Origin of the sequence: Sphingomonas sp. NBWT7 (assembly GCF_014217605.1) — a bacterium.
Taxonomy (GTDB): Bacteria; Pseudomonadota; Alphaproteobacteria; order Sphingomonadales; family Sphingomonadaceae; genus Sphingomonas.
On record NZ_CP043639.1, the window covers coordinates 3,187,243 to 3,242,401 of the forward strand.

At 66.5% G+C, this 55,159-nt stretch carries 55 protein-coding genes, 3 tRNA genes and 2 pseudogenes (2 of these 60 running past the window's edge); 31 read left to right on the top strand and 29 right to left on the bottom strand.

Annotated elements, in window-relative coordinates; genetic code table 11:
- A protein-coding gene (gene thpR / locus F1C10_RS15465) for an RNA 2',3'-cyclic phosphodiesterase (RefSeq protein WP_185207541.1) crosses the window boundary here: on the bottom strand, positions 1-205 show its beginning. 338 nt of this gene lie to the left of the window's left edge; only the first 205 of its 543 coding nucleotides appear in the window; it begins with the start codon at positions 203-205; the stop codon falls past the left edge of the window.
- A 128-nt stretch (positions 206-333) separates the two neighbouring features.
- On the opposite strand from thpR, the gene F1C10_RS15470 reads away from it, so the two are divergent.
- The 4 genes from F1C10_RS15470 (at position 334) to F1C10_RS15485 (ending at position 2,979) form a co-directional block, all read left to right on the top strand.
- Entirely contained in the window at positions 334-1,080 is a 747-nt protein-coding gene (locus F1C10_RS15470) for a Bax inhibitor-1/YccA family protein (RefSeq protein ID WP_185207543.1), read from the top strand.
- 101 nt (positions 1,081-1,181) lie between these two features.
- On the top strand, positions 1,182-1,994 hold the full coding sequence (locus F1C10_RS15475; RefSeq protein WP_185207545.1) for a transglutaminase family protein: 813 nt from the start codon (positions 1,182-1,184) through the stop codon (positions 1,992-1,994).
- 12 nt (positions 1,995-2,006) lie between these two features.
- Positions 2,007-2,240, top strand: coding sequence for a hypothetical protein (locus tag F1C10_RS15480; RefSeq protein WP_374939354.1), 234 nt, complete (start codon positions 2,007-2,009; stop codon positions 2,238-2,240).
- Positions 2,241-2,439: 199 nt separating this feature from the next.
- Positions 2,440-2,979 carry a hypothetical protein gene (locus tag F1C10_RS15485; protein WP_374939355.1) on the top strand — a complete coding sequence of 180 codons (540 nt, stop codon included), beginning with the start codon at positions 2,440-2,442 and terminating at the stop codon, positions 2,977-2,979.
- A gap of 7 nt (positions 2,980-2,986) precedes the next feature.
- Here F1C10_RS15485 and F1C10_RS15490 read toward each other — a convergent pair whose 3' ends face one another.
- The 4 genes from F1C10_RS15490 to F1C10_RS15505 all read right to left on the bottom strand — a co-directional run bounded on the left by F1C10_RS15490 (position 2,987) and on the right by F1C10_RS15505 (position 5,004).
- Positions 2,987-3,268 (bottom strand): barstar family protein, encoded by a 282-nt coding sequence (locus tag F1C10_RS15490; RefSeq protein WP_185207551.1) that lies wholly within the window; start codon positions 3,266-3,268, stop codon positions 2,987-2,989.
- A gap of 13 nt (positions 3,269-3,281) precedes the next feature.
- Positions 3,282-4,034, bottom strand: a complete 753-nt coding sequence (locus tag F1C10_RS15495) for an extensin family protein (RefSeq protein ID WP_185207553.1) — start codon at positions 4,032-4,034, stop codon at positions 3,282-3,284.
- Positions 4,034-4,792, bottom strand: a complete 759-nt coding sequence (locus F1C10_RS15500; RefSeq protein ID WP_185207555.1) for an NUDIX domain-containing protein — start codon at positions 4,790-4,792, stop codon at positions 4,034-4,036. The genes F1C10_RS15495 and F1C10_RS15500 overlap by 1 nt, the downstream gene beginning before the upstream one ends.
- A 136-nt stretch (positions 4,793-4,928) precedes the next feature.
- Positions 4,929-5,004: transfer RNA gene (locus F1C10_RS15505), tRNA-Ala, on the bottom strand.
- A gap of 246 nt (positions 5,005-5,250) precedes the next feature.
- On the opposite strand from F1C10_RS15505, the gene F1C10_RS15510 reads away from it, so the two are divergent.
- Complete coding sequence (locus tag F1C10_RS15510) at positions 5,251-6,573, top strand: DUF2171 domain-containing protein (RefSeq protein ID WP_185207557.1); 1,323 nt, start codon at positions 5,251-5,253, stop codon at positions 6,571-6,573.
- A 130-nt stretch (positions 6,574-6,703) separates the two neighbouring features.
- Entirely contained in the window at positions 6,704-7,690 is a 987-nt protein-coding gene (locus F1C10_RS15515; RefSeq protein ID WP_185207559.1) for an NADP-dependent oxidoreductase, read from the top strand.
- 56 nt (positions 7,691-7,746) lie between these two features.
- Here F1C10_RS15515 and F1C10_RS15520 read toward each other — a convergent pair whose 3' ends face one another.
- Positions 7,747-8,655 carry a neutral zinc metallopeptidase gene (locus F1C10_RS15520; protein ID WP_185207561.1) on the bottom strand — a complete coding sequence of 303 codons (909 nt, stop codon included), beginning with the start codon at positions 8,653-8,655 and terminating at the stop codon, positions 7,747-7,749.
- Between the two features lie 103 nt (positions 8,656-8,758).
- On the opposite strand from F1C10_RS15520, the gene F1C10_RS15525 reads away from it, so the two are divergent.
- Genes F1C10_RS15525 through F1C10_RS15535 form a run of 3 tightly spaced genes read left to right on the top strand, consistent with a single transcriptional unit; the run spans position 8,759 to position 11,363 of the window.
- Positions 8,759-9,895 (top strand): patatin-like phospholipase family protein, encoded by a 1,137-nt coding sequence (locus F1C10_RS15525; protein ID WP_185207563.1) that lies wholly within the window; start codon positions 8,759-8,761, stop codon positions 9,893-9,895.
- A 12-nt stretch (positions 9,896-9,907) separates the two neighbouring features.
- Positions 9,908-10,693: a 3-hydroxybutyrate dehydrogenase gene (locus F1C10_RS15530; protein WP_185207565.1), complete on the top strand. Its 786-nt coding sequence runs from the start codon at positions 9,908-9,910 to the stop codon at positions 10,691-10,693.
- The gene (locus F1C10_RS15535) at positions 10,602-11,363 is read left to right on the top strand and encodes a DUF4893 domain-containing protein (protein ID WP_258042971.1); all 762 of its coding nucleotides are present in this window, start codon (positions 10,602-10,604) and stop codon (positions 11,361-11,363) included. The genes F1C10_RS15530 and F1C10_RS15535 overlap by 92 nt, the downstream gene beginning before the upstream one ends.
- Here F1C10_RS15535 and F1C10_RS15540 read toward each other — a convergent pair.
- The 3 genes from F1C10_RS15540 to F1C10_RS15550 form a co-directional block, all read right to left on the bottom strand.
- Positions 11,356-11,988, bottom strand: coding sequence for a hypothetical protein (locus F1C10_RS15540; RefSeq protein ID WP_185207567.1), 633 nt, complete (start codon positions 11,986-11,988; stop codon positions 11,356-11,358). The two genes, F1C10_RS15535 and F1C10_RS15540, sit on opposite strands and share 8 nt — an antisense overlap.
- Before the next feature lie 280 nt (positions 11,989-12,268).
- Positions 12,269-13,864: an isocitrate lyase gene (locus F1C10_RS15545; protein WP_185207569.1), complete on the bottom strand. Its 1,596-nt coding sequence runs from the start codon at positions 13,862-13,864 to the stop codon at positions 12,269-12,271.
- Positions 13,865-13,922: 58 nt separating this feature from the next.
- Positions 13,923-14,078: a hypothetical protein gene (locus tag F1C10_RS15550; protein ID WP_179187212.1), complete on the bottom strand. Its 156-nt coding sequence runs from the start codon at positions 14,076-14,078 to the stop codon at positions 13,923-13,925.
- Between the two features lie 184 nt (positions 14,079-14,262).
- Between F1C10_RS15550 and F1C10_RS15555 the strand changes: the two genes are divergently transcribed.
- Entirely contained in the window at positions 14,263-15,648 is a 1,386-nt protein-coding gene (locus tag F1C10_RS15555; protein WP_185207571.1) for a short-chain fatty acyl-CoA regulator family protein, read from the top strand.
- 391 nt (positions 15,649-16,039) lie between these two features.
- Here the strand turns inward: F1C10_RS15555 and F1C10_RS15560 are convergent, their stop codons facing one another.
- The 8 genes from F1C10_RS15560 to F1C10_RS15595 form a co-directional block, all read right to left on the bottom strand.
- Positions 16,040-16,810 carry an energy transducer TonB gene (locus F1C10_RS15560; RefSeq protein ID WP_185207573.1) on the bottom strand — a complete coding sequence of 257 codons (771 nt, stop codon included), beginning with the start codon at positions 16,808-16,810 and terminating at the stop codon, positions 16,040-16,042.
- Between the two features lie 72 nt (positions 16,811-16,882).
- Positions 16,883-17,509: a glutathione S-transferase family protein gene (locus tag F1C10_RS15565; protein WP_185207575.1), complete on the bottom strand. Its 627-nt coding sequence runs from the start codon at positions 17,507-17,509 to the stop codon at positions 16,883-16,885.
- A 57-nt stretch (positions 17,510-17,566) separates the two neighbouring features.
- Entirely contained in the window at positions 17,567-18,439 is an 873-nt protein-coding gene (locus tag F1C10_RS15570) for a dienelactone hydrolase family protein (RefSeq protein WP_258042972.1), read from the bottom strand.
- Between the two features lie 74 nt (positions 18,440-18,513).
- Entirely contained in the window at positions 18,514-19,263 is a 750-nt protein-coding gene (locus F1C10_RS15575) for a class I SAM-dependent methyltransferase (RefSeq protein WP_185207579.1), read from the bottom strand.
- Positions 19,264-19,914: 651 nt separating this feature from the next.
- Positions 19,915-19,989: transfer RNA gene (locus F1C10_RS15580), tRNA-Glu, on the bottom strand.
- 93 nt (positions 19,990-20,082) lie between these two features.
- Positions 20,083-21,456: a class II 3-deoxy-7-phosphoheptulonate synthase gene (locus F1C10_RS15585; RefSeq protein ID WP_185207581.1), complete on the bottom strand. Its 1,374-nt coding sequence runs from the start codon at positions 21,454-21,456 to the stop codon at positions 20,083-20,085.
- A gap of 68 nt (positions 21,457-21,524) precedes the next feature.
- The gene (locus F1C10_RS15590) at positions 21,525-22,304 is read right to left on the bottom strand and encodes an SDR family oxidoreductase (protein ID WP_185207583.1); all 780 of its coding nucleotides are present in this window, start codon (positions 22,302-22,304) and stop codon (positions 21,525-21,527) included.
- Between the two features lie 70 nt (positions 22,305-22,374).
- A complete protein-coding gene (locus tag F1C10_RS15595; protein ID WP_185207585.1) occupies positions 22,375-23,808 on the bottom strand; it encodes a carotenoid oxygenase family protein in 1,434 nt (477 codons plus the stop codon).
- Positions 23,809-23,908: 100 nt separating this feature from the next.
- Here F1C10_RS15595 and F1C10_RS15600 point away from each other — a divergent pair, with 100 nt between their 5' ends.
- Genes F1C10_RS15600 through F1C10_RS15615 form a run of 4 tightly spaced genes read left to right on the top strand, consistent with a single transcriptional unit; the run spans position 23,909 to position 27,129 of the window.
- Entirely contained in the window at positions 23,909-24,484 is a 576-nt protein-coding gene (locus F1C10_RS15600; protein WP_185207587.1) for a TetR/AcrR family transcriptional regulator, read from the top strand.
- Positions 24,485-24,493: 9 nt separating this feature from the next.
- Complete coding sequence (locus F1C10_RS15605) at positions 24,494-24,964, top strand: Fur family transcriptional regulator (protein WP_185207589.1); 471 nt, start codon at positions 24,494-24,496, stop codon at positions 24,962-24,964.
- 60 nt (positions 24,965-25,024) lie between these two features.
- Entirely contained in the window at positions 25,025-26,953 is a 1,929-nt protein-coding gene (dxs, locus tag F1C10_RS15610; RefSeq protein WP_185207591.1) for a 1-deoxy-D-xylulose-5-phosphate synthase, read from the top strand.
- The gene (locus tag F1C10_RS15615) at positions 26,950-27,129 is read left to right on the top strand and encodes a hypothetical protein (protein ID WP_185207593.1); all 180 of its coding nucleotides are present in this window, start codon (positions 26,950-26,952) and stop codon (positions 27,127-27,129) included. The genes dxs and F1C10_RS15615 overlap by 4 nt, the downstream gene beginning before the upstream one ends.
- Before the next feature lie 234 nt (positions 27,130-27,363).
- On the opposite strand, the gene F1C10_RS15620 is transcribed toward F1C10_RS15615, so the two are convergent.
- A complete protein-coding gene (locus F1C10_RS15620) occupies positions 27,364-28,029 on the bottom strand; it encodes an alpha/beta hydrolase (RefSeq protein WP_185207594.1) in 666 nt (221 codons plus the stop codon).
- A 177-nt stretch (positions 28,030-28,206) separates the two neighbouring features.
- Between F1C10_RS15620 and F1C10_RS15625 the strand changes: the two genes are divergently transcribed.
- From F1C10_RS15625 to proC, 5 genes are all read left to right on the top strand, one after another.
- Positions 28,207-28,941, top strand: coding sequence for a TlyA family RNA methyltransferase (locus F1C10_RS15625; protein WP_185207596.1), 735 nt, complete (start codon positions 28,207-28,209; stop codon positions 28,939-28,941).
- A gap of 127 nt (positions 28,942-29,068) precedes the next feature.
- Positions 29,069-29,590 (top strand): TspO/MBR family protein, encoded by a 522-nt coding sequence (locus F1C10_RS15630; protein ID WP_185207598.1) that lies wholly within the window; start codon positions 29,069-29,071, stop codon positions 29,588-29,590.
- 26 nt (positions 29,591-29,616) lie between these two features.
- Positions 29,617-29,865: an accessory factor UbiK family protein gene (locus F1C10_RS15635; RefSeq protein WP_185207600.1), complete on the top strand. Its 249-nt coding sequence runs from the start codon at positions 29,617-29,619 to the stop codon at positions 29,863-29,865.
- Between the two features lie 57 nt (positions 29,866-29,922).
- Positions 29,923-30,435 carry a YbjN domain-containing protein gene (locus tag F1C10_RS15640; protein ID WP_185207602.1) on the top strand — a complete coding sequence of 171 codons (513 nt, stop codon included), beginning with the start codon at positions 29,923-29,925 and terminating at the stop codon, positions 30,433-30,435.
- A gap of 7 nt (positions 30,436-30,442) precedes the next feature.
- Positions 30,443-31,264 carry a pyrroline-5-carboxylate reductase gene (gene proC, locus F1C10_RS15645; protein WP_185207604.1) on the top strand — a complete coding sequence of 274 codons (822 nt, stop codon included), beginning with the start codon at positions 30,443-30,445 and terminating at the stop codon, positions 31,262-31,264.
- Positions 31,265-31,267: 3 nt separating this feature from the next.
- On the opposite strand, the gene F1C10_RS15650 is transcribed toward proC, so the two are convergent.
- Positions 31,268-31,759, bottom strand: coding sequence for a MarR family winged helix-turn-helix transcriptional regulator (locus F1C10_RS15650; RefSeq protein ID WP_258042973.1), 492 nt, complete (start codon positions 31,757-31,759; stop codon positions 31,268-31,270).
- 82 nt (positions 31,760-31,841) lie between these two features.
- Here F1C10_RS15650 and F1C10_RS15655 point away from each other — a divergent pair, with 82 nt between their 5' ends.
- Together F1C10_RS15655 and F1C10_RS15660 are read left to right on the top strand one after the other, a co-directional pair.
- A complete protein-coding gene (locus F1C10_RS15655; RefSeq protein WP_258042974.1) occupies positions 31,842-32,933 on the top strand; it encodes a branched-chain amino acid aminotransferase in 1,092 nt (363 codons plus the stop codon).
- Between the two features lie 57 nt (positions 32,934-32,990).
- Positions 32,991-33,065: transfer RNA gene (locus tag F1C10_RS15660), tRNA-Gln, on the top strand.
- 95 nt (positions 33,066-33,160) lie between these two features.
- Here F1C10_RS15660 and F1C10_RS15665 read toward each other — a convergent pair.
- The 4 genes and pseudogenes from F1C10_RS15665 to F1C10_RS15680 all read right to left on the bottom strand — a co-directional run bounded on the left by F1C10_RS15665 (position 33,161) and on the right by F1C10_RS15680 (position 36,392).
- Positions 33,161-34,651 carry a PAS domain-containing protein gene (locus tag F1C10_RS15665; protein WP_308458064.1) on the bottom strand — a complete coding sequence of 497 codons (1,491 nt, stop codon included), beginning with the start codon at positions 34,649-34,651 and terminating at the stop codon, positions 33,161-33,163.
- 122 nt (positions 34,652-34,773) lie between these two features.
- Positions 34,774-35,547 (bottom strand): annotated as a pseudogene (locus F1C10_RS16935) (sulfite exporter TauE/SafE family protein).
- Between the two features lie 7 nt (positions 35,548-35,554).
- Positions 35,555-36,073, bottom strand: a complete 519-nt coding sequence (locus tag F1C10_RS15675; RefSeq protein WP_185207612.1) for a rhodanese family protein — start codon at positions 36,071-36,073, stop codon at positions 35,555-35,557.
- A gap of 4 nt (positions 36,074-36,077) precedes the next feature.
- Positions 36,078-36,392 (bottom strand): helix-turn-helix transcriptional regulator, encoded by a 315-nt coding sequence (locus tag F1C10_RS15680; protein ID WP_185207613.1) that lies wholly within the window; start codon positions 36,390-36,392, stop codon positions 36,078-36,080.
- A gap of 68 nt (positions 36,393-36,460) precedes the next feature.
- Between F1C10_RS15680 and F1C10_RS15685 the strand changes: the two genes are divergently transcribed.
- Positions 36,461-37,330 (top strand): MBL fold metallo-hydrolase, encoded by an 870-nt coding sequence (locus F1C10_RS15685; RefSeq protein ID WP_185207615.1) that lies wholly within the window; start codon positions 36,461-36,463, stop codon positions 37,328-37,330.
- An 88-nt stretch (positions 37,331-37,418) separates the two neighbouring features.
- On the opposite strand, the gene F1C10_RS15690 is transcribed toward F1C10_RS15685, so the two are convergent.
- The 3 genes from F1C10_RS15690 to F1C10_RS15700 all read right to left on the bottom strand — a co-directional run bounded on the left by F1C10_RS15690 (position 37,419) and on the right by F1C10_RS15700 (position 40,845).
- A complete protein-coding gene (locus F1C10_RS15690; protein WP_185207617.1) occupies positions 37,419-38,795 on the bottom strand; it encodes an alginate export family protein in 1,377 nt (458 codons plus the stop codon).
- A gap of 407 nt (positions 38,796-39,202) precedes the next feature.
- Positions 39,203-40,033 (bottom strand): phytanoyl-CoA dioxygenase family protein, encoded by an 831-nt coding sequence (locus F1C10_RS15695; RefSeq protein WP_185207619.1) that lies wholly within the window; start codon positions 40,031-40,033, stop codon positions 39,203-39,205.
- Positions 40,030-40,845, bottom strand: a complete 816-nt coding sequence (locus tag F1C10_RS15700; RefSeq protein WP_185207621.1) for a phytanoyl-CoA dioxygenase family protein — start codon at positions 40,843-40,845, stop codon at positions 40,030-40,032. The genes F1C10_RS15695 and F1C10_RS15700 overlap by 4 nt, the downstream gene beginning before the upstream one ends.
- Positions 40,846-41,388: 543 nt before the next feature.
- On the opposite strand from F1C10_RS15700, the gene F1C10_RS15705 reads away from it, so the two are divergent.
- The 5 genes from F1C10_RS15705 to F1C10_RS15725 are packed head-to-tail and all read left to right on the top strand — an operon-like array spanning position 41,389 to position 48,191.
- The gene (locus F1C10_RS15705) at positions 41,389-44,055 is read left to right on the top strand and encodes a TonB-dependent siderophore receptor (protein WP_219729766.1); all 2,667 of its coding nucleotides are present in this window, start codon (positions 41,389-41,391) and stop codon (positions 44,053-44,055) included.
- 6 nt (positions 44,056-44,061) lie between these two features.
- Entirely contained in the window at positions 44,062-44,808 is a 747-nt protein-coding gene (locus F1C10_RS15710; RefSeq protein ID WP_185207623.1) for an ABC transporter ATP-binding protein, read from the top strand.
- Positions 44,805-46,244, top strand: coding sequence for a DUF3526 domain-containing protein (locus F1C10_RS15715; RefSeq protein WP_185207625.1), 1,440 nt, complete (start codon positions 44,805-44,807; stop codon positions 46,242-46,244). Before F1C10_RS15710 ends, F1C10_RS15715 begins: the two co-directional genes overlap by 4 nt.
- Positions 46,241-47,503: a DUF3526 domain-containing protein gene (locus F1C10_RS15720; protein ID WP_185207627.1), complete on the top strand. Its 1,263-nt coding sequence runs from the start codon at positions 46,241-46,243 to the stop codon at positions 47,501-47,503. Before F1C10_RS15715 ends, F1C10_RS15720 begins: the two co-directional genes overlap by 4 nt.
- The gene (locus F1C10_RS15725) at positions 47,496-48,191 is read left to right on the top strand and encodes a class I SAM-dependent methyltransferase (RefSeq protein WP_258042975.1); all 696 of its coding nucleotides are present in this window, start codon (positions 47,496-47,498) and stop codon (positions 48,189-48,191) included. The genes F1C10_RS15720 and F1C10_RS15725 overlap by 8 nt, the downstream gene beginning before the upstream one ends.
- Positions 48,192-48,584: 393 nt before the next feature.
- Here F1C10_RS15725 and F1C10_RS15730 read toward each other — a convergent pair whose 3' ends face one another.
- The 3 genes and pseudogenes from F1C10_RS15730 to F1C10_RS15745 all read right to left on the bottom strand — a co-directional run bounded on the left by F1C10_RS15730 (position 48,585) and on the right by F1C10_RS15745 (position 51,043).
- Positions 48,585-49,598, bottom strand: a complete 1,014-nt coding sequence (locus F1C10_RS15730) for an AI-2E family transporter (RefSeq protein WP_185207629.1) — start codon at positions 49,596-49,598, stop codon at positions 48,585-48,587.
- Positions 49,595-50,500 (bottom strand): annotated as a pseudogene (locus F1C10_RS16790) (YihY/virulence factor BrkB family protein). The gene F1C10_RS15730 and the pseudogene F1C10_RS16790 overlap by 4 nt, the downstream one beginning before the upstream one ends.
- 255 nt (positions 50,501-50,755) lie before the next feature.
- The gene (locus tag F1C10_RS15745) at positions 50,756-51,043 is read right to left on the bottom strand and encodes a DUF427 domain-containing protein (RefSeq protein WP_374939356.1); all 288 of its coding nucleotides are present in this window, start codon (positions 51,041-51,043) and stop codon (positions 50,756-50,758) included.
- Positions 51,044-51,241: 198 nt separating this feature from the next.
- Between F1C10_RS15745 and F1C10_RS15750 the strand changes: the two genes are divergently transcribed.
- From F1C10_RS15750 to F1C10_RS15765, 4 genes are all read left to right on the top strand, one after another.
- Positions 51,242-51,634: a hypothetical protein gene (locus tag F1C10_RS15750; RefSeq protein ID WP_258042976.1), complete on the top strand. Its 393-nt coding sequence runs from the start codon at positions 51,242-51,244 to the stop codon at positions 51,632-51,634.
- A gap of 542 nt (positions 51,635-52,176) precedes the next feature.
- The gene (locus tag F1C10_RS15755; RefSeq protein ID WP_185207637.1) at positions 52,177-53,172 is read left to right on the top strand and encodes a bile acid:sodium symporter family protein; all 996 of its coding nucleotides are present in this window, start codon (positions 52,177-52,179) and stop codon (positions 53,170-53,172) included.
- Positions 53,173-53,229: 57 nt separating this feature from the next.
- Positions 53,230-53,961 carry a trehalose-phosphatase gene (gene otsB, locus F1C10_RS15760; RefSeq protein ID WP_185207645.1) on the top strand — a complete coding sequence of 244 codons (732 nt, stop codon included), beginning with the start codon at positions 53,230-53,232 and terminating at the stop codon, positions 53,959-53,961.
- On the top strand, positions 53,958-55,159 hold the 5' portion of the coding sequence (locus F1C10_RS15765) for a glycoside hydrolase family 15 protein (protein WP_185207647.1). Its footprint extends 595 nt past the window's final position; the window shows 1,202 of its 1,797 coding nt (coding positions 1-1,202); the start codon lies at positions 53,958-53,960; its stop codon lies beyond the right edge, outside the window. The genes otsB and F1C10_RS15765 overlap by 4 nt, the downstream gene beginning before the upstream one ends.

Genomic DNA, 55,159 nt, shown 5'->3' on the forward strand with positions numbered 1-55,159 from the left:
ATACGGTGGGCGTCGGCGCGTGGAGGCTCGCGAGCGCCGCGGCGATATCCTCCGCCACCGGGCGATCGACCGCGCCGACGAAGCGCAGCGTCAGGTGCAGCTGCTCGTCATCCTGCCAGCGCGCGCCGGGCACGCCGTCCATCGTATCGATCAGCGTCTCACGGATCGCCGGCGGCGGGCGCAGCGCAACGAACAGACGGTGCAATCCCGCGCTCCTTTCTCGCCCTCATGTGACGAACTGTTGCCACCCGCCCGCCAGCTTGAACTTTAGGCCCGCGCACGCGATATTCCGAACGGGTCCGGCCCCTTGCCGGACGAAGGAGCAAACTGACAATGGCCAACTGGTCCGACCCCCGTCCGACCGCGAGCGCGTTCGGCGCGAGCGTACCGGGCACGCGTGGATCGACATATGATGCGGGCCTCCGCAAGTACATGCTGTCGGTCTATAACTACATGGCTTCGGGTGTGCTGCTCACCGGCATCGTCGCGATGCTGTTTTCCAGCGGCGGCCGCGACAGCATGGCGGCGCAGGTCTTCATGCAGCCGGGCATCCTGAAGTACATCATCATGTTCTCGCCGCTGGCGTTCGTGATGGTGCTCAGCTTCGGGATCAATCGCCTGTCGACCGGCACTGCGCAGCTTTTGTTCTGGGCGTTCGCGGGCATCATGGGCCTGTCGATGTCGACGATCTTCCTCGTCTACACCGGCGCCTCGATCGCGACGACGTTCTTCGCCACCGCGGTCGCCTTCCTGTCGCTCAGCATCTACGGCTATACGACGAAGCGTAACCTGCAGGCGTTCGGCACCTTCCTCATCATGGGCGTCGTCGGCATTCTCGTCGCCTCGCTGCTCAACATCTGGCTGAAGTCCTCGGCGCTGCAGATGGGCATCAGCGCGATCGGCGTGCTGCTCTTCGCCGGCCTCACCGCCTACGATACGCAGCGCATCAAGGAGATGTACGCCCACGTCGCGGGAACCGACATGATGGGCAAGGCCGTGATCATGGGCGCGCTGTCGCTCTATCTCGACTTCGTCAACATGTTCCAGTTCCTGCTCTCGTTCCTCGGCCAGCGCGAATAGTCGCCGCCCGGTCGCACGATCGAACCTAGCAACGAATACCGGGCCCGGCGGGGAAACTCGCCGGGCCTTCTCTTTGCCGCCAGTCCGGAAAGCCGCCAGCGATGCGCCTCGCGATCACCGCCCACCTCGATTACGGCTTTCCCGAGCCCGCCGACGTCCTGCTCCAGATCGAGGCGGCGGCGATGGCCGATCAGCGGCTCGAGGCGCAGTCGCTGACGATCTGGTCGGACAATCCGATCGCCGCGATCCGCGGCGAGGAAGGGATCGGCCAACGCTGCTGGGCGCGTGCCGACCGGCGGCTCGTCGCCGATTACACCGCGACCGTGCGGGTCGAACGCCAGCCCATCGTGCTCCAATCGCTCGGCGCCACGCCGGTGCGCGCGCTGCCGTCCGCCACCGTCCGTTACCTGATGCCCAGCCGCTACTGCGAGTCCGACCGGCTCGAGCATTTCGTGCGGCGCACCTTCGCCGGACTGTCGGGCGGCGCGCTCGCCGCGGCGCTGGTCGATTGGGTGCGCGGCGCGCTCGAATACAGCAATGCGGTCAGCGACGGGCGCACCACCGCGCTTACCACCTTTGCCGATCGTCGCGGCGTGTGCCGTGATTACGCCCACCTCCTCGTCGCGCTCGCCCGCGCCGCGGAAATCCCGGCGCGCTGCGTCGCGGCCTACGCGCCCGGCGTCGATCCGCCCGATTTCCACGCCGTCGCCGAACTCTGGCTCGACGGCGCGTGGCGGCTCGTCGACGCGACCGGCATGGCATCGGCCGCCGATCTGGTGCGCGTCGCGGTCGGGCTCGACGCGACCGAGATCGCGTTCATGACGATCTTCGGCACCGCGACGCTGTGGCGCCAGACGGTCAAGGTCGAACGGCTCGGCGACGACGGGGAACACGGCTCGGCGCCGGATCGTTGAGCGGGCGTATCGATGGAGAGACGAGAAATGCCCGAACAACAACCCCCGTCGCAGGACGCCGGCCGCGACAAGTCGATTGCCAAGCGCCTCGACAAGCATCCCGAGAGCAAGGATGCGCAGCTCGATGCCGGCCTCGATGAATCGATGGACGCTTCCGATCCGCCGTCGAGCACGCAGCCGGGCCACGCCGATCCCGCGCCGTCATCGGGCTATGATGCGGAGGCCGAACGTCAGCGCGACGCCTGATTGTTGCGTTCGCGCCGCATCTTTCACGCTTTTATGACAAATCGGCTCGGTTCGTCGCATCGTATGTTGCGGTGCGACAAACCGCGTGTTCGTATCTGAACGCCGGGCATCGCGGCGTTAAGGCGGCCGTTAACCATCTTGGCGCACGATGCGTCGGTCTGGAATTGTCCGGGGCGGGGTGGTCGATATGAGTGCCAAGATGAAGCCGGCCGATGGTGTCATGACGCTGGCCGAAATGAAGGAATTCGCGGGCTTCGCAGCCGCGACGCAGCGGTACATTCGCCGCAGCCTCGATATCGGGCTCGATCGCGAGGACGCGATGGCACGCTGGTCGCGCGACGTGGTCGAGGCGGCAAGCATCCGTGCGCAGGCACGGCATTACCAGCGGCTGCCCGATATCCGCGCGACCGTGCCCGAGGACAGCGGGCTCGACGCGATCGAGCCGTTCCTCGCGCCGCTCGTCACCGTCAGCGCGTTCGATCTGGGGCAGGGGCGGATCACCACCTTTTCCGCCTATCGCTTTCTCTACGAGCGGCTGATCGGCGCGAGCGTGCGGCCGTGGCTGCCCGGCGCCTTCTGCGCCGCCGCCGCGCTGCCTCACCTCCATCCGGAGCTTCGCCGCAAGCTGCTGCAATCGATCAGCGAAGCGGCGGCAACCGCGTCGGGCTGGTCGTCGCGCCAGCCGGCGTTCTACCCCTATTGGGTCGAGAAGGTCGACGCGGGCGCGCTGCCGCACTGAAGGCGGTTCAGGCGAGACGGAAAACGAACGTCTCGCCGGTCTCCGCCGCCGCGTCGTCGAACACCTCGCGCACCCGCGTCGCATAGGCGATCGCCGCCGGGCCGGCTTCGGCGAGCCTATCGAGCGTGATTTCGATTGGCGGCGCGACAAGCATCAACCGAGCGACCAGCGCGTCGAACAACGCGTCTAGGTTCGGCCCGTGCGACGTCGGCATCCCGATTGCCGGCCGCAGCGCCGTCCACAGATCGTCCGCCGTCCGCCATTCCCGCGCGTCGAGCCGGATCCTCATCAGCGGATCATCCTCAGCGGCACGCGCGCCAGCCCATCGCGCCGCGATCCGCCTGGTCGAGGTGCAGATGGTCGCGATGCGCAGCGTTGTAGTCTGGCGACAGTACCGTCGCGAACACGTCGCACGCGCCGTCGCGCACGTCGCGCAGGAATGCCGCGCGCTTGCCGTTCCCCCGCCAGTCGCCGAGCACGCTGATCCGCGTACCGTCCGCCAGGCGGAAGCCGGCGATGTCGATCGCATCGGCGGTCGCGTGCTGGCTGTAATCGCCGCTGCTGCGCCCATAGAGTCGGCGGCAATTGTAGCTGCCGAGATGGTCGACCTGCGTCACCCGCATCCGGAAGTGCCGCTCGGCGGCCGGCTGGACGACTTCCCACTGCCACAGCGCGAGCGCCGCCGCGACGGGGCAGGCAGTTCCGAGCCCTGCGGGCTGGAAGCGCGGCAGGCGCGGCTCGCCCGCCGCGAAGCGGATGCCGTCGCTATAACCGCAGCGTGCCCCCTCACGCCGCTCGGCCAGCACGGTATAGCCGACGCCCGCGCGATCGAGCAGCGCGCGGCAGCGCGGGAAATCCTCACCCAGCGCCGCCAGCTTGCGCCCGGTGAACATCCCGATCGGCTGCGTGAGATCGAGCGGCGCCCACGGCGTGTCCTGCGGATGATTGCGGATCCAACCGTAGCCGATCAGCGCCAGCACCGCGGCGATCGCCAGCGTCACCCCCCAGCCGATCACCCGCCGCGCGCGCCGCGCGGCGCGATCACGGCGGCGCATCAGCCGCGCATCGCGTTGCCGATCGCCTCCGATGTCACCGGATAGCCCGCGTCGTCGGGGATGCACAGGTGATCCTCGCCGTCGCGCTGCTCGGCGAACGGCGTGATCGTCTTGATCGGCGTTGCGCGCGCGTGCGCCGCCGCGTCGGCGAAGCTGTCGAACTGCGCCAACCGCTCGAGATTGCGCCGCGTCGGATAGATGATCGCGAGCTTGCCCGCGTCGGCATCGGCGAGCACCTGCCGCGCCGTCGACCACACGAGCCGCACGTTCTCCGTCTGGTCGACGCTTGCGCGCGGCGCATCCTGCGGCAGTTCGGCAAGGTAGAAGCGCGTGTCGAAGATCCGCATGTTGGCGTGCGCCGGCCGCCACCGCGCCCATGGCGTCAGCTGGTCGAGATCGAGCCGCGCGTCGCTCGCCGCCAGCGCCTCGGCCAGCGTCTGCCCGGCGTGCAACGCGGCGCGCATCTCGATCAGTGCCGTGGCGCTGGGAAGCTCGGCGAGCCCGATCGGCAACCCGGCCTCCTCGATCGTCTCGCGCACTGCGGCGATCCGCGCCGCCTCCTCGTCGCCGCCGCCCAGCCTCGCGGCGAGCACGTGATCACCCGGATCGATCCGCCCGCCGGGAAACACCATCGCGCCGCCGGCGAAGACCATCGCCTTCGCGCGTTCCACCATCAGCAATTCGGGTGGCCCGTCGCTCGCCTCGCGAAAGATGATCAGGGTTGCGGCTGGGATCGCATCGGGCAGTTGGTCGCTCATACGATCGACTTAACGACGGCCGCGCGCAAATGTCACGCCTTCAGCGCAGATAAGCCGGAAACGATCGGCACTGGGAAACGATCGGCATTGGGGAACAGATCGGCGCTGGCGTATCGGCGTCGGAGAAAAGGGCGGGTGGTGGAGCTGAGGGGAATCGAACCCCTGACCTCTGCAGTGCGATTGCAGCGCTCTCCCATCTGAGCTACAGCCCCGCCCGCACCCGGCGCTGCCGGGTCGAGCCGCGGCCTTAGCGACGTCGAACCGTCGTTGCAACGCCCTCCGCGCGAAATCCTCACCGACGGCATCCGCACGATACTCGGCGACCAAGCGAGGGCGTCGTGCGACGGGCCAATGTTACGCCCCTGCAACGGCAGGAACATAAGTCACAATCAAGCCTTCATGCTGAACGGCGATCGGACAGCAAGTTCGACGCTCCGCGTAGGTAAGGAGTTTGCGACATGGCATATGAGAAATATCCGCGCGGCGACTATTACGGTCGTCGCGATACGCAGGATTACGGCCGCGACAGCGGGTCGGGGCGCAATTCGGATTTCGCCAACGAGCGTAACTATGAAGCCGCCGGCGCGTCGGATCGCGATCGCAACTATTGGGGCGGCGATCAGGATTGGGACGACAATAGCCGGGGCCGCGCCTTCGGCGATTATGGCCAGCAGGATTACGGTCGTCGCGATCAGCAGAGCGGCAGCCGGCAGAATTACGGCGGCCAGAACTACGGTAGCCAGGGCTCGCGCGGTCAGAATTATGGTCAGCGCGACTTCGGTGACCAAGGGTACGGCCAGCAGGGTTTCGGTGGCCAGCAGGGCTACGGACAGCAGGGTCGCGGCTATCGCGTGCAGAGCGAAGGGCGCGGCATGCGCGGCGGCCAGTACGGCAACAGCCAGTACGGCGGCGGCCAGTACGGTAGCGATCGTTCCAGCGGCAAACGGCAGGGCGGCGGCTACGGGCGCCAGCAGTCCGGTGGCAACCAGTACGGCAGCAACCAGTACGGCGGCAATCAGTACGGCGGCGGACAGTACGGGGCGGGCCAGTACGGCCAGCAACGTTTCGGCAACGACGGCGATCGCCAGCGCGGCAACGCGCCGCAGGGCTACGACCAGGACGACCGCGGCTTCTTCGCCCGCGCCGGGGACGAGGTCCGCTCGTGGTTCGGTGACGAGGACGCCGAGCGCCGCCGCGAGGCCGACATGCGCTACGACGAGCGCGCCTACAACGACCGCGATTCGGATTACGGCAACTGGCGCCGCAACCAGATCGACGCGCTCGACCGTGATTACGACGAATATCGCAGCCACAATCGTAGCAAGTTCGAAAACGAATTCACCACGTGGCGCAGCGGCCGCCAGTCGCAGCGCGATATGCTCGACAAGGTCGACGAGCATATGGAAGTCGTCGGGTCGGACGGCAGCCACGTCGGCACGGTCGACAAGGTGCGCGGCGATCGCGTGATCCTGACCAAGAACGACAGCGACGCCGGCGGGCGCCACCATTCGTTCCCGTCGAGCTGGCTCGACAGCGTCGAAGACAGCAAAGTCAAGCTGTCGAAGAGCGCCGACGAGGCGAAGAAGCAGTGGCGCGACGAGGAACGCAACCAGGCGATGTTCGGCGACAACAACACCGCGAACGCGACCAGCGGGGGCATGGCTGCCTCGACCGGCACGACCGCAGCCACGTCTACCAGCAGCGCGAGCGCCGGGACGACGACCGACGGCAAGGATGACGACGGAAAGATGCTCAACCGCAGCTTCCCCGGTACCTACTGATCGGCTGATCTTCGTCGGCCTCTGACCCCTTGGGGTCGACGAGCAGAGCCCGGGCCTCACCGCCCGGGCTCTTTGCGTTGGGGGCATGCTCGGGCATAGCGGCGCGCGCAAACACATAGGAGAGCCTGACATGCCACGTGCCTGGAGCCTCAAGTCGCGTCCCAAGGGAATGCCGCAGCCCGGCGATTTCGATCTCGTCGATCTGCCCGCCCAGCCGCTCGGCGAGGGCGAGGTGCGCATCGCCAACCGCTGGCTGTCGGTCGATCCGTACATGCGCGGCCGGATGAACGACGTGAAGAGCTACGTTCCGCCCTTCGCACTCGGCGAACCGATGCAGGGCGGCGCGATTGGCGAGGTGATCGAGAGCCGCGATGCGAGCGTGCCCGTCGGCACCAGGGTGCAGCACATGCTCGGCTGGCGCGACGAGGCGGTCGTGCCCGCAAGCCAGGTCCAGAAGCTGCCCGATCTCGATGTGCCCGACCAGGCGTTCCTCGGCCAGTTCGGCATGCCGGGGATGACCGCCTATTTCGGGCTGCTCGAAGTCGCGGCGGCGAAGCCGGGCGACGTCGTGTTCGTCTCCGCAGCCGCGGGCGCGGTCGGCTCCACCGTCGTGCAGATCGCCAAGGCGAAGGGGATGACGGTGATCGGCTCGGCCGGCGGCACGCAGAAGTGCGCCTGGGTCAAGTCGCTCGGCGCCGATGCGGTAATCGATTACAAGGCGGGCGACATCGTCGCCGCGCTTGCCGAAGCGGCGCCCAAGGGGATCGACGTCTATTTCGACAATGTCGGCGGCGATCACCTCGACGCCGCGCTGCTCGCCGCCAATCCGCACGCGCGCTTCGCGATCTGCGGGATGATCGACATCTACAACGACGGCAAACCGCAGTCGCTCAAATATCTCGCCAAGGTCATCGGCGCGCGGCTGACGATCAAGGGCTTCATCGTCAGCGATCACCTCGCCGGTGCGGCCGATTTCTACCGCGAGATGGGCGGCTGGCTCTCCGAGGGGAAGCTGAAGCGGGAGGAAACGGTGATGGACGGGCTCGAGCGGACGCCCGACGCGTTCATGGGCCTCTTCACCGGCGGCAACACCGGCAAGATGCTGGTGCGCATCTGACGAAGCGCCGTCACGCCGGATCTCCGGCGTGACGGCCTAGCCTTATCGGCGCTGGCTCAGATCGCGCCGCTGAACGTGTCGCACTGTGCCGGATCGCCGCTCTCCAACCCGCGACGCAGCCACGCCTGGCGCTGCGCCGACGTGCCGTGGGTGAAGCTCTCGGGCGCCACTCGCCCGCCGCCGCGGCGCTGCAGCGTGTCGTCGCCGATCGCCTGCGCGGCGGTCATTCCTTCCTCGACGTCGCCGGGCTCCAACCGGTTGCGGTTCTGTGCCGCCCAGACGCCGGCGTAGCAATCCGCCTGCAACTCCAGCCGCACCGACATCGCGTTGCCCTCCGCTTCGCTGCCCGATTGCTGCGCGCGGCGCACGCGCTCCGACGCGCCCGTCAGCGTCTGGATGTGATGGCCGAATTCATGCGCGACGACGTAATATTGCGCGAAGTCACCCGCCGCGCCGAACTTGTTCGCTAGTTCGTCGTAGAAGCTCGTATCGATGTAGATGCCCTGATCGGACGGGCAGTAGAACGGCCCCATCGCCGACATCGCGGCGCCGCAGCCCGATTGGCCGCTGCCGCCGTAGAACACGAGCTTGGGTGCTTCGAACCGCTCGCCCGATCGCGCAAACAATTGCTCCCAGGTGTTCTCCGCCGAGGAGAAGGCGTTGCACGTCGCCTTGGTCGCCGCATCGACGCCGCACGCCGCCGCCGCGCCGGTTCCGCCCGCGCCACCGCTCCGCTCGCTGCGCGTCGGCGCGCTGCTGCCGCCGCCGCCGACGAGCCCGCCGAGATTGCCCAGCCCGCCGAACACCGCAAAGATGATCAGCACCACCACGATCCCGCCGCAGCCGAACCGGCTGCCGATCATCGGCAACAGCCCAAGCAGCAGCCCGCCGCCGCCTCCGCCGCCGAAGCTCTGCCCGCGCTGGTCCTCGACGTTGATGTCGTTGTCGAAATCATCGAGCCGCATGTCGGCCTCCCCCTTTTCGTTACTCGTCCGGCATGAATGCGCGAAGGCGAAACGCGGTTGCATGGCTTGATCGCACGGGGGAGGCAGCGCATGACCGCGCACAATGGCCGATCACGATCCACGTCCGCCGCGGCGGGCAAAGCCGCTGCCGCTGCCCAGCGAAGTCGCGCTGGTCCTGCAGGGTGGCGGCGCGCTCGGCAGCTACCAGGCCGGCGTGATTGAGGCTCTGTCGGCGATCGCGATCGAGCCTGGCTGGGTCGCGGGCATCTCGATCGGCGCGGTCAACGCCGCGATCGTCGCGGGCAACCCGCCCGAGCGCCGCGTCGCGCGGCTGCGCGAATTCTGGGACCAGACGACGAGCTGGCTGCCGAGCTTCCCGATCCTGCCCGAGGATCACGTGCGCGAGTTCGTCCACGCCTGGTCGGCGGGGTTCGTGGCGCTCGCCGGGGTGCCAGGCTTCTTCGGCCCGCGCTTCGTGCCCCCCGTATTCGCCGCACCGGGGACGCCGGAGGCACTGAGCTTCTACGATTCCACCCCGCTGCGTGCGACGCTCGACGCGCTGATCGACTGGGATCTGGTCAACGACGGGCCGGTGCGCCTGTCGGTCGGCGCGGTCGATGTCGAGAGCGGCAATTTCCGCTATTTCGATACCGCGGAGGAGCGGCTCGACGCGCGCCACGTCATGGCGTCGGGCGCGCTGCCGCCCGGCCTCCCGCCGGTCGAGATCGACGGGCGCTGGTATTGGGACGGCGGGCTCGTCTCGAACACGCCGCTCCAGCACGTCCTCGATCACCAGCGCGAGGGCATGATCGTCTTCCAGGTCGATCTCTTCTCCGCCGCCGATGAACGCCCCCGCACGATCACCGATGCCGCCGCGCGCGCCAAGGAAATCACCTTTTCCAGCCGCACGCGCCAGGTGACCGACCAGCTGATGAAGCTGCGCCGCGAGCGCGAGCTCGTCCGCCGCGTCCTCGCCAAGCTGCCCGCCGAGCTGCGCGATGATGCCGACGTCGCCCGGCTCGCCGCGATGTCGGCCGAACAGCCCGTCAGCCTCGTCCACCTCATCTATCGCGCCAATGCGTGGGAGGGTGGCGCGCGCGATTTCGAATTCTCCACCCGCACGATGCGCGAGCATTGGGCCGCGGGCCGCGCCGCGGTCGAGGCGACGATGGAGAATGCCGAGCTCGTCGCGGAGAACATCCTCACCGGGCGCACCGCCGCCTTCGATCTCACACGATAAGGGAGTAGCTCGATGTTCCTGAAGGGCAAGACCGCGCTCGTCACCGGCTCCACCTCGGGGATCGGCCTCGCTTATGCCAAGGCGTTCGCCATTGAGGGCGCGAGCGTGATGATCAACGGCTTCGGCGACGCGGACGCGATCGAGCAGGCGCGCGCCGGCCTCGCGCAGACGAGCGGGGCGGCCGCGCTGTACGACGCGGCCGACATGACCAAGCCCGATCAGATCGCCGCGATGGTCGAACGCTGCCACGCCGAACTCGGCGGGCCCGACATCGTCGTCAACAACGCCGGCATCCAGTTCGTCTCCCCCGTCACCGATTTCCCGGACGACAAATGGGACGCGATCATCGCGATCAACCTCACCAGCGCGTTCCACGCGATGAAGGCCGCGATCCCGCACATGCGCGCGAAGAAGTGGGGCCGCATCATTTCCACCGCCTCGGCGCACAGCCTCGTCGCCAGCCCCAACAAATCGGCCTATGTCGCTGCCAAGCACGGCCTCGCCGGGCTGACCAAGACCGTGGCGCTCGAAACCGCGACCGACGGGATCACCGTCAACTGCATCTCGCCCGGCTACGTCTGGACGCCGCTGGTCGAGAACCAGATCCCCGATACGATGAAGGCGCGCAACCTGTCGCGCGATCAGGTGATCAACGACGTGCTGCTCGCGGCGCAGCCGACCAAGCAGTTCGTCACCCCCGAACAGGTTGCGGCCTTCGCGCTGTTTCTCTGCCGCGACGAGGCGGCCGCGATCACCGGCGCGAACCTTTCCGCCGACGGGGGCTGGACCGCTGCCTGATCGCCGCCCGGCAGTCGCGCGTGCCACCCGGCGCGGGCGTGCGCTCGCCCCGGCCGCCGCCCTTGCGCTGCTCCTTGCGGCGTGCGGCGGCAACGCGCCGTCGCCTGCGTCGTCGACGCCCCGCGGTGCGCTGCCGGGCAACTGGCGGAGCGTTGCGACGGCGGCCGATCGCACCCGCCTGCGCAACTGGCGTGAGACGTGGCTCGCCGCCGCAGCGCGGGCGCGGAGCGGGGGTGGGGCGGCCGCGCTCGCCGCCGACGCGCCGCTGTTCGATCTCGACCGCTTCCTCGTCGATCCGGTGCCGCCGCCGGGCGACTATCGCTGCCGCGTCGTGAAGCTCGGCGCGCAGGGCGTCGGCACGCGCGAATTCTTCAGTGAACCCCCCTACGCCTGCCGAATCGATCGCGAGGGCGATCTCACCAGCTTCGCCAAGATTGCGGGCCCGCAACGCCCAGTGGGGCTGATCTTCCCCGATCCGCAGGGGCGGGCAGTCTTTCTCGGCACGCTGCTGCTCGGCGACGAGACGCGCGCGATCAATTACGGGCGCGACACCGCGCGCGATCTCGCCGGCTACGTCGATCGCATCGGCGAGCGGCGCTGGCGCATGGTATTACCCAGCCCGGCGTTCGAATCGATGCTCGACGTGGTGGAGATCGTGCCGGTTAGTTGACCGGAACGGCGGCCGGGACAGGCACGGCCACCGGGGCGGGCGCGATTGCGCTCGGCGTCGGAACGATCGGCGGCAGGCTGGCGAGAAATTCCTTGCCGTGCCGACCGATGATCGTCACGCGGCGTTCGTTCGCCGCCGCCAATGCCTTCAGGAACGACCGCGGCTTCTTCATCAGCGCGGGGAAAGCATCGACGCTCGCCAGTCCGGCGCGGCGCGCCGCTTCCTGCGTGAAATGCACGCAATTGCGCGTGTTCATGCGATAGACGCCGTCGCCCGTCTTGTCGTCCCACTCGGTGACGAGGCGGCGGATGTCGGCATATTGCGCGTCGCTCAACGTCACTGCGAACTGCGCGTCACTGCCGTTCATGTACCCCGGCTTGGCGATGTCGATCCGCCCCGCGACCGGCCCGAACAGGATCGCCGGCGACACCGTCTTGGGGGTGAAGCCGTAATTGAGATCGACCGGCGGACCGCCCGCGTCAGGAATCCCGCGCAGCGTGAAGAAGGCGTGTGGGAAGCTGTTGCCGAGCTCGTGGCTCCAGAAGGTGATGACGACCGCCGCCTGCGCGGGCAGCGCGGCGAGCGATAGGAGAATGGCGACAAGGGCGCCCAGCATACGCGACATGGGCGCAAGTCTGTCACGCCGCCCGGCGAAGCTCAACGGGTGACTTTGCATCACGTCCGTTCCCGCGCCACCGCGGTCCGACACGGAAATACCCGCCGGTGGCGAACCACCGGCGGGCACCTTTCCTCCCCAGGAAACTCGAATGGCCGGGTAGTTTCCAGCCCGAAAACTTCCGCGCTTGGGCCGCGGCGCGGCGGAGCCGCGCCGTCGGACGGCGCCTTGGCGGCGCCGCCGGCCGGGCCGGTGCGTCTTGGCGGCAGCATCGCTGCCGCCATGCGCATCAGGCCGCGAACTGGTTCATCGTGTTGTGCGCGCCGCCGGCCTTCAGCGCGGCCTCGCCCGCGAAATATTCCTTGTGATCGTCGCCGATGTCGCTGCCCGACATGTTCTGATGCTTCACGCAGGCGATCCCCTCGCGGATCTCCTTGCGCTGCACGCCCTTGACGTAGCCGAGCATGCCCGCCTCGCCGAAATACTCCTTGGCGAGATTGTCGGTCGATAGCGCCGCGGTGTGATACGTCGGCAGCGTGATCAGGTGGTGGAAGATGCCGGCGCGCGCCGCCGCATCCTTCTGGAAGGTGCGGATCTTCTCGTCCGCCTCCGCTGCCAGATCGGTGTCGTCATAGTCGACGCTCATCAGCCGCGCGCGATCATACGCCGACACGTCCTTGCCGGCTTCCACCCAGGCGTCGAACATCTGCTGGCGGAAGTTGAGCGTCCAGTTGAAGCTCGGCGAATTGTTGTAGACGAGCTTGGCGTTCGGCACGACTTCGCGAATACGATCCACCATCGACGCGATCTGCTCGATGTGCGGCTTCTCCGTCTCGATCCACAACAGGTCCGCGCCATTCTGCAGCGACGTGATGCAGTCGAGCACGCAGCGATCGGCGCCGGTGCCTTCGCGGAACTGGAACAGGTTCGACGGCAGACGCTTCGGGCGCATCAGCTTGCCGTCGCGCTCGATCACCACGTCGCCGCGCAAGCTGGCAAGGTCGGTCACTTCCTCGCAGTCGAGGAAGGCGTTGTACTGATCGCCGATGTCACCCTTCTCCTTCGAGAAGGCGATCTGCTTGGTGAGGCCGGCGCCTAGCGAGTCGGTGCGCGTCACGATGATCCCGTCGTCGACGCCCAGTTCGAGGAAGGCGTAGCGGCAGGCGCGCACCTTGGCGAGGAAGTCTTCGTGCGGCACCGTCACCTTGCCGTCCTGGTGGCCGCACTGCTTCTCGTCGGACACCTGGTTCTCGATCTGGAGCGCGCAGGCGCCCGCCTCGATCATCTTCTTGGCGAGAAGGTACGTCGCCTCGGCGTTGCCGAAGCCCGCGTCGATGTCGGCGATGATCGGCACGACGTGCGTCTCGTAATTGTCGATCGCGTGCAGCAGACGCTGCGCCTCGATCTCGTTGCCTGCCTCGCGCGCCGCGTCGAGATCGCGGAACATCATGCCCAGCTCGCGCGCATCGGCCTGCTTCAGGAACGTGTAGAGTTCCTCGATCAGCGCCGGCACGCTCGTCTTCTCGTGCATCGACTGGTCGGGCAGGGGGCCGAACTCGCTGCGCAGCGCGGCAACCATCCAGCCGGAAAGGTACAGATACCGCCCCTTGGTGGTGCCGAAATGCTTCTTGATCGAAATGAGCTTCTGCTGCCCGATGAAGCCGTGCCAGCAGCCCAGCGACTGCGTGTACTCCGCCGGATTCGCGTCATAGGCCGCCATGTCGCGGCGCATGATGCCCGCGGTGTAGCGCGCAATGTCGATCCCGCTGCGGAAGCGGTTCTGCAGTCGCATCCGCGCCACCGCCTCGGCGTCGATGCCGTCCCAGGTGCCGTTGTAGCTGGCGACCAGCTGGCCGATCTGATGGGTTTGGTCCTGGTAGGTCATCGTGGTTCCTGTCACGCAAGTAGGCGGGTGGCGCGGGCCTGACGGCGCGCGGCGTCGCTCAGCCGAGGCGGCCGAGCCGGTGGTAAAGGTTGGAGAATTTGGCCGAGCGGGGCTCGTCGGCGATCTTCTTGACGTACTCGCCGATCGCTTCCTTCATCAGGCCGAAATCCTCGGTCGAGAAGACCGCACGGCTGCGCTGGGGCGTATCGTTCATGGCTCGCTCCTGTGTGGATGCTTACAAGTGAGATCGTAAAAAGCCGATCGAGCGGCGAAGCGCAAAGGAACCGACAGCGTCTGATGGTCACGACGTGCGCTGAAGCATCTTCGCTGCTGTCGCCTTGTAAATAATTGACAGAGTAGGCAGCACCCGGCAGGGCGGATCGCGAAGGGGTGATGCGATGGCCGAACGCAAGCTGATGGCGGGACATGCGGTGCGGCGCCTGCGCCGCCAGCAGGGGCTCAGCCAAGCGGCGATGGCTGAGATGATCGCGATCAGCCCGAGCTACCTCAACCTCGTCGAGCGCAACCAGCGCCCCGTGTCGGCGACGCTGCTCGTCAAGCTCGCCGAGACGTTCGACTTCGACGCGCGCGCGCTCACCGCGGCGGAGCCCGGCGGCGGGCGCGACGCGATGCGCCGCCGGCTCGCCGATCCGCTGTTCGCTGATCTCGAAATCGACCGGCACGAGCTCGAGGAATGGCTAGCCGCCGCGCCCGGCGGGGCGGAGGCGTTCGCGCGCGCCTTTGACCGGATTGGGCAGGGCGGGTCGGCCGCCATGCCCGCCGACGATCCCGTGGCGCGTGTCCGTGGCGAGATCGCGCGCTGGCGCAACCATTTCGCCGATCTCGACGCGGCGGCCGAAACGCTCGCCGATGAACTCCGCCTCGGCGCCGGCGACCTCTACGGCGCGATCGCCGAGCGGCTGCGCGTGAAGCACGCGATCGCGATCCGTGTCCTCCCCGTCGACGTGCTGCCCGACGTGCTGCGCCGGCTCGATCTCCACGCGCGCCAGCTCCAGCTGTCCGAACTGCTCGATCCCGCCAGCCGCACCTTCGCCGCGGCGTTCCAGCTCGCGCTGATCGAGGCGCGGGCGGAGATCGACGCGCTCGTCACCGGTGCCGCCTTCGGCCAGATCGCCGCCGACCGCCTGTTCCGCCGCCATTTCGCCAGCTATTTCGCCGCCGCGGTAATGATGCCCTACGCGCGCTTCCTGCGCGCCTGCGAGGCGACTGGCTACGATATCGAGCTGCTCCAGCGCCGCTTCGGTGCCGGCTTCGAACATGTCGCGCACCGCCTGACGACGCTGCAGCGCGTCGGCGCGCGCGGGCTGCCGTTCTTCATGATCCGCGTCGATCGCGCCGGACAATCGTCGAAGCGCTACGCCGGGGCGAGCGGCGCGGCGCTGGTCGAGGCGGAGGGGCGCTGCCCGCTGTGGCACCTCCACCGCGCCTTCGACCGCCCCGGCCACCTCGTCGTCCAGCTCGTCGCGCTGGAGGACGATACGCGTTGGATGACGATGGCGCGCACCGTCACGCCGCAGGGCCAGCGCTACGGCCTTGTTTCGGCGGAATTCGCGATCGGCATCGGCGTCGCGGCGGAGCATGCCGGCACGCTCGCCGCCGCACGCGGGCTCGATCTCGGCGGCGCGGCGATGCCGATCGGACTCGGCTGCCGACAGTGCCAGCGCCCCGATTGTCCGCAGCGCGCCGCGCCCCCCGCCGGCCGCGCGCTGGTCATCAACGAACGCGAACGCCGCCTCTCCGCGTTGACCTTTGCGGGCGACTGAAGCGCGCGCGTCGCGCAGCGGATGAGGTTGTCGTACGTCAGGCTCAGCACCGCCCCGCTGCCGGCCGCCCCGGCCGATCCCCCCGCTGTCGTCGGCCCTCCGCGCAGCACCAAACGCGTGTCGGCTATCGATGAGCGCTGCCTATCTACGCTCATCCCAGTCAGCGACAAAAGCGCGCATCTCGCGCGCGGCGGTTGGCAGCCTTAGGCGCAAGGAGACCAGGCGCTGCCACTCCGCCCACTGAATCCAGTGACCTCAGCAGCGAACACGCCATCACGCCGCGCCAGACGTCGTCGACTCCTCCGACGTGAATTTATCTCAAGCCGCTACCAGCGCCGCCAGCCAGCCGGCGATCGCAAGCGAAACGCCCGCCCGTTCCGGCCACGCCCGCCTATCGCTCGTCGATCACGTCGGCATCGATCTCCCACGTGTGGTTCTCGACGATCCATGCGTCCACCGGGCAGCCGTTCTCGTCCAGCGTCGGGCGGAAGCGAAACGCCGCCTGGATCTGGCGGCACGTGCTGTCGTCCACCGCGCGATTGCCGCTCGAGCGCGTCACGCGGCACAGGCCCACGCGCCCGGTCCGAAGCACCTGGTAGCGCACCCCCACTGTGCCGCTGAACCCGGTGGCGAAGATCGCTTCGGGCAGATCACCAACCCTCAGCCGCCCGCGAATCTGCTCGGGCGGCGTATCGTCACCGCCACCCCCGCCATCGCCGTCGCCGTTCCCGCCGCTGCCAAAGCCGTCGCCGATCCCGCCCGCGCCCGTCCCCGGCCCGCGCACGGTCGACGATCCCGACATAGTGTCGCTCGCGGTGAACGGCTTGGGCGCGGCAATGACGGGCGGCGGGGGCAGCGGCACCACCACCACCGGCTCGGGCGCCGCCACGGGGGTCGCCCGGCTGCGCAGGTTACGCGGCGAGGCACGCCCCTCCGACCGCGTCGCCGCCACCTTTTTCTCGGGGATCACCTGCACCTTGGGCGGGGGCGGGGGGTCCTCGGCGGCGAACAGCTTCAGCGTCTCCTGCGCCTTCTGCCGGAACGACACCGACAGCCCGGTGATCAGCGCCAGCCCGAGCAGCGCCTGCACCACGACCGCCGCGATCGCCGCCACGATACGCTCGCGGGTCCAGTGCGGTTCGTCGGGGCGGGCATAGGCCATGGCACGCCTTTCGCACATCCTCGCTGAACGATCGCTGGCTGCCGCGCCGCAGCGCGGCTCGTCCGCGCGTGATCAGCCGCCCGGCGTCGCAGATGCCGCGGCGATCAGCGCGTCGTCGATCTCGCGCGCGCGCACCGCCGCGGGCCGCTCCATTACGCGGGCGAGATAGGCATCGAATTCGTCGCACGCCGGCAGCGCGCCGAACTGCTTGCCCCAGCCGATATGGCTGCCGACATAGACGTCGGCGGCGGTGAAGCGGTCACCCGCGATATATCGGTGCGCGCTCACCGCGCGCTTCAGCGTCTCGACCACGCGATCGAGCGAGCCGTAGCCCACCATGCCCTGCTGATCCGCACCCGGCGTGACGCCGAGCGAGCGATTGGTGATCGCCGCTTCCACCGGACCCGCCGCGAAGAACATCCAGCGATAGTAATCTGCGCGCTCGGCCGCGGTCGGCGCCAGCCTGGCTTCCGGAAAGGCGTCGGCGAGATAGGCGATGATCGCGCCCGCCTCGCTCACCGCCCGGCCGTCGTGAACGATCGTCGGCACCTTGCCCATCGGGTTGGCAGCAAGGAAATCGTCGGGCTTCGCCGCCCAGTCGACGAGTCGCGTCTCGTACGGCGCGCCGACCTCCTCGAGCATCCACCGCGCGATCCGCCCGCGCGACATCGGATTGGTGTAGAAGATCAGCTCGCTCATCCCACGTGTCCCCAACTAGCGGAACATAGTAGGAACCACCCGTTCCCCGCCGTCAAGTCAGCGATCGAGATAGCGGTGCAGGAAAGCGGTGGTGCGCCCCCACGCCAGATCCGCCGTCGCCTTGTCGTAGCGGGCGGCAGAGGTGTCGTTGTTGAAGGCATGGTCGACGCCGGGATAGGTGAACGCCTCCACCGGCTTGCCCGCCGCCTTCAAGGCCGCGACCCACGGCGTCACCGTCTGCGCGACGCGCGCGTCCTTCTGGGGCAGATGGATCATCAGCGGCGCGCCGACCTTGCCCGCCTCCTGCGGCGCCGGGGCGGGGCCATAATAGGAGACGCCGGCGTCGATCCCGCCAGCCACCGCTATCCGGTTGACGAACGCGCCGCCCCAGCAGAAGCCGACGATGCCGACCTTGCCGGTCGATCGCGGCAGCTGCCGTGCCTTGTCGGCAAAGGCGCGCGCTTGCGCCAGCGCCAGATCATAGTCGATCGTGCCGATCAGCTCGCGCGCCTTGTCCTCGTCCGCCGGCGTGCCGCCCTGTGGCGCGAGCAGATCGGGCGCGATCCCGACGAAGCCGGCAAGCGCGACGCGGCGTGCGACGTCCTGGATGTGCGGCGTCAACCCGCGGTTCTCGTGGATGACGAGCACTACGCCATGTTTGGTCTTGCTCGTGGGGCTGACGAAATAGGCGCGCGCTGGCTTCCCCGCCTCGGTTCCGCTGCGCATCTCGGCCACAATCCGCGCGTCCTTCGGATCAATCATCGCCGCGGCGGCTGGCGAGGCGGCGATCCCGGCGATCAGCGCCTCTGCCGCCACCGCCGATCCGGCCAGCGCGGTCATCTGGCGCAGCAGCGTGCGCCGGTCGCGATGCTCGTGCGTGAAGGCGTCGTAGAGCTGGACGGCGCGGTCGCGCAGCGAAGGATCGGGCACACGGTGTCTCCCTGCTTGCCTGCTCGGGGCAGGGTTTGGTTTATAGCTTTTTGTGTCATCGATCGACATGTCGGTCAAAGCCGTTGCAGAACGACGATATCCTGATGGGCAAGCGCCGCCATCGGCAGCCAAGCCAGCAATTTGTAGCCTCCTTCCCAATGCTGAACGATATAGTCGATAGTATGGAAGGTGGCGCCATAATATTCAGGCAGCGCCATCTCCCATGAAGTTCGTTGCGGCTGATAATAGAAGCCCTGACGTTCGAACTTTGGCGTGATGCGCAGGAGATCATCGATCCGACCAGCGTTCACCATGTTCCGCTGGAAATCTTTCCATACTTTGCGCCCGTGCACCGTAAGTACGGCGATTCCGCCGGGGCGCATGATGCGGTAAAGCTGATCAAGCCAGTAGAATTGCAGGTTCTCCGGCAGGTGCGTAAACACACTGTGATTGACAACAAGGTCAATGGACGAGTCCGCCAGAGGAATCGGACGCTCTTCGGAAATGATGTGCGCAATAACATCAGGAATGTTGGCGGAAACCCAGTCTATGGCTTCGGCATCCACATCGGCCGCGAACAATTGTTGCCGGTCCGAGAGCGATGGACGAAGATGACGCAGCGTACGTCCGCAGCCGCAGCCGAAATCGAAAATCGCCGAGAAGTCGGGATAGTCGCGGCCGATGCTCAACAAAGCGCGCCGCCAGTCATTGACGGTAAACGCGCCCGACTCGCGGAACCACGCAATATCCTCTTTCCCGGTGACACGCCCGATCAGGCTTTTCGGGGGCAGCGCCGCAATTTCGCGGCCTAATTGAAAAGCCATCTCATCTCCTTGATGGAACCTGACGAACCGTCGTGCTTCATCGATAGCCAATTGATGTACTGCACGCACGCGGCGGCGAAACTTCGCCGCGCCTATTGCGAAAAGGCAAGCGAGAGATGGGTAACGAGCCTGTTTCCTGGATCAGGTCCCACGCGCGTTGGCGGTGAAGCCGATCGTCAGCAATGGCCGGGGGTAGCTCGTCCATTAGCCCCGCTACTTCCTCGCGGATGACGTCGAGCGCGCGGAGCGAGATGGCGCTTGATCCTGAGGCGCCGACGCATCCGATCTCGACGAACTGCGCGGCCGCTCCACGCCACGTAGTGGGGGCCGCGACGAAGCCGTGGCGCGCGGCGATGTCGCAGGCGCTGCACCCGCGCGTCGAGGTTTACCGGCACGATCAATAGGGTCTCGCGACCGGCTTTTACTATCGTCGATATCGGAAGTGGCGCCATCGCCAGCGAGGATCCCGCGACCGTCAGCGGATCGGCATAGACCGCAGGCGGCGCGGGCCTCGGGCGTTGCGCCAGAACCATCGCGAGAGGCATAGGTTGACGCTCAGCAGCGCCGCTGGCGGCCCTTTGTATCACCGGGCGCCCGCTAGACCGCTCAGATACATCAGAATGGCGGAGATCCCCGCTTCCTCAGGAAGGCTGGTGACCCCTACGGGAATCGAACCCGTGTTTTCGCCGTGAGAGGGCGACGTCCTAACCGCTAGACGAAGGGGCCGTGCGAGCGGAAGCGGCGCCTCTAGGGCGCGCGCGCGGCGCCGTCAAGCGGCTGCGCGCGTCCCCCGGGTCATCAGGCCGCGCTGCCGCTCCGTCAGGCGGCGACCTTGCGGCGCTCGGCCATTTCGGCGTTGAGCATCTCGGCGAGCAGGAAGGCGAGCTCGAGGCTCTGGCTTGCGTTCAGCCGCGGGTCGCAATGCGTGTGATAGCGGTCGGCCAGGCTCTGTTCGGTGACGTCCACCGCACCGCCGGTGCATTCGGTCACGTTCTGCCCCGTCATCTCGGCGTGGATGCCGCCGGCGTGCGTGCCCTCGGCGCGGTGGATCGCGAAGAAGCCGCGCACTTCGGCGAGGATGCGGTCGAACGGCCGCGTCTTGTAGCCGTTGGCGGCCTTGACGACGTTGCCGTGCATCGGGTCGCAGCTCCACACCACCGGATGCCCCTCGCGCGTCACCGCGCGCAGCAGGCGCGGGAAGGCGCCCTCGATCTTGTCGTAGCCGTAGCGGGTGATCAGCGTGATCCGCCCCGGCACGCGCGCGGGGTTGAGCGTGTCGAGCATCCGCAGCAGCGCGTCGGGCTCCAGGCTCGGCCCGCACTTCAGCCCGATCGGGTTGCCGATGCCGCGCAGGAACTCGACGTGCGCCGATCCCTCGAAACGCGTGCGATCGCCGATCCACAGGAAATGCGCCGACGTGTCGTACCAGTCGCCGGTCAGCGAATCCTGCCGCGTCATCGCCTCCTCGTACGGCAGCAGAAGCGCCTCGTGGCTGGTGTAGAAGCTGGTCTGCGCCAGCTGCGGCACCGTCTCGGGATCGATCCCGCACGCCGCCATGAATTCCAGCGCCTCGCCGATCCGGTCCGCGGTCTCGGTATATTTCTTCGCCCACGGGCTGCGGCCCATGAAGTCGTGCGTCCAGCGATGCACCTGCGCGAGATTGGCATAGCCGCCCTGCGCGAACGCGCGCAGCAGGTTCTGCGTCGCCGCCGACTGATTGTAGCCGCGGATCATCCGCTCCGGATCGGGCTGCCGTCCGTCGAGCGTGAAGGCGATGTCGTTGACGTTGTCGCCGCGATAGCTCGGCAGCTCGACGCCGTCGATCACCTCGGTCGGCGCGGAGCGCGGCTTGGCGAACTGCCCCGCCATCCGCCCCAGCTTCACCACCGGCAGCTTGGACGCAAAGGTCAGCACCACCGCCATCTGCAGGATCACGCGGAACGTGTCGCGGATGTTGTTGGGGTGGAATTCGGCAAAGCTTTCAGCGCAGTCGCCGCCCTGCAGCAGAAATGCCTCGCCCGCCGCGACGCGCGCCAGATCGTGCGTCAGGTTGCGCGCCTCGCCCGCGAACACCAGCGGGGGATAGCTGCGCAGCGTCTGCGTCGCCGCGTCCAGCGCGGCAGCGTCGGGATAGTCGGGCAGCTGGCGGGCTTCGTGTGCGGTCCAGCTATCGGGGGCCCAATTGGCGGCCATGGCAGAAATCCTTTCGGCGCGCGCCCATGCGGCAAAGCGCGCGCCCGTGCAAACAAGCTAAGGTTGGCTCATAGCACGCCGGGGTATCCGCCGCCATCGATCAGCAGGCTCTGCCCGGTGATATAGCCCGCCTGCGCCGAGCACAGGAAGGCGCACGCCGCGCCGAATTCGGCCGGATCGCCGAAGCGCTTCGCCGGGATCCGCTCTTGCCCGCGCGCCTTGGCGGTGTCGACGTCGATCCCCTGCGCCTTGGCGGCGAACCCCATCACCCCCTCGATCCGCCGCGTCGCGAATAGCCCGGGAAGGAGGAAGTTGATCGTCACGTTCGCCCCCGCCACCTCGCGCGCGACGCCCGCGAGAAAGCCGGTCAACCCGATCCGCGCGCCGCTCGACAGGTCGAGCCCCGTCGTTACCGATTTGACGGAGGAGGAGGTGATGCAGACGATCCGCCCGAAACGCCGCTCGACCATCCCGTCGATCACCTGCTGCACCAGCCGGATCGGCGTCACCATATTGGCGTCGAGCCCGGCGTGGATCGCGTCGGCGTCGAGGTCGCGAAAGCCGCGCGGCGGCGGCCCGCCGTTGTTGTTGACGAGGATGTCGGTCGTCCCCGCCGCCTGAACCAGCGCCGCCTGCACGCCCGCGTCGCCGATATCACCCGCGACCGTCTCGATCGTCGCGCCGGTCTCGTCACGGATCGCTGCTGCGGCGTTGTCGAGCGCCTGCGCCTCGCGCCCGTTCATCACCACGCGGCAGCCCGCCCGCGCGAGCTCGGCGGCGCATGCGCGGCCGAGCCCGTGGCTCGAGGCGCAGACGATCGCGGTCCTGCCCGAAAGCCCGAGGTCCATTCGCTCTTCTCCCGTTCGTTCGGGAAAAGGCCTTACGCGATCGCGCGCATCCCCGTCACGCCCGCCGTTCTTACTGGCGCGGCAACCAGTTGCCGTGGAAGCCTGGCGGGACGCGATGCGGGATACGGATGCTGGCCACCGGCGCGCCGGCGAAATCACGCGCGTCGATGATCGCAAGGTCGGTCGTCTCGTTGGTGAGGTCGACGACCAGCCCGATCAGCCAACCCTCGTCCTCGCCCGCCGCATCATGCGCGGGCACGAACACGAACTCGCCCGGATAGCGCCCCGCGCCGAACTCGTGCACCTCGCGCGTCCCGGCCGCCAGATCGTGCTTGTACAATCGCGTCGCACCGATCACCTCGTCCACCTCCTCGTCGGGCAGCGCCATCACGTAGGCAAAGCGATACGGCTGGCCGAAGCGCCGCTCGTCGGGGCGCGGGAACTCCTGCGGCGCGGCGTCGATCGTGCGGATCGCGACGGTGCGCGTCACCGGATCGACCGTCCACCGCTCGAACCCGCGGCTGCGCCCGTTCGGGCCCTCGGTGCCACCGGCGAACATCGTCTCGAACGCGCACACGTCCATCACCACGCGCCCGTCGGCATCGTCATAGGCGTTGGCGACGTGGAAGACGTAACCCGGCGCCACGTCGCACCAGATCACGTCGCCGTCGCCGCCATTGCGCGGCAGCAGGCCGACGCGCGCGCGGTGATCGGGGTTCCAGCGGTACGGAAAGCGATGCCCGCCGATCAGCGCCTTCATCGAGAAGGTGACGGGCAGGTCGAGGATGATCGCGTAGCGCTGCGTGATCGCGCAGTCGTGGATCGACGGCCCGTGCGCGACGGTGATCGGTTCCTCGCGCGTCACCCGGCCGTCGGCGTCGATCACCACGTGGCGGATCGTCGTCGGATCGGTACCCTCATAGGCGATCGCGTGATGCTCGCCGGTCAGCGGGTCGCGGTGCGGATGCGCGGTGAACGATCCCTCCAGCGTGCCGTCGAACGGATTGTACGTCTGGTCGCCCAGCTCCTCGCCCAGCTCGACCGGATAGCTCCCCGCCTCGACCAGCGCGAAGGTGCGCCCGCCGATCTCGACGACGTTGGTGTTGACGGTATCGAACCCGCCGTGCCGCGGCCCCGGCGCGGGCCGCTCGCCCAATGCCGCCGCGACCGACTGCGACCGGATCCAGCGGTTGCGATACCACAGCGCGCGCCCGTCGGCGATCGCGACGCCGTGCACCATCCCATCGCCGGTGAACCAGTGATAGCCCGCCGCCTCGGGCGCGACCGGGTTCGGCCCGATCCGCAGATACCGCCCGTCGAGCGCCGCGGGGATCGTTCCCGTCACCGCCAGGTCGCAGATCGTGCGCTCCTCCGTCAGCGGCGCGTGGATCCCCTCGAGGAACGCGTTCGATCCTGCCGGCAGGCGGCGGCGGTTGAAGCCGGCGACGGCCTCGATGCCCTTGCCGACGACGGAGCGGATGGCGGTTTCGACGCTGCTTGCCACGATGTCTCTCCTCTATGTGTATGGCGTAAACATGACGCCAATATAAGCATTGTCAACACAGGCAATGGAGAAACCGCCGCGATGTTGCTACCGGGCGGCGATGACTGCTCGACCCTATCACCACGGCGACCTGCGCAGCGCGCTGATCGAGGCGGGCGTCGCCGCGGTGGAGGCGAGCGGGGCGGACGCGCTGTCGCTGCGCGAACTGGCGCGCACCGTCGGCGTCAGCCCGACCGCGGTGTACCGCCATTTCCCCGACAAGCAGGCGCTGGTGGCGGCGCTCGCACGCGTCGCGCTCGATCGGCTCGCCGCGTCGCAGGCCGCCGCCGCGCAGGCGGCGGGGGGCGGGAAGGCAGGCTTCCAGGCGACGGGCGCGGCCTATGTCCGCTTCGCGCTCGCCAATCCTGGCTTGTTCCGCCTGTTCACCGCGCATCCGATCGATGCGATCGCGCCCGCCGGCGACGCCTCGGTCGATGCGATGGCGATGCTTCAGGCGAACGCCGCCGCGCTCGCGCCGCCCTCGGTCGATCCGGCGATCTTCGCGCTGCAGTCCTGGTCACTGGTCCACGGCCTCGCGATGCTGCTGCTCGATCGGCACGTGACGCTCGACGATGCCGCGATCGACGCCGTCGTCGATCTCCACGTCGAACTTGCTGCGGGCGGTGCGGCGGCCTAAATCCCGATCATGGCCCACGCGCATCACCATCACGAGCCGCAGGGCGACGATCTCGCCACCGCCGCGCAGGCGACGCTCGAGCGCGCGGGAGAACAGTGGACCGCAATGCGCGCGAGCGTGTTCGGTGCGCTCGCCGGCTTCGCCAAACCCGCCAGCGCCTATGACATCGCCGATGCCGTTTCCAAGTCGGAAGGGCGGCGAGTCGCGGCGAACAGCGTCTATCGCATCCTCGACCTGTTCGTCGGCGCGAACCTGGCGCGCAAGGTGGAGAGCGCGAACGCCTATGTCGCCAACGCCCACCCCGATTGTCTGCACGATTGCATCTTCCTGGTGTGCGACAGCTGCGGGCAGACGACGCACCTCGACGACGATCGCGTCACCGGCGGTGTGCGGCATGCCGCGCAAGAGGCGGGCTTCACCCCCGTCCGCCCGGTGATCGAAGTGCGCGGTCGCTGCGCCGCCTGCGCGGGTGCGGCATAGTAGTTTTCTGCTAGTCGGTAGCATTCGACACGATCGGCGCGCTCGGCTAAGCATGAAAAGATGACCGATCTGCCTCAGACGCCGCTGCTCGATACAGTTTCGACGCCGGCCGATCTTCGGAAACTGGCCCCCGAACAGTTGCGCCAGCTCGCCGACGAGCTGCGTACCGAAACGATCAGCGCGGTCGGTACGACCGGTGGCCACCTCGGGTCGGGCCTCGGCGTGGTCGAGCTCACCACCGCGATCCATTATGTCTTCGATACGCCGCGCGACCGGCTGATCTGGGACGTCGGCCACCAATGCTATCCGCACAAGATCCTCACAGGCCGGCGGAACCGCATCCGCACGCTGCGCCAGGGCGGGGGGCTCAGCGGCTTCACCAAGCGTAGCGAGAGCGAGTACGATCCGTTCGGCGCGGCGCACAGCTCGACGTCGATCTCCGCCGCGCTCGGCTTCGCCATCGCCAACAAGATCGCCGACCAGCCGGGCAAGGCGATTGCGGTGATCGGCGACGGTGCGATGTCCGCCGGCATGGCGTATGAGGCGATGAACAACGCAGAGGCCGCCGGCAACCGGCTGGTCGTGATCCTCAACGATAACGACATGTCGATCGCGCCGCCGGTCGGCGGGCTATCGGCCTATCTCTCGCGCATCGTGTCGAGCCGCGAGTTTCTGTCGGTGCGCGAACTGATGAAGAAGGTCGCGCGCCGCCTGCCGCGCCCGTTCCACAATGCCGCGCGTAAGACCGACGAATTCGCCCGCGGGATGACGATGGGTGGCACCCTGTTCGAGGAACTGGGCTTCTACTACGTCGGGCCGATCGACGGGCATAACCTCGAACACCTCATCCCGGTGCTCGAGAACGTGCGCGATGCGCAGGAAGGCCCGATTCTCGTCCACGTCGTGACCAAGAAAGGCAAGGGCTATGCTCCGGCCGAGGCCGCGTCGGACAAATATCACGGCGTGCAGAAGTTCGACGTCATCACCGGCGCGCAGGCGAAGGCGCCGCCGGGGCCGCCCGCCTATCAGAACGTGTTCGGCGACGCGCTCGCCGACGAGGCGGATCGCGATCCCCGGATCTGCGCGATCACCGCGGCGATGCCCGGCGGCACCGGCATCGACCGCTTCGCGCAGCGCCATCCCGATCGCGCGTTCGACGTCGGCATCGCCGAGCAGCACGGCGTCACCTTCGCCGCCGGCCTCGCCGCGCAGGGTATGCGCCCGTTCTGCGCGATCTACTCCACCTTCCTCCAGCGCGCCTACGATCAGGTGGTGCACGACGTCGCGATTCAGAACCTGCCGGTGCGCTTCGCGATCGATCGCGCGGGTCTCGTCGGTGCGGACGGCGCGACCCACGCCGGATCGTTCGACATCACCTATCTCGCCAGCCTGCCCAATTTCGTCGTCATGGCGGCGGCGGACGAGGCGGAGCTCGTCCACATGACGCACACCTGCGTCGAGCATGATTCGGGGCCGATCGCGGTGCGTTACCCGCGCGGCAACGGTGTCGGCGTGCCGCTGCCCACCACGCCCGAGCGGCTCGAGATCGGCAAGGGCCGCATCGTGCGCGAGGGCAAGACCGTCGCGATCCTGTCGCTCGGTACGCGCCTTGCCGAGGCGATGAAGGCCGCCGAGCAGCTCGAGGCGAAGGGGCTGTCGACCACCGTCGCCGACCTGCGCTTCGCCAAGCCGCTCGACGAGGCGATGATCCGCCGCCTGCTTGCGACGCATCAGGTCGCCGTCACGATCGAGGAAGGCTCGATCGGCGGGCTCGGCGCGCACGTGCTGACGATGGCGTCGGACGAAGGGCTGATCGACGGCGGGCTCAAGCTGCGCACGCTGCGCCTGCCCGACGTGTTCCAGGATCAGGACAAGCCCGAGGCACAATATGCCGCCGCCGGGCTCGACGCCGACGGCATCGTGCGCACCGTGCTCAAGGCGCTGCGCTGGAACGAGGAAGGCGCGGGGGCCGTCGGCGCGCGCGCGTGAGCGGCTGGACCAAGGTCTTCCTCGCCACCGCGATCATGGTCGTCGCGCTGGCGGGGTTCAATCTCGCGCTGTGGCGCCGCCTGCGCGAAGCCCGTCGCCTCGCCGCGATAGAGCGGCCAGACGACGTTGATCCTGCAACTCAAGTGGCGGCCAAGCCGTCGCCGGAGAGCCACTGAACCCGCGGCGCAGGGCTGGGTTAGGCGCAACCGCTCGTCCGTGATCCGTCGGTGGTCTCGCCCGCCGGAGACTTGCGTCGCGCTCCGCCAGTCCCCGGCACGCCACGCGATCGACGATCAACGACGCGATCTGGAGGAGCGACGCCATTTCGACTTCGATGCACTGCGCGACCCTCATGGAAGCACACATCGGGCCCTCATGCACTACACACGAACTCCACCTAAAGCCCCACCTTATGACCGCAAAATAGTGCCTTGAACATCCACCGGACGAGTCAATATTGAGCGCGCATCGCCCGGTGTCCGCACCTCGCCGTGCGGCCCGCCAGCGGCCTCGATCACCCGACCAAGCAGCTCCTGACCTTCCGGCCACCAGCCAAGGCCGCTCGCCGCATTGAGGTGTCCCTGCGCGCCGGCGTCGACGAAGTGGCTGCCCCAGTCGACGGCAAGGCTGTGCGCCCGCTCGATCGCGATCCACGGATCGTCGGCACTCGCGACGAGGATCGACGGGAACGGCAGGGATGTTCTGGGGGTGGGCGCAAAGGTCGCCAGTTCAGGCGGCGCGTCGTCGCGGTCGACGTCGGGCGGGGCGACCAGCAGCGCGCCTGCGACCGGCCAGCCGTAGGGCTGCGGGCTCAGCGTCGCCCACCACGCGATCGCCTGACACCCCAGGCTGTGGCCGACCAGGATCACCGGCGCCTGCGCCTGTGCGATCGCCTGGTCGAGCTTCGTCACCCAGGCGTTGCGATGCGGCGTGTCCCACATGCCCAGCTCGACGCGGCGCGTGTCGAGCCGGCTCTGCTCCCACAGCGTCTGCCAGTGCGACGGGCCGGAATTACCCAGTCCGGGAACGGTCAGCACCGTTGGTCGATGGAAAAGGTCGGACGAAAAACGGCCCATGGCACTATCCTCTTCGTCGAAGAGGCCGCGTTGCCGGTGCTCTAGGGGGACGCCCGGCACCGCGACCTCACTGTCTTCGTATATTCCCCTAAATTCATAGGCAATCATCTCAGTTCCGTCAGATCGCCCAACCGCCCACCGCTTGCGACGAACGGCCATAACCGTGATAGGAATACGATGCCCAAGATACGCGCGGATCAACTCCTAGTAGATCGTGGCCTCGCCGAATCGCGGACGCGCGCGCAGGCGCTGATCATGGCGGGGCTGGTATTCGTCGGGACACGCAAGATCGACAAGCCGGGGCAGGCGCTCCCGCCCGATGCGGCGCTCGACGTGCGCGGGCGGGATCATCCGTGGGTGTCGCGCGGCGGGATCAAGCTGGCGCACGGGCTGGATCACGCCGGCTGGGACGTTGCCGGTGCGGTCGCGATCGACGTCGGCTCCTCCACCGGCGGCTTCACCGACGTGTTGCTGACGCGCGGTGCCGCACGCGTCTACGCGGTCGACAGCGGCACCAACCAACTCGCTTGGAAGCTGCGCCAGGATCCGCGCGTCGTCGTCCACGAACAGACCAGCGCGCGCATCCTGACGCCCGCACACATCCCCGAACCGGTCGACCTCATCGTCTGCGATGCGAGCTTCATCGGCATCGCCAAGGTGCTCGACGTGCCGCTCGGTTTCGCCAAACCCGCGGCGCGCGCGATGACGCTGGTGAAGCCACAGTTCGAGGCCGGGCGCGAAGAAGTCGGCAAGGGCGGCGTGGTCCGCGATCCCCTCGTGCACCAGCGCGTCTGCGCCGATGTCGCTACGTGGTTCGAGGGCAGGGGATGGAAGGTCGAGAGCCTCAGCCCCAGCCCGATCACCGGCCCCGAAGGCAATATCGAGTTCCTGCTCGCCGCGACGCGCGGGTGATCGCTGTCCGATATTGAAGCAACCCGGCGCGCGTACGGCGGTTTACGCCCCGATGCGCGCGTGATTATGCCCGCGAAACGATCTTGGAGGAAATGTGGGCGGCATTGCATCGAAGGCTCAGCTGCGGATGTCGTTTGCGCGCTGGGCGCTGCTGTGCGTTCCGCTGATCGTCCTACTCGGCTTCCTGTCGGGGCGCAGCGTCGCCTCGGGTAACGATAACGCTTGGTACCAGGCGTTGGTCAAGCCGGCGCTGACCCCGCCGGGCTGGGTCTTCCCCGTTGCCTGGACAACGCTCTACATCCTCCTCGGCCTCGCGCTGGCGATGATCCTCAACGCACGCGGTGCCCGCGGCCGCGCCGTCGCCGTCGTCCTGTTCGCCGCGCAGTTCGCGCTCAATCTCGCCTGGACGCCGCTGTTCTTCGGCGCGCATCGCGTTACCGCCGCGCTGCTGGTGACCATAGCCATTCTACTGCTGTCGATCGCGACGACCTTCTCGTTTGCGCGCATCCGGCGCCAGGCGGCGTGGCTGCTGGTGCCCTATCTCGTCTGGCTGAGCTTCGCCGCCGGACTCAACTGGCGGATCGGGCAGCTCAATCCCGACGCGCAAAGCCTTGTGCCGGGCGCGCGAACGTCCCAAGTCATCGGCTGAGTTTCCTTTCCGAAAGGCGTTGCGCGATGCAGTCCGAAAACCGGCTGTTCGATGATCTGGTGAAGTTCGTGAACGGCGCCGCGGGTACCGTCGCCGGTGTCGGTCGCGAGGCTCAGTCCGGTGCGCGCGAGCGCGCGCGCGAATGGATCGGCGGGCTCGATTTCGTCTCGCGCGACGAGTTCGAGGTGGTGAAGGCGATGGCGGCTGCGGCACGCGACGAGGCGGATGCGCTGCGCGCGCGGCTCGACGCGCTCGAGGCGAAGCAGCAGGGTTGAGCGCCGGAGACGGCGCGGCCCGCTTTGCCTATCGCCGCGAAGTCGTGCGATAAGGTGATGATGCTCGACGAAGCCGACCACGACCAGGGACCCGAAGCCCCGCTCGACATGCTCGAAAGCTATTTCGCTGCGCACGGCTGGTCGTTCGATCGCAACGACGACGAGATTAGCGCGACGGTGAAGGGCAGTTGGACCGAGTATGAACTCCGCGCGCTGTGGCGCGAGGAGGACGGCGTGCTGCAGTTCCTCGCCTTCCCCGATGTCAAGGTGCCCGAGCAGTCGCGCGCCGCGGTGTACGAGGCGATCGGGCTCGCGAACGAACAGCTCTGGCTCGGCCACTTCGAACTTTGGTCGTCCAGCGGCATCCTCCTGTACCGGCACGCCGCGCTGATCGATCAGGACGATGACGAGGAAGTGATGCTGACGCTCGACGCCGCCAGCACGCTGATCGAGACGGCGATTGACGAGTGCGAGCGCTTCTATCCGGTGTTCCAGTTCGTCCTGTGGGGCGGCAAGTCGCCGCGCGACGCGATCGCGGCGGCGCTCATCGACACGCAGGGCGAGGCCTGATCGCCGCATGACCTTTCCGGCTTCCTTGTGGCTCGTCGGCGCTGGCAACATGGGCGGCGCGATGCTGCGCGGCTGGATCGGCGCGGGCATGGATCCGGCGGCCGTGACGGTGATCGATCCCGGTGCGTCGGCGCTCCCGCCTGGCGTGCGTTGCGTGTCCACCCCGCCGTCGGACGCCGCACCGGAGGTTCTTGTGCTCGCGGTCAAGCCGCAGTTGCTCGACGCGGTCGCATCAGGCCTGGCACGGGTTCGCCCGGCGATGCTCCTGTCGATCCTCGCTGGAGTGGAAGAGCAAACGCTTGCCGCGAGGATCCCCGCTGCCTCGATCGTGCGCGCCATGCCTAATCTGCCCGTCGCGATCGGCAAGGGCGTGACCGCGCTCCACGCCACGACCGCAACCGATGCCGCGCGCGCCACGGCCGAGGCGCTCGTCGCGCCGCTAGGCAAGGTCGAGTGGATCGCCGACGAGCAGATGTTCGACGCGGTCACTGCGCTGTCGGGGTGCGGGCCGGGCTTCGTCTTCCGCTTCATCGATGCGCTCGCCGCCGCGGGCACGGCGCTGGGCCTGCCCGACGATCAGGCGGCACGGCTCGCGCTCGCCACGGTGGAAGGGGCGGCCGCGATGGCGAGTGGCGCACCGGAGAGCCCGGCCACGCTGGCCGATCGTGTCGCTAGCCCGGGCGGCTCGACACGCGAGGGCCTCAACGTTCTCGATCGCGATGCGGCGCTCAACGCCCTGCTCGCCGCGACGCTCGCCGCCAGCCGCGATCGCAATGCGGCCCTGGCAGCGGCGGCCCGCGACCAAAGCTCCGCTGCCGGGCGCGGCTAAGGCTCAGTTGCCGCGAAGCGCCTCGACGCGGGCGATTTCCTCGTCCGGGATCAGGCCTTCGAGCACCGCCCAGAAGCCGCTCACCGCGCCCTGTCCCGCCTTCGAATAGGCCGTCGCCAGCCGGTCGCGCAGCGCGTCGTACAGCTCCGCCTCGAACGCCGTGCCGGCTTCGGTAAGATGCAGCAGCCGCTGGCGCCGGTCGCGCTCGCCCGGGCGCGCCTCGACCAAGCCGCGATCGGTCAGCTCGCCCAGCACGCGGCCGAGCGACTGTTTGGTGATCCCCAGCAGCGCTAGAAGATCCGAGACGGCCATGTTGGGCTTACGCGCGATGAAGTACAGCGCGCGGTGATGCGCGCGGCCCAGGCCGTGCCGCGCGAGGCCGCGATCGATCGACCGGGTGACGTGCGCATTGCCGAAATACAGCAGCTCCAACCCGCGGCGGATCTCGGGTTCGCGCAGGAAAAGCGGCGAGGCGGAGGACGTTGGGGCAGCCATGTTGACCGGCCTTGCCATCGGCCCTACCCGACCGCAACCTTCAACGGCGGCGTTTTTTTCCGCGCCGCAGGAGCCGCAACTCGTGCCAACGTCCTCTCCCTTCGTCTTTGAGCCAAACACCGCGCCGATCCCCGCCAGCGAGCGCGCCGCGCGGATCGCCGATCCCGGCTTCGGCCGCGTCTTCACCGATCACATGGCGCTGATCCGCTGGAACGAGACGAAGGGCTGGCACGACGCGAAGATCACCGCGCGCACGACGCTGACGGTCGATCCGGCGACCGCGGTGCTCCATTACGCGCAGGAGATCTTCGAGGGGCTCAAGGCGTATCGCCACGATGACGGAAGCGTCGCGCTGTTCCGCCCGTACGACAATGCCCGCCGTTTCCGCGATTCGGCCCGGCGGATGGCGATGGCCGAGCTCCCCGACGACCTGTTCGTCGGATCGATCGAGGCGCTGGTGAAGGCCGATGCCGACTGGTTTCCGGCGATCGACGGCGGTTCGCTGTATCTGCGCCCGTTCATGATCGCGAGTGAGGTGTTCCTAGGCGTGAAGCCGGCGGCAGAATATCTCTACATGGTGCTCGCCTCGTCGGCCGGCTCGTACTGGAAGGGCGGGGTGCGGCCGATCTCGCTGTGGGTCAGCCACGATTATTCGCGCGCGGCGCCGGGGGGCACGGGCGCGGCGAAGTGCGGCGGCAATTATGCCACCAGCCTCGTCGCGCAGTCCGAAGCGATCCGCCGCGGCTGTGATCAGGTGGTGTTCCTCGATGCGACCGAGCGGCGCTGGATCGAGGAGCTGGGCGGCATGAACATCTTCTTCGTGTTCGACGACGGATCGATCCAAACGCCGGCGCTGACCGGCACAATCCTGCCCGGAATCACGCGCGATTCGATCCTGACGCTGGCGCGCGACGCCGGGCTGACGGTGCGCGAGGAGCCCTATGCGATCGACGCGTGGCGCGCCGACGCAGCGAGCGGCCGACTGGTCGAGAGCTTCGCCTGCGGCACCGCCGCGGTGGTGACGCCGATCGGCGCGGTGAGCGGGCCAGATTACGCCTTCACGATCGGCACCGGCGGCACCGGCCAGACGACGCAGCGCTTCCTCGATCAGCTGAGCGCGATCCAGCGCGGGGGGGCGGCCGATCGGCACGGCTGGATCCATCCGGTCGCCTGATCGGCGTCCCCAAAGAATTGCACTTCGCGCGCGCACGCATTAGGGGCGCGCGTCTGTTGGGGCGTCGCCAAGTGGTAAGGCACCGGTTTTTGGTACCGGCATTCGCAGGTTCGAATCCTGCCGCCCCAGCCAACTCCCTGTCGTGAGCCGTCTCACGGCAGCGTGCTGGCTAGAAAACTTCAGTATCAGTAGCACCGTGGTGATTTCAGCTGTCGCTGGGCGTCGTATCACATCGCTAGGATATGGGGGTCAGCTTCATCTGGACCGGCCATTGGCACGATGGCCACGAACCTGACGCCGCCCGGATCGTAGGATAGCGCAACCGTCCCACCGGTTTGCTGTGCCAGCACCCGTTGGATGAGCTGTGTGCCAAAGCCGGTCCGCGACGGCTTTTCGACGGTAGGACCGTTTCGCTCCATCCACGTCAGATGCAATCGACGCGTGGGCGTTTTATCGTCCACAGACCAATCGATATGCACCCTACCCATCCCGTTCGAGAGGGCACCATATTTGGTGGCATTGGTAGCAAGCTCGTGCAGCGCGAGTGCGAGGCCTGTCACCAGACGAGGTGAGAGGGGGGCGTCAGGGCCCGTGAGCATGAACCTCTGGCCGTCCTCTACCCCGAACGGCGAGAGGGTTTGCCTCAACAAATCGCGGATCGCCGCACGTTCGAACGATCCACGGACGAGCAGGTCGTTTGCCGCCGACATGGCGTGGATGCGCGCTTCCAGGGTCGCGCTGGCATCCTCGATCGATGTGGCGCGGCGCATCGTCTGAGCAACGATTGCCTGCAACGATGTCAGTGTATTTTTGACGCGATGGTTCAGTTCGTTTGCGAGCATCGCACGATGGCCGTCTGCCCGCTTGCGCTCAGAAATATCCTGGGTGGTACCAATCAGCGACATCGGCGTGCCATCAGCGCGGTAGTTCGCTTGTCCCCTGATCTGGACCCAGCGTTCCTGACCAGAGGGAAGGCGCAGCCGATATTCCGCTTCCAACGGTTTTCGATCGGCAATCGCATTATTAAGCGCTTCAGACTGAATGATGCGATCATCAGGGTGGATCGTGTCCTTAAGCTCTTGCAAGCTCAGGGGATCACCAGGGTTTCGCCCGCAGATTGCTTTGCACTCGTCGGAGGCAATGAGGTGCCCGGTATCGAGGTCAATGCTCCAGATGCCGAGCCGCCCTGCCTCCAGCGCAAAGCGAAGCCGTTGCTCACTGGCCTCAAGGGCAACGTTCCGCTTTGCGATCTGCGCTTCCAGTTCATCCCGATCGGATTGAAGGCGAGCTAGACGTTCGCGCTCCAATGTCACGTCGAATTGGGAAGCGAAGAAGTAGGTCAGCTCTCCGTCATCGGCGAACACGGGAGACACCAGCAGCCTGTTCCAGAACCGCGTTCCGTCTTTCTTGTAGTTCAGCAACTCCAGTTCGATCGGCGTGCGGGCTGCAATAGCCGCGCGCACTTGGGCTACATCTGCCTGATCGGTATCGGGTCCCTGAAGGAAGCGGCAGTTCCGACCAAGGATGTCACCGCGGTAGTAGCCGGTCAGTTTCGCAAATGCCGCATTGGCAAACACGATTGGATTATCGGGTTTGCGCGGATCAGTGATGATCATCGGCATACGGGTCGCACGCACAGCTGACGAAAAAGGGTCGGGGCCATTGCCCGCGCGTGTCAGCTCACGGATGATCCGTGCCTCTTCCTTGAAATCCGGCAACTTGTACGCTTTCCTCATTGGCGCCCCAATTTTTCAAGGCGGATATCGGCGAACAGCGCGCCCTTCATGAGGGTCTGTCTGCATGCCATGGAGCATATTTAGCTCATTCCGGGACCGAATTGTTACAGTGATGATGCAGTGACATAGAAACCCACTGCGATCACCGCGACGGCAATCCGCGCCCAAGCAGCCCCCGGCGGGTTCCGAGAGCTTTACCCAGGGCATTGCCCCCGATCGTCCCGACAACTCCGCCTGAGACCAGGAGCGCGGTATCGTCCCAATCGACCAAACCTGACATTGCGTAAGAGGTGGCGGTCGTCAGCCCTTGCGCACTGACAACCAGCGACTTGCCGATCGCGAACGGCAGCGGCATCGCGGTTGCCAGGATCAGTCCTAGCACGATCAGGAAGCCGCCCCCGACTCCGAAAAAGCCGGCGCGCGTCCCACTCACAGTCCGATCGGAACCAGGCGCGGCAGCAGCGTTGCGGCGCTGTCGCGGGTAAGGCGCACGTCTGGTGCTTCCGCCGCGCGACGCTTGCGCAGCATCGACAGGCCGACGCCGATCATCAGCAGCCCGAAGAGGAAGAGTAGCCCCTTGCCGTCGAACGCCTTGCCCAACTCCGCCCCCAGCGCCGCGCCGATCACCCCGGACATGGCGAAGACACCGGCGCACCGCCACTTCACCTTGCCCGCGCGTGCATAGCCGATCAGGCCGGCGAGCGCGTTGACCGTAACGGCGATCGCGGCCGTGCCGATCGCAGCGTGCGGCGATCCCACGCCGACGACATAGATCAGCAGCGGCACGCGAGGATCGACCAGCCTCTGCTCACAAGGCCGAGGATCAGCCCAATCACGCCGCCCGATGCGAGCGCGGCAACGATGGCGGCGGTGTCCAAGATCGTCTCAGGCCTTCGCGCGCCGGTTCCAGGGCATGACGCGCAGCAGATTGGCCATGCCGCACCACCCCGTCACGCCGGCGAACATCAGCCCCGCCCCCACGAACGCAGACAGCCCGAAGAAATTGGGAGCGACCAACGCGCCAAGCAGCACGCCGGTTAGTACCAGCGCGCCGGCAGTGATCTGGACTTGCCGCATGATTTCCAACGGCTGCGATCGGTCGGTGATGATGGGCTGTCCGGCCTGCCGCCACGCATCGATGCCGCCCCCAAGGATGTAGGTGGGGGCGTTACCCGCTGCCGCGCTGAGCTGCGCGGCATTAGCGGCGGTGCGCATTCCGGATTTGCAGTGGAAGATGACCGGGCGGCAGTCACGCGGCAGATCGCCGATCCGGTAAAGCGGCACGTTGATCGCGCCGGGGATGCGCTCGCGCGCATGTTCGTCGGCCCCGCGAATGTCGATCAGCCGCGCACCGGCATCGAGCGCGGCGCGGGTGTCGGCGGGGGAGAGGGTCGCAAGCGTCATCGCATCAATCCTTGCAGTAGAGCTGGTAGAGGGTGGCGAGCAGCGTTTCGACGCGCGCATCCGCTATGGCGTACCAGAGCGTCTGGCTCTCCCGCCGGTAACTGACGAGGCCTTCGTCGCGCATCTTCGCCAAGTGCTGCGAGCAGGCCGATTGCGACAGGCCGACATCGCGCGCCAGATCGCCGACCGTCACTTCGCCATGCTCGACCAGCTTGCACAACAGCATCAGCCGGCGCGCATTGCCGATCGCCTTCAGCGTATCGGCGACCTGTCCAGCCTTTGCCTCGAATGTCGCCAGGTCCATTGGCTTCAGCATCATCGCCATTCCATTAGGTATTGCTTATGTAGCATTATCTAATATATTAGCAAGCGCTAACGGAGGAAATCATGATCCAGCCTTTCATCGAGGCGTTCTTCGACGTGCCGACCAACACGATCAGCTACCTCGTCGGCGATCCCACGACGCGGACCGCGGCTGTGATCGATCCCGTGCTCGACTTCGACATGGCGAGCGGCGTCGCCGACACCCGCTCGGCTGAGCGCATCCTCGCCTTCGCCCGCGCGCAGGACTGGCGGATCGCGATGGTGCTGGAGACGCACGCCCATGCCGATCATTTGTCGGCCGCCCCGTTCATCAAGGCGCACACCAGCGCATGGATCGGGATCGGCGCGCATATCCGCGACGTGCAGAAAATCTTCCGCCCCGTGTTCGCGATGGACGACCTGCGGACGGACGGATCGGACTTCGATCGCCTCTTTAACGACGGTGATCGCTTCGCGATCGGCAAGTTGGACGTCGAGGTACTGCACGTCCCCGGCCACACCTCGGCTGACGTCGCCTATCTCATCGGCGATGCTGCGTTCGTCGGCGATACGCTGTTCATGCCCGACTATGGTACCGCGCGGGCCGACTTCCCCGGCGGGGATGCGCGCACGCTCTATCGCTCGATCCGCCGCCTGCTGGCGCTGCCTGACGAGACGCGCCTGTTCCTGTGCCACGACTACAAGGTGCCGAACCGAGACGACTATCGCTGGGAAACGACGGTGGGCGAGCAGCGACGGTCGAACGTCCACGTGCATGACGGCGTCCGCGAGGACGATTTCGTCGCCATGCGGGAGCAGCGCGATGCCGGGCTATCGGTGCCCAAGCTTCTGTTGCCCTCGATCCAGGTTAATATACGTGCCGGCCACTTCGAGGAGGCTCAGGCGAACGGCGTCACTTACCCGCGTATCCCGGTGAAATGGCTCGAAAAGTGAGCGCCAGCGGTCCTGCGCAAGCTATCGAGTGGATAGATGACGAGGGCTTAACCGGGTGACTGTCCACTTCGTAGCATCGAGATGATCGCTAAAAAGAGAACATGATCGACGCGTAACCGTAGCTCACATCGCGCGGATCCGGTGCGTTCGGCGCGTCACGCAGGAACCGGCCCTTGAAGAGGCGGGCATAGCCGAGATCGAGTGCGAGAATATCTTTGATGAGGTCGTACTCCACCTGTAGCTGTATCTGCTGCCCGGCGTTGCGCCCGGCACGCCCGGTCGCATCACGCACGTCGCTGTTGCTGAAGCGGTCGATCGCGCTGGCGAGGCGGAGCAGGCGGTAGTCGCCCATCACCGAAAGTCCGTCCGCCGGCGATGCCTTCATTCGCGCACCGGGAGAGAGCATATTCGACCTGTCCGCCGCGCCGAACAATTCGGTGGGACCGAACTCGAACCGCCGTGCGCCGTATAAAGTGTCGAACCTTCCGATCCGCCCCTCTCGACGATTGCCGGTGTAATAATCGAAAAATGCAGTCAGCTCAGGCTTCCACCCGCCTGCGAAGCGGTAGCCGATGTCGCCGTGGAAGCCGTACGCCTCGACTGGGACAACCGGCTTGCCGCTGTCCGGACTGCCGTCGCGCCCGCGCCCGAACTGCGCCATCCCTTCGACCTCGAACACGATGCCGCTGTCGGGCTTGGCGAACAGCCGCACCCCCGGCGTGAACAGCCGCCGGTCGCTGCGATCTTCCTGGCTTTCGCCGCGTTCGATCAGGCCATAGGCATAGGTTTCGAGCCGGGTATCTCCGCCAACGGGAACGCGGTTGAAGACGCCGAACAGTTGGAGATCGGTGTTCTCGCGGTCCCACTGTGGACGGTTACGCCGGATCGCAATGGTACCCGTCGGCAGCCGGACGGTAGGCATCGTCCAAAAGGCGACGAATTCGCGATCATTTTCACCTTCGCGCGTCAGCCGTACGCCGGTGAACGATGTGACCGAGGTGCGGAAACCCTGCCGCGCGACGAGCCGTTCGGAGCCCAGCTGCATCGTCATCCGCCCCGCCTTCAGATAGCTGGTAGTGCCGGTGCCTAGCGCATCACCGAGATCGCCCTGCACATAATATTGCGAGAATTCGAGGGCATTGACGACATCGGTGCCGACCGACGATCCACGCCGCTGAAAATAGGCGCGCGCGTCGTGGAACTCGGCACCGACACGCACCGGGCCGCTGTCGTATTCGGCAAACGCCGTCGTGCGCAGCGCCAGCACTTGATCGCGGTTCACCGCCTCCTCGCGAAATTGCCCGTCGATCGCCTCGAAGCGGGCGCGGACGCTACCGGATAGATGCCAATCGTCGGGAGCGCCAATCGCTCGGTGCAGCAGGCCGTCGTCGGTGATCTGCGCTTGGGCGGCAGGGGGCGCCAGCCCGGCTGCCAGACCGAGCGCACCCCATGCCAATTTCCTCATCGATTGTCGCATCACAGCCAAACGCTGATGGCGAGACAGGTTCCCACTCCGACCATGATATTCAGCGGCAGTCCGTCAGATGGCCCGGCGGAAATTCATCACCGTTGCCGTGCACGCTGTCTGGTCTAATCAAGTCGACCGTGCCTTAAAGAGTCTACTGTGGAACAGGCGAGTTGCGTTGTGTTTGATCGCCCCGGTGCAGGCAGGTCATCAAACGGCATTTTTAGGTGGGTAGCTTCAAAGCCACCTTGCGGCGTACGACAAGATCGAAGCGCCATCGCCGTCCGCGCCACAGCTCAGTGGATCAGGCGCACTCCTCCGCCGTACGGACGTGGGAATTTCGGGTTCCAAGCCAGAGCGTCCCGCGCACGGGGCAGCTTGCTCTCCTGGTCCGTCAACATTCGGGCCTAAAGCGGCGAAGCTCCGTTGACCAAGCCTAGCCCTTCAGCACGATACCCAAGCAAAACGAGCGCGTCTTCGCTGGCAAATTGTCGGATTTCTGGTCTCAGTGACAAAAACCAATTCTCCTGCGTTCGGTAGATCGGCCGAGTATACCAGGCGAATACGCCGGCGCGATGCTGGTCGGTGGTGCGATTGAACCCAGTCTTGTGCCAGACACGGCTTTCAAAGATAGCGATCGATCCAGCGGGAGCCTCGATCGGGATCGTCGGCTCGTCCGCTTCTTGCGCAGTGGGTGCGCGGTTGCGCCGGTGGCTACCCGGAGCGAAGCGGGTGGCGCCATTCGCCTCTGTGAAATCATCGAGGCACCAGGCAACGTTGAGCCCCTGCGGTTCTGCGGACCATGGTTCGGGAACGAAGATCTGATCAGCGTGCAGGATCATCTCGCCGCCGCCTGGTCCAGTGATATTCGCCGACAGATTACCAAGCAGCGCCGGCCAGCCGAGGATCGCCTTTACATAGTCGATCGAGACTGGGTGAAACGCCAGATCCTCGAACAGAGGATCGCGATTGAGCACGTTCCAGACGCGCTGATTGGTCTCGTCATGCGCGTAATCAAGCCCGAACTTCCGCTCGCGACCGCGGTTACGATCCGAGGCCGCTGCACGGTAAAGGGCGTCCCGCGTGGCGGCAAGCGTCGTGCCGGTCAGCACATCGGGCACGATCGTCAGCCCGAATTCAGCGATATTGCGCAATCCTTGTACGAGATCGCGCGTAGGCGCCGGTATCACGATCGTCGACTGCTCCGACTGCTCCGACTGCACGGCGACGGCACTCATGCGCGTTTCTCCAGCAGGTTGATATAAAGCGCCTCACCGCTGTTGGCAGTGACACCAAGCCCAAGCATCGCGTGGAGCGTCGGATCCAGTGACGCCTGGGTCGCAGGTGACAGCGCAGCGTTCCAATTTACCTGCGGGCGCAGGAACGGCTTTGAATAATAGCCGAACAGCAGTGCGCGATCCTCGTTAGCGGTAACGTTGGCGCCGGACGTATGCCACAGCCGACCGTCCATCGCCACGATCGACCCGGCCTTCGCTTCGAATGGGACAAGCCGCTTGGCCGCGTCCACTGGCACATCGGCATGAGCCTGCCACCGGTGACTACCGGGAATGAAGAGCGTCGCACCATTTTCGAAACGGACGTCGGTAAGGCACCAGATGATGTTGATCGACCAAGCAGCGTGCCACGGTTCGGGCACGACGATCGACTGATCCGAATGAAGCGTCATCGAGCGCGCGCCCGGCCGCGCGATGTTGGCAGTGAAATTCGAAACGAGAAAGCTGCGCCCGAGTACCGCTTCGACCAGGTCGAGCGCGCGAGGATTGCAAATCAGCTCGCGGAAGATCGCGTCGTGTTCGAGCAGGAAAAAAACGCGCACGTTGCTGGCGTTCGGATCAAGCACCGGCATGAAAGTCGAGACGCCCTGTCGCTCGCTGACCGCGGCGGCATCATGCAGTCGATCCAGCGCACGCGCGATCATTTGCGGGTCGATGACGTCCGGCACGACGCACCAGCCTTCGTCATGCAGGCGGCGCTTGGCGTCCGACGATTGGTGACTGTTTGGCAGCTCCGGTCGAAGGTGCGTCGCCATGGCGCTCTCCCGTGCTCTCGTTCTACTCGGCGAATTTCAGCGTCTGCTTCATACGGTGACGTGTCAACTGCGAGGCGTCATAAGCTACCGGCACCAACTGGCTTTTAGTCATGCCCTTTCTGAATGAACGGCAGGTATTCAGAAAGGGCGTCAGGTCCGCGAATGGCCGGGTCTGAGTCCTCGCGGCCGGAAGCTATCGGACTGCTTCCGACCTGATCTTGGTGGTTCCGGGCCGCTCTCGGTCGTGCTTGAAAGCTGCCGTTGGTCCGGAGCGCCCCTGCGCAGGGTAGCGCGCAAGATGGCGGCTCGCGAAAGAGTGCCTGACGGCGTGCACGGGCGGCGACCGCCGCCGATCGCTTACCATGCCGCTGCGACACTCCGTTTCACTTGCTAGCGCGGTCTCGCTGAGCTGCTGCCTGCGATGGTGATCAACGGCTGTGAAGGTGGGCTTGATCCTCGTTCCTAGATGAGGCATGATACAATGTATCATCGCATATTGTTCAATGGTGATGTGCGGTCGTGGCATTCGAAGGGGAAAGCACATTGAACGTTTCGGCGGCGCGGCTGGGGGTAGCTGCGGTGTGCTTTACTGCGAGCCTGGCGGGCGCGGTTCCGAGCCAGGCGCAAAGCAGCATTGTTGCGCTAGCCGAGCGGAAGAATGACCCGACCTCAGAAGCGCAAGCCGCTGTGGAGCCGAGCGGCGGCGGTGACATCGTTGTGACGGGTAGCCGGTTTGGCGGACGGACGCGCATCGGCTCGGCAACGCCCGTTGACTCGATTTCGCAGGAGGAACTCCAGCAGAGCGGTCGGGTCGACCTGATCCAGATGCTCAAGGTCCAAGTACCCAGCTTCAGCTCACCGCGTCCGTTGGCTTCGGGCATCGGGGATTTTCTGCAGCCGCCCTCGCTGCGCGGCCTCGGGCCTGGCGAGCTGCTGGTCCTCATCAACGGCAAGCGCCGTCATACCGCTTCCGATCTCAACTCCAGCAACGGCATTGGTCGGGGGGATGTGGCGATCGACTTCAACGCGATCCCGTCGCTTGCGCTATCCCGTATCGAGGTTCTGCGTGACGGTGCGGCGGCGCAATATGGCTCGGATGCGATCTCCGGCGTGATCAACATGTTCCTGGATCGATCGGTCGGATCGCGAGCCCAGGCCACGTATCTGACCACGACCAAGGGCGACGGCGCTACTTATGAAGCCAGTGCTTCAGTTGGCGTGCCGGTCGGCGCCAATGGCGTGTTTCGCATGACCGCAGCGTACCAGGATCGCGGCGGCACCAATCGTGCGCGGCCCGACACCCGCCAGCAGTATTTCGGCACCAACGCGGCCGGGCGTCCGGTGCTGCCGTCGGGCAATTTCGGCTCGGGCGTGGGGCTTACTCCGTCGAACGGCACGCTCGACCCGCGTGAAGCCGATTTCAACCGCAACGTCTTTCAGCAGGGCGACCAGCCAAACACCAACAAGCAGATCTTCTATAACTTCGTTGCGGCCGCGCCTGGCGACGTCGAGATCTACTCGTTCGGCGGCTACAATCGGATCGACGGCGACATCCGATATCTCTTCCGCCGCGCCGGCCAGGACGAGAACGTCCGTGCTCTTTATCCCGACGGCTACAGCCCCGGTCTCGAAACCCGCATCGAGAACTTCTCGACCGCCGTCGGCGTGCGCGGCAGCGACCTCATGGGGTTCGGATGGGACCTGTCGAGCGTCTACGGCGTCAGCACGCAGGACCTAACCTACGTGAACAGCGTCAACGTCTCACTGGGGGCGGCATCGCCGAGCCGCTTCTATCGCAATGGCAGCGACTTCTACCAATGGACCAGCAACCTCGATCTCACCCGTGCGATTTCGGTCGGCGACGGGAGTCCGCTGCGGCTCGCTTTCGGCCTGGAATACCGGCAGGAGAACTATCGGCTCTTCACCGGTTCGCCGGACGGATACCGCAACGGTGGCGTGCCAATCCTCGATGGCCCGAACGCCGGCAGGCCCGCCATCGTGGGGTCGCAGCCCGGACCAAGTAACGGCCCGGACGATCGCGCTTCGCTGAACCGGCGCAGCTATGCCGCCTACGGCGAGGCCGAGAAAGAGCTGTTCGCACGACTGCTTGTCTCGGGCGCGGTGCGGCAAGAGCATTATTCCGACTTCGGCGACACCACCAACTTCAAGGTCGCCGGCCGGCTCGGCCTGATCGGCACCTGGGCGCTGCGCGGATCGTACAACACCGGCTTCCGTGCCCCCGCGCTCGCGCAGGCGGGCTTCAATGCATCCAACACACTGATCCTGAACGGCACTCAGGCGATTGTCCGCGTCGCGGCAGTCGACACGCCTGCCGCACGCCTTGCAGGGGCAACCGACTTGAAGCCGGAAAAGTCGGACAACATTTCGGTCGGAACTGTCTTCGCAGCCGGCGGGCTGACGTTCACGCTCGATGCCTATCGGATCAAGGTGCGCGACCGCATCGCGATTTTCTCGACCTTCCAGGACACGCGGCTGACCAACTTCCTGGCCGCCAACGGGCAGTCCGGATTTGCCGCACTGTCATTTCTCACCAACGCCGTCGACACGAACACCCGGGGCGTCGATCTGGTGATGAACTATCGCCGCAGCTTCGGCGACGGCAGCCGGTTCACCGGCACGCTCGCGGGCAATTACAACAAGACCAAGTTCGATCGTATCGCAGGCACACCCGCGCCGATCGCGGCGCTTGGCATCACGACGCCGCTGTTCGATGTCACCCAACAGCTCCGCTTCTCGGACAGCCAACCGCGCGAGAAGGTGACGCTCGACCTTAACTATGCGCGCGGGCCGTTCACGCTCTCCGTTACCAACACGCGCTACGGCAAGGTATCGACCGTAGCGATCCAGAACAGGACCCCCGCCCAGGTGGCGGTGCTGGTGCCGGGCTTCGACACGCGGCTCGTTCCCTCGGCTGGCAGCACCACCAACTCCGACATCATCCAGACCTTCGGCGCCAGGCTGCTGACGGACGTGGAGTTGTCCTGGCAGGCGACGCAGGCCGTGCGGTTGAGTGCGGGCACGCAGAACCTGTTCGATGTCTACCCGGCCGAGAACATCGCTTCGACCGTGGCCAGCGTCGCGGCCGGTACCAACGGGTCCGACAACGCCGGAACTCAGCCGTACAATGCGATCTCGCCCTTCGGCTTCAACGGACGCTCGGTTTTCATCCGGGCGGGCCTGAATTTTTAAGTAAGGATGAGCATGACTCAGAACGTATCCCCGTCGATCCTAATGGAGGGCCTGACGCTCGGCTATGGCGCGCACCGCGTGCTCGACGGCCTGTCATTGCGCGTACCTGAAGCCAGCATCACCGCGCTGCTCGGTGGCAACGGCGCGGGCAAGTCGACCACGCTTGCCGCGCTGCTCGGTTTCGTGCGCGCGCAAGGAGGTACGATCATGGTCGCGGGCGTGGATCCCGGCGCCGATCCCGATGCAGCGCGCCGGCGCATTGCCTATCTTCCCGAAAACGTTGCGCTCTATGAGCATCTGACTGCCGTCGAGAATGCCGACTATCTCCTCGCGCTGTCCGATGAGCGTAAGGATCGCCGTGTGATCACCGACGCGCTCGCCGCTGCAGGGCTGCAGGAGCGCGCCTGGGACCAGCGGCTCGGTGGCTTCTCGAAGGGCATGCGGCAGAAGGTGGCGATCGCCGTCGCGTTGCTGCGCGAGGTACCCGTCCTGCTGCTCGACGAGCCCACGTCCGGGCTTGATCCGCGTGCCACGGCCGACTTCAACGCGCTTGTCCGAACGGTCCGGGATCGCGGCACGGCGGTTCTGATGGTGACGCACGACCTGCTCTCCGCCGAAGACGTGGCCGACCGGATCGGCTTCCTCGAGGCCGGCCGCATCGTGGAGGAGGTGGAGGCGAGCGGCGCAGAACGGTTCGACGTGCGTGCGCTCCACGCCCGTTTCGCTGTGGCGACGGGGCGACTCGCAGCATGAGCGTCACCCGCCTCATCGCCCGCGACGAACTGCGACTGATGGTGCGCAACCGGGTAGCCGTGATCGCCTTCGGGCTGTTGGCGCTGCTGACGCTGGTTGCGGTACTCAGCTCATGGTCGCACCAGCGCAGCAACGCCGACCTGCGCGCCCGACATCAGCATGAGGCGGAGCACGCCTTCGACGCCCAGCCCGATCGCCACCCGCACCGCGTGGTCCACTACGGCCAATTCATCTTCCGCCCGCTCGGGCCCCTGGCCGCCTTCGACCCCGGCGTCGACGCCTTCACCGGCAGCAGCATGTTCCTGGAAGGACATCGGCAGAATACCGCGAATTTCGGCGACGTGCGGCAAAGCTCGCTGCTGGTCCGGTTCGGGCAATTGACGCCCGCCTTCGTGCTTCAGGTGGTCGCGCCGCTGTTGCTCATTTTCCTCGGATATGGCGCGCTCGCACGGGAGACGGAGCGCGGCACCATGCGGCTGCTGATGCTGCAGGGTGCCGCGCGCGGGCAGGTGGTACGCGGCAAGCTGCTGGCGCTGGGCGCGGTCGCGCTGCTCGCCGGACTGCCGGCAATGATCGGCTTCGTGGCTATCGCCGGACAACCGGGCGCGCTGGTGATGCCGATGACGGCGATCGCGCTCGGTTACGCCGCTTACCTTGCGCTCTGGGTGGTGGTGATCGTCCTCGTCTCCGCGCTGGTTCGACGCAGCCGGGACGCCCTGCTGGCGCTGGTTGCGCTTTGGGCGGTGGCGGTGGTGCTCCTCCCCCGCGTCGCACCGGACGTGGTGAGCGCCGTGGTGCCGCTCCAAAACCGGATGCAGACCGATGTGGCGATCGCGCGGGACCTCAGGCGAATGGGGGACAGTCACAATCCCGACGATCCGCATTTCGCTGCGTTCAAGCAGTCGGTGCTGAAGCGCTACGGCGTCACCCGGATCGAGGACCTCCCGCTCAACTACAAGGGTCTGGTCGGCATGGAGGGCGAGCGGCTCACCTCCGAACTGTTCGATCGCTATGCCGGGCGCAGCTACGCGGCGCAGAACAAGCAGAACGGTCTCGTCAACGCGGTCGGCGTGTTGAGTCCGACGATCGCGCTGCGCTCGCTGTCGATGGCAGCGGCCGGGACCGACTTCGCCGGCCATCGCCGCTTTCTCGAACAGGCGGAGGCGTATCGCTATGCGCTCGTCCAGCGCCTCAACCGGATGCAGGCGGAGGCGGTCAGCTATGCCGACGATGTCGCCGAGGACGCAGGGGCCGACCGGCGCAAGCGCGTTTCGGCCGCGAGTTGGGGGAAGATGCCCGATTTCACCTATAGCGCGCCGAGCGGGACCGCGCTTGCCGCAGGTGCCTTGCCGGGCCTCGCCATCGTGGTTGCCTGGCTGGCCGTTGCCGGCCTGCTGCTCGCCCGCGCCTCACGCCGACTGGGAGAAAGCCGATGAACCTCTGGCTGCACGAACTGCGCCTGCTGCTGCGCGCCCGGTTGACGGTGATCGCGCTGGCGCTGCTGGCGGTCCTCTCGGTTGCCGCCGTGGTGGCGGGCATGGCCGAGGTATCGCGCCAGCGCGCCGCCATAGCCGCCATCCCGACCGCACAGGCGGAGGACATCGCGTCGGTGGCGGACTATGTCGATCGCACCAAGGATGCCGGCAGCGCGGCCTATTACAGCTTCCACCCCACCTGGGACGCACCATCCTCGCTCGCTTTCGCGGCACTCGGCATGCGCGACGTGTCTCCCTACATCCTGCGTGTCCGTGCGCTGGGGCTGGAAGCGCAGATCTACGATGGCGACACATTCAACCCCGAACTGGCGCTGCCCGGCCGGTTCGACTTCGCCTTCGTGCTGGTGTTTCTCGCGCCGCTGTTCGTGATCGCGCTGTGCCACGATCTCGTCTCGGGCGAGCGCGAGGCGGGGCGCCTGCGCACGTTGGCGGCGCTGCCGCGCGGCGGCGCCAGCTTGATGCGGAGGCGTACCCTGCTTCGCCTGACACTGCTCTGGGCGGTGCTGGCGGTGCCGTTCACCGTCGCGGCAATCATGTCCGGGGTAGGTGCGACGGCGATCCTGCTGATTCTGTTCGGGATGGCCGCCTATCTACTGTTCTGGATCGGACTGGCGGCGCTGGTCGGACGCCTGCGCTGGAGCTCGGTCGCCAACGCCGCGACGCTTGCCGCCTGCTGGCTTGTGCTGGTGCTCTTCGCTCCGACGCTTGCCAATGTGGTCATCAACCGGGCGGTTCCGGTCAGTCAGGGTGCCGAGATCGCTTTGGCGCAGCGCGAGCAGGTGAACCACGCGTGGGACATCCCGCGCGAGCAGACCATGCGCCGCTTCTACGCCAACCACCCGCGCTGGGCCGATTCCGCGCCATTGGGGCCCGCGTTCCACTACAAATGGTATCTCGCCTTCCACCAGAACGGCGACGAGAGCGTGGCGCGGAAGGTGCGCGTCTATCGCGCCGCATTGGAACGGCGCGACGCGACGGCACGCGCGCTCGGCTGGGTTCTGCCTTCCGTTGGCATGCAGGCGCTGCTGACGCGGCTTGCGGAAACGGATCTCGAAGCACAACTCGCCTATCAGGATCGGATCCGCGCCTTTCACCAGCGGCTGCGGACCTTCTACTACGGCTATCTCTTTCGCGATCGCCCATTCGGAAAAGCCGACTTCGGCTTCGCGCCGCAATTCGAGGAGACGATACGTGGCTGACGGCAATCAGGCATTTCTTGAGATGTTCGCAGACCGCGAGCGCGTCACCCGCTACGCCGAAGGACCGCCGCGCTTCATGCCGGGTATGGAGGCGGTGCATCGCATGACGTCGATCCTGCTTTCCGAGCATGCACCGGCGAACGCGCACGTGCTGGTGCTCGGCGCGGGCGGCGGGCTCGAGCTCAAGGCGCTGGCGGAGGCGCAGCCCGGCTGGCGCTTCACCGGTGTCGACCCAGCAGGCCCGATGCTCGACTTGGCGCGAGAGGCGATGGGACCGGACGCCTGGCGTGCAGACCTGGTGCAGGGCTATATCGACGATGCACCGCCTGGCCCGTTCGACGCCGCGACCTGCCTGCTGACGCTGCACTTCCTAGGCCGCGAGGATCGCGTACGAACGCTCAGCGAGATGCACCGGCGCATGAAGCCGGGCGCACCGCTGGTGGTGGCGCATTCGAGCTTCCCGCAGGAGGAGCCGGCTCGTGCCCGATGGCTCGCCCGATATGCCGCCTACGCAGTTGCCTCCGGTGCCGATCCGGCGCAGGTCGAGCAAGCGCGGGCCGCGATGTCCGCCAGTCTGGTGCTGCTGACGCCGCAGGAGGATGAGGAGTGCCTGCGCGCTGCCGGCTTCAGCGACGTCGAGATGTTCTATGCCGCGTTCACATGGCGCGGCTGGACGGCAAGGAGCTAATACGCAGGTCAGGATGTGATCCACCAGTTCCGCTAGCCACGGCTGAGCAACGGTGCCGCCCCATTCCTCAAGATCTTTTGCCAAATAGCGCCCGAGGATCGGCACCATAGTGATGCATCTGCGGGTGATGATGCCTCGCCCTCAATGCCGGGCGCTGGACTGCATATCGGCCGATTGTCGGGAGGGTAGAGGCAGAGATACCAGCTTCCGTCTTGGCTTCGGATAGCTGTCGCACAGAAAAGCTCCCGATCTTAACCGTTCCGAGGTTCTGGTAGCGCTCGCTAAAGCGGTCAGCCTGCTCACGTGAACGAGCGGCAGATATCGGGCAGCGTAAAAGGTCGGGTGAATGTCCGGCTTTGGGTTATACGGCTTCTACCGCTCGGCGAGCAGAACCTATGCGGACAATAGGTTTGCGATCCATCGGCTACGATCGAATTGGCCGCAGATGATAACGATCGCGGCCGTGAGAGGTACGGCGATCAGCGCGCCGGCGATGCCCCACACCCAGCTCCAGAACGTCATAGCGACGATGATTGCCAGCGGTGACAGAGACAGCTGCTTGCCCTGCAACAGCGGGTAGATCACGTTGCTGATCGTCATCTGCAGGATGACGAAGCCGACGAATACCAATGCGGGCATCTGCCATCCCCCGAACTGGACGAAGGCGAAGAGCACCGGCGGTACTATTCCGACGATATTGCCGATCACCGGCACGAAGTTGAGCAGAAAGTTCAGGATCCCCCAAACCAGCGCCAGTTCGAGCCCGGTGATCCACGACCACAAGGCCGAGGCCACGCCGGTCAGAATGCTGGTCGCGAGCGTCGTGCCGAGATAGCGACGCACCTGGCCCGAAATCTCTTCGCCGACCTCCAGCATGTCGCGACGGGCACCGCCTTCGAACATCTCGTACAGCCGCCGCCGCAACCGGGGGACTTCGGGCAGGCCCAGCATAACGACAAGGCCGATGAAGCCGACATAGGTGACGAAGGCGTAGGCACCGCTTGCCAGCATCTGCAGCATTGCCACGATGCGCTGCCGGTTGACCGTTCCCGCAATCGGCACCCCGTGGTCGGCCGCCCACGCAGCAATCCGCGCGTAGGCCTTCTCAAGCCCCGCCCACTGTGCCGACATCACACCGATCACCTGCCCGATCGACAGGTACACCGACGCGGCGAAGGCGGCGAGGATCGCGATCAGCGACAGCAGCGTCAGCGTATAGGCCAGCCAGGACGGCATGAAGCGCCCGAGCCAGCGTTTGAGTGGCCACAAGGCCGCCACGATGATCGCGGCGAAGGCGATCGGCATGATGATCGCGAACCCCGCCTGCAGCGCCGCGACCAGCAAGATCGCGGCGATGATGGTCAACATGCGGTTGCGATAGCGGTCCTGCACAGACACTTCCGTCATTCGCTCAGCTCCCTAATGTGGATGCCGGCATCGGCGATTGCTTCGGCATTAAGACGCGCGCCGAGAAGCAACGCCCAGGCGGACACCATCAGCCAAAGCATCAACACCACAACGGCTGCGAGCGAGCCATAGGTGTCATCGAACCGCGCGACATGCGCGACATAGGTGCGGAACAGCAGCGTCGCGACGAGCCATATAGCCACGCCGGCGATGGTGCCCGGCAAGGCGTCGCGCCATGCGATCGGCGCTTCGGCAGCAGGGGCTTAACGATAGATCAGGATCAACCCCGCGCCCGCGCCAAGCGTTAGCGAACCGAACAGGGTGACCGCGGAGACGAGCTGCGCGCCAGGCAGACCGTCAGGCACATAGCTTTGCAGGAACGTCAGGATCGACAACGACACGAGGGCTGTCAAAACGAGCGCTGCGCAACCGAGCACAAGGGCGGTTGAGGCGAGTTGTCGCTTCAGCCCGCGCCGCTCACGCTCGATCCGATAAGCAAGGTTGATCCCGTGCAGCAGGGATCGTCCGGCGCGGCGCGCGCTGAACAATGCTATGCCGATCGAGACAAGCAGCGTCGCCACCGAGGTGCGATCGGTGGCGACGCTGTTTCGCAATCCCCGCTCGACGATCGACCGCGCGTCGATCGGCATGATTGCGGTCAGGGTCGACAGATTGTGCGCGACCGTCGCGGCTGGCACGAAAAAGCCATAGGCCCCCGCGATCAGCCCCACCAGCGGGACGATCGCAAGAAAGGCGGCAAAGGCGATCGAACTGGCCGCGATACCGAAGTCGTCGCTCAGCCCGCCGCGCACTGTGCGATACGAAAGCGCCGTCCACCGTAAGAATAGTGTCGTCGCCCCAAGCGCGCGCTTGCCTGTGGCTCTGTCAGTGGCCCATGCCATCCCGCCGCACCTCGATCGATCCCAACCGCCGTGGACCGGTGACGAACCGTAACGATCATCTGCGACTTCGGTGACATTACCGGCAAAAATAGGAATACGGGCCGGACGATCTCAAACGCCCGCATCGGCTGCCGCGTACGTTGCGTTGCACGAAGGATTTGGTTCCGGGCGGCGGTCATCAGCGCCGCCAGCGTGGTGCTTGCCCGTTTGCGGGGATCGTCGCCAGGGCGGGGCCGTTGCTGGCGGTTATTGCAGCTAGACTACCGCGACGCCCTTCCAAAACGCTATGCGGCCGCGAATTTCTTCGGCCGCTGCCTTGGGATCGGGGTAGTACCACGCAGCGTCTTGGTTTGTGGCACCGCTCACGTGCAAGTTGTAGTAGCGGGCCGTCCCTTTCCAAGGGCAGATGGTGGTAGTGCTGCTTGGCTGAAGAACCGCAGGGTCGACGCTGTTGGCAGGAAAATAGTGGTTGCCTTCCACTATCACAGTATCGTTGCTCTGGGCAATCACTGAACCGTTCCATCGGGCTTCGACCACGATCATTCTCCTAACGCTGATCCGGCAAGTTGGACCGCGCCTGGCTCTCGCCAAGCCACAACAAGCCGGTGAACGGACCTCCGATTTTGGGAAGCGCGATGAATGCGGCGAACGACCCATTGTGGTTCGTTGCGGATTGCGTGCTTTCAAGTTGCCCCTGCGTTGGATCGATGACAGTCTGGCCCAAGAAAAGTGGGGAACGCGGTGATCGGAATACTGCTGCTCGCGTTTCAGGCTGCTCCTGCGAGCTTCGACGCAGTTGCCGCTGCGCCAAATAGTCACCGCGTCCTGCTCGAGGATGAAAAGATTCGCGTATTGCGTGTCGAGGTCCCGCCCGGCGTGGCCGAACCCGTTCACGACCATCGTTGGCCGAGCGTGATGTATTTCGAACAGCCCCAGCCGATCACTTACATCACGTACAGGCTGATTAATGGAAAGCTCGTCGAAATGACGCGTTTTGATGCCCCTGCTTTTGCAAGGTCGCAGGCTGTAAGAGGTGAGCCGGAGGGATTGCACGCCGTCACGAATCGTGGCGCAGCGCCGTTTGTCGCCATACGTATCGAGTTTAAGACCGGTACTATGCCGAAGCTTAATTAGGGCACCTCCGTACCGCCGGCTCAGTCCGACAAACCTGCACAACTAATACATTCTGATTTGGCGACCGATCGCTGTGCTGGTTCTAGGTGGTGCATCTGTCAGATAACGAATGGCCGAAGTTGGAATGTGCTTCAGCGAGACTGAATGGCTGCATGTGGCAGCGCAATCATCTTGGCGAAGCGTTGTGATCGGCAGAACGCAGGCCGGTGGGGCTTATTCGCATCGAAACGCCGCGAGATAGGAGCGGCTCATGAGGCCGCGGATGAGCTGAGGCTCGATTAAACGCAATCGGCTTCACGCCAGACGTTGTGAAGAGGCGTTTTCCTGCAGTGGATTCCGGCAGGTGATGCGTTGCCCTTTTCGACGTCGAGCCCGCGACATCAGCGGTAGCGCCAACGCGTTACGGCGGGCGGTCCAACGGTTGCCGAAGCTCGTGCCCCCCACTTCCAGTTCTGTCGCGCTCTGGGCCATATTCCTGCATTCGACAGGGGTACGCAGCGCGCGCGTAGCACGATAGGGCGCGCGTTCTAGCGGAGTTTCCCATGCTTGCCCTTGTCAGACGGATCGATCGCTACAGTCTGCTGCTCGTCGCGACCGTAGTCTTCGCATCGATCCTGCCGTGCCGCGGGCGGGTGGCGGCGGCGTTCGACGTTGTGACGAGCGCGGCGATCGCGCTGCTGTTCTTTCTTCACGGCGCGAAACTGTCGCGCGACGCGATCGTCGCGGGGATGACCAACTGGCGGCTGCATCTGCTCGTCTTCGCGATGACGTTCGGCGCCTTTCCGCTGCTCGGCCTCGGGTTCAGTGCCGCCTCGGCCTACCTCGTCGCGCCGGCGCTTGCCGCCGGGCTGCTATTCCTCACGCTGCTGCCGTCGACCATTCAGTCGTCGATCGCCTTCACGTCGATGGCGCGCGGTAACGTGCCCGCGGCGGTGTGCAGTGCGTCGGCATCGAACCTGATCGGTATCGCGCTGACGCCGCTGCTCGTCGCGGCCCTGATGGGGATCGCCAACGGCGGGGTCTCCGCCGGGCAGGTGGAGGCGATCGCGCTCCAGCTGCTGTTGCCCTTCGTCGCCGGGCACCTGTCGCGTCCGCTCACCGCGCGCGTGGTCGAGCGGCACAAGGCGGTGCTGTCGCTCGTCGATCGCGGCTCGATCCTGCTCGTCGTCTATACCGCCTTCAGCGCCGCGGTGGTCGAGGGTCTGTGGAGCCGCGTGCCGGCGTGGCAGCTGGTCGTCGTGACGCTCCTCTGCATGCTGCTTCTCGCGATCGTACTCGTCGGCACGCAGCGCGTCGCGCGCGCGCTCGGCTTCGATCGTGCGGACGAAATCGCGATCGTCTTCTGCGGGTCGAAGAAGAGCCTCGCCTCGGGCGTGCCGATGGCGGGCGTGCTGTTCCCGGCGGCGCAGGTCGGCGCGATCATCCTGCCGCTGATGATCTTTCACCAGCTGCAGTTGCTCGCCTGCGCCGTCATCGCGCAGCGCTATGCCCGTGGCACGCCGGCGACCCCGCCCGAGGAACCGGTTCTGGCCAGCTGATCGGGCGCGATCGTCAGCGCGCTGGCGCGGCGGCGCGATCAAGGTAGAGGAAGCGTCATGTCGCTCCCGCCGCCACCGCCGCTCAACCCCGCCCGTGACGCGCTACTGCTCGATTTCGACGGCACGCTCGTCGAGCTCGTCGATCGACCCGACGCGGTCGTGCTCGACGATCGCCTGGCCGCGCTGCTGATGCGGCTCGCGGGAACCTTTGCCGGCCGTATCGCCTTGGTCAGCGGTCGATCGGTGGCGCAGCTCGACGGTTTTCTGGCGGGCCGGGTGCCGAATCTGGCGATCGTCGGCAGTCACGGTGCCGAGCTGCGCCTATGCGGCCGGGCGATCGCGCCGGCGCGGCCGGCGGCGCTGGTCGCGGCCGAACGGGCGGCACGCGCCGCATTCGAAGGGGAGGGCGGTATCGTGATCGAGGTTAAGACGCTTGGCATGGCGATCCACTATCGCATGGCGCCCGGGCGGGCCGCAGCGGCGCGCGCCGTTGTCGCTCCCTTCGCCGGGCAGGATGGCCTGATGCTGCAGGAAGGAAAGATGATGGTCGAACTGCGCGCCGGCGGGCACGACAAGGGCAGCGGCATCGCCGCGCTCCTCTCGCAACCGCCGTTCAGCGGTGCGGTGCCGGTCTTCGTAGGGGACGACGTCACCGACGAGGCCGGCTTCGTCGCGGCGTCGGCGCACGGCGGCGCGGGCGTGCTGGTCGGCGCTGAGCGTGAAACGGCGGCGCGCTCTCGCCTCGCCGATGTCACCGCGGTGCGCCGGTGGCTGGAGCAGGCGGCATGACGGCTACGCTCGATCTGTGGCCGATCGGCAATTGCCAGGTTTCCGCGCTGGTCGACCGCGCCGGCCGTTTCGTGTGGGGCTGCACGCCGCGCGTCGACGGCGATCCCGCCTTCTGCTCGCTGCTCGACGACAAGCCGCCCGCGGGCGAGAATGCGTTCGGCTTCTGGGAGATCGACATCGACCAGTTGGCGTCGACCACGCAATCCTATCGCCGCAACACGCCGATCCTCGTCACCCGGCACGAGGACGTGCACGGCAACGCGATCGAGGTGATCGACTTCTGCCCGCGCTTCAAGCGCAGCGGGCGGATGTATCGCCCGGTCGCCTTCGTGCGCATCGTGCGCCCCGTCGCGGGCAGCCCGCGCATCCGCGTCCGCCTGCGCCCGGCGGTGCAATGGGGCTCGCGGGGGGCGACGACGACGCGTGGGTCGAACCATATCCGCTACCTACTCGACGACAGCGTGATGCGCCTCTCCACCACCGCACCGGTCGGCTGGATCGAGGATGAGCGGCTGTTCCGCGTTGAGCGGCCGCTGCACTTCTTCCTCGGGCCCGACGAGAGCTTCTCGGAGGATATCGCCGCTGCGCTCGACACGATGCACGATCGCACCTGCGACGAATGGCGTTACTGGGTGCGTGGCCTCGCCACGCCCTACGAGTGGCAGGAAGCGGTGATCCGTTCGGCGATCACGCTGAAGCTCTGCCAGCACGAGGAGACGGGCGCGATCGTCGCCGCGCTCACTACCTCGATCCCGGAGCACGCCGGATCGCAGCGCAACTGGGATTACCGCTACTGCTGGGTGCGCGACGCCTATTACACCGTGCAGGCGCTCAACCGCCTCGGTGCGCTCGACGTGCTCGAAGGCTATCTCGAATATCTGCGCAACATCGTCGATAACGCGACCGGCGGGCACATCCAGCCGCTCTACGGCGTCGGCGGCGAGGCAACGCTGGTCGAACGCGAGGCGCCCGCACTCAGCGGGTATCGCGGCATGGGGCCGGTGCGCGTCGGCAACCAGGCGTATGAGCAGATCCAGCACGACGCCTACGGCCAGATCGTCCTGTCGAACGCGCAGGCGTTCTTCGACCATCGCTTGCTGCGCGTCGCGGGGGTCGACGATTTCAAGGCGCTCGAGCCGATCGGCGATCGCGCGTGGGAGAAGTACGATCGATCCGACGCCGGCCTGTGGGAATTACG

What these genes read in the sequence shown, in the direction of transcription:
- F1C10_RS15470 (WP_185207543.1), top strand. Translation starts at nt 334, where the DNA reads ATGGCCAACTGGTCCGACCCCCGTCCGACCGCGAGCGCGTTCGGCGCG.
- F1C10_RS15475 (WP_185207545.1), top strand. Translation starts at nt 1,182, where the DNA reads ATGCGCCTCGCGATCACCGCCCACCTCGATTACGGCTTTCCCGAGCCC.
- F1C10_RS15480 (WP_374939354.1), top strand. Translation starts at nt 2,007, where the DNA reads ATGGAGAGACGAGAAATGCCCGAACAACAACCCCCGTCGCAGGACGCC.
- F1C10_RS15485 (WP_374939355.1), top strand. Translation starts at nt 2,440, where the DNA reads ATGAAGCCGGCCGATGGTGTCATGACGCTGGCCGAAATGAAGGAATTC.
- F1C10_RS15490 (WP_185207551.1), bottom strand. Translation starts at nt 3,268, where the DNA reads ATGAGGATCCGGCTCGACGCGCGGGAATGGCGGACGGCGGACGATCTG.
- F1C10_RS15495 (WP_185207553.1), bottom strand. Translation starts at nt 4,034, where the DNA reads ATGCGCCGCCGTGATCGCGCCGCGCGGCGCGCGCGGCGGGTGATCGGC.
- F1C10_RS15500 (WP_185207555.1), bottom strand. Translation starts at nt 4,792, where the DNA reads ATGAGCGACCAACTGCCCGATGCGATCCCAGCCGCAACCCTGATCATC.
- F1C10_RS15510 (WP_185207557.1), top strand. Translation starts at nt 5,251, where the DNA reads ATGGCATATGAGAAATATCCGCGCGGCGACTATTACGGTCGTCGCGAT.
- F1C10_RS15515 (WP_185207559.1), top strand. Translation starts at nt 6,704, where the DNA reads ATGCCACGTGCCTGGAGCCTCAAGTCGCGTCCCAAGGGAATGCCGCAG.
- F1C10_RS15520 (WP_185207561.1), bottom strand. Translation starts at nt 8,655, where the DNA reads ATGCGGCTCGATGATTTCGACAACGACATCAACGTCGAGGACCAGCGC.
- F1C10_RS15525 (WP_185207563.1), top strand. Translation starts at nt 8,759, where the DNA reads ATGGCCGATCACGATCCACGTCCGCCGCGGCGGGCAAAGCCGCTGCCG.
- F1C10_RS15530 (WP_185207565.1), top strand. Translation starts at nt 9,908, where the DNA reads ATGTTCCTGAAGGGCAAGACCGCGCTCGTCACCGGCTCCACCTCGGGG.
- F1C10_RS15540 (WP_185207567.1), bottom strand. Translation starts at nt 11,988, where the DNA reads ATGTCGCGTATGCTGGGCGCCCTTGTCGCCATTCTCCTATCGCTCGCC.
- F1C10_RS15545 (WP_185207569.1), bottom strand. Translation starts at nt 13,864, where the DNA reads ATGACCTACCAGGACCAAACCCATCAGATCGGCCAGCTGGTCGCCAGC.
- F1C10_RS15550 (WP_179187212.1), bottom strand. Translation starts at nt 14,078, where the DNA reads ATGAACGATACGCCCCAGCGCAGCCGTGCGGTCTTCTCGACCGAGGAT.
- F1C10_RS15555 (WP_185207571.1), top strand. Translation starts at nt 14,263, where the DNA reads ATGGCCGAACGCAAGCTGATGGCGGGACATGCGGTGCGGCGCCTGCGC.
- F1C10_RS15560 (WP_185207573.1), bottom strand. Translation starts at nt 16,810, where the DNA reads ATGGCCTATGCCCGCCCCGACGAACCGCACTGGACCCGCGAGCGTATC.
- F1C10_RS15565 (WP_185207575.1), bottom strand. Translation starts at nt 17,509, where the DNA reads ATGAGCGAGCTGATCTTCTACACCAATCCGATGTCGCGCGGGCGGATC.
- F1C10_RS15575 (WP_185207579.1), bottom strand. Translation starts at nt 19,263, where the DNA reads ATGGCTTTTCAATTAGGCCGCGAAATTGCGGCGCTGCCCCCGAAAAGC.
- F1C10_RS15585 (WP_185207581.1), bottom strand. Translation starts at nt 21,456, where the DNA reads ATGGCCGCCAATTGGGCCCCCGATAGCTGGACCGCACACGAAGCCCGC.
- F1C10_RS15590 (WP_185207583.1), bottom strand. Translation starts at nt 22,304, where the DNA reads ATGGACCTCGGGCTTTCGGGCAGGACCGCGATCGTCTGCGCCTCGAGC.
- F1C10_RS15600 (WP_185207587.1), top strand. Translation starts at nt 23,909, where the DNA reads ATGACTGCTCGACCCTATCACCACGGCGACCTGCGCAGCGCGCTGATC.
- F1C10_RS15605 (WP_185207589.1), top strand. Translation starts at nt 24,494, where the DNA reads ATGGCCCACGCGCATCACCATCACGAGCCGCAGGGCGACGATCTCGCC.
- dxs (WP_185207591.1), top strand. Translation starts at nt 25,025, where the DNA reads ATGACCGATCTGCCTCAGACGCCGCTGCTCGATACAGTTTCGACGCCG.
- F1C10_RS15620 (WP_185207594.1), bottom strand. Translation starts at nt 28,029, where the DNA reads ATGGGCCGTTTTTCGTCCGACCTTTTCCATCGACCAACGGTGCTGACC.
- F1C10_RS15625 (WP_185207596.1), top strand. Translation starts at nt 28,207, where the DNA reads ATGCCCAAGATACGCGCGGATCAACTCCTAGTAGATCGTGGCCTCGCC.
- F1C10_RS15630 (WP_185207598.1), top strand. Translation starts at nt 29,069, where the DNA reads ATGTCGTTTGCGCGCTGGGCGCTGCTGTGCGTTCCGCTGATCGTCCTA.
- F1C10_RS15635 (WP_185207600.1), top strand. Translation starts at nt 29,617, where the DNA reads ATGCAGTCCGAAAACCGGCTGTTCGATGATCTGGTGAAGTTCGTGAAC.
- F1C10_RS15640 (WP_185207602.1), top strand. Translation starts at nt 29,923, where the DNA reads ATGATGCTCGACGAAGCCGACCACGACCAGGGACCCGAAGCCCCGCTC.
- proC (WP_185207604.1), top strand. Translation starts at nt 30,443, where the DNA reads ATGACCTTTCCGGCTTCCTTGTGGCTCGTCGGCGCTGGCAACATGGGC.
- F1C10_RS15650 (WP_258042973.1), bottom strand. Translation starts at nt 31,759, where the DNA reads ATGGCTGCCCCAACGTCCTCCGCCTCGCCGCTTTTCCTGCGCGAACCC.
- F1C10_RS15675 (WP_185207612.1), bottom strand. Translation starts at nt 36,073, where the DNA reads ATGACGCTTGCGACCCTCTCCCCCGCCGACACCCGCGCCGCGCTCGAT.
- F1C10_RS15680 (WP_185207613.1), bottom strand. Translation starts at nt 36,392, where the DNA reads ATGATGCTGAAGCCAATGGACCTGGCGACATTCGAGGCAAAGGCTGGA.
- F1C10_RS15685 (WP_185207615.1), top strand. Translation starts at nt 36,461, where the DNA reads ATGATCCAGCCTTTCATCGAGGCGTTCTTCGACGTGCCGACCAACACG.
- F1C10_RS15690 (WP_185207617.1), bottom strand. Translation starts at nt 38,795, where the DNA reads ATGAGGAAATTGGCATGGGGTGCGCTCGGTCTGGCAGCCGGGCTGGCG.
- F1C10_RS15695 (WP_185207619.1), bottom strand. Translation starts at nt 40,033, where the DNA reads ATGAGTGCCGTCGCCGTGCAGTCGGAGCAGTCGGAGCAGTCGACGATC.
- F1C10_RS15700 (WP_185207621.1), bottom strand. Translation starts at nt 40,845, where the DNA reads ATGGCGACGCACCTTCGACCGGAGCTGCCAAACAGTCACCAATCGTCG.
- F1C10_RS15710 (WP_185207623.1), top strand. Translation starts at nt 44,062, where the DNA reads ATGAGCATGACTCAGAACGTATCCCCGTCGATCCTAATGGAGGGCCTG.
- F1C10_RS15715 (WP_185207625.1), top strand. Translation starts at nt 44,805, where the DNA reads ATGAGCGTCACCCGCCTCATCGCCCGCGACGAACTGCGACTGATGGTG.
- F1C10_RS15720 (WP_185207627.1), top strand. Translation starts at nt 46,241, where the DNA reads ATGAACCTCTGGCTGCACGAACTGCGCCTGCTGCTGCGCGCCCGGTTG.
- F1C10_RS15730 (WP_185207629.1), bottom strand. Translation starts at nt 49,598, where the DNA reads ATGACGGAAGTGTCTGTGCAGGACCGCTATCGCAACCGCATGTTGACC.
- F1C10_RS15745 (WP_374939356.1), bottom strand. Translation starts at nt 51,043, where the DNA reads ATGATCGTGGTCGAAGCCCGATGGAACGGTTCAGTGATTGCCCAGAGC.
- F1C10_RS15755 (WP_185207637.1), top strand. Translation starts at nt 52,177, where the DNA reads ATGCTTGCCCTTGTCAGACGGATCGATCGCTACAGTCTGCTGCTCGTC.
- otsB (WP_185207645.1), top strand. Translation starts at nt 53,230, where the DNA reads ATGTCGCTCCCGCCGCCACCGCCGCTCAACCCCGCCCGTGACGCGCTA.